General features: G+C 43.5%; 44 protein-coding genes and 2 pseudogenes. 19 read left to right on the plus strand and 27 right to left on the minus strand.

Annotation, left to right across the window (positions count from 1 at the left end; translation table 11 throughout):
* Positions 1–166 precede the first annotated feature (166 nt).
* From D0T84_RS08570 to D0T84_RS08585, 4 genes and pseudogenes are all read left to right on the plus strand, one after another.
* Positions 167–364 carry a hypothetical protein gene (locus D0T84_RS08570; RefSeq protein ID WP_163307470.1) on the plus strand — a complete coding sequence of 66 codons (198 nt, stop codon included), beginning with the start codon at positions 167–169 and terminating at the stop codon, positions 362–364.
* A 104-nt stretch (positions 365–468) separates the two neighbouring features.
* Entirely contained in the window at positions 469–1248 is a 780-nt protein-coding gene (locus tag D0T84_RS08575) for a 4Fe-4S binding protein (RefSeq protein WP_163307471.1), read from the plus strand.
* Positions 1249–1266: 18 nt separating this feature from the next.
* On the plus strand, positions 1267–2142 hold the full coding sequence (locus D0T84_RS08580) for an esterase family protein (RefSeq protein WP_163307511.1): 876 nt from the start codon (positions 1267–1269) through the stop codon (positions 2140–2142).
* A gap of 72 nt (positions 2143–2214) precedes the next feature.
* A pseudogene (locus D0T84_RS08585) lies at positions 2215–3182 on the plus strand (Gfo/Idh/MocA family protein).
* 198 nt (positions 3183–3380) lie between these two features.
* Here D0T84_RS08585 and D0T84_RS08590 read toward each other — a convergent pair.
* The 5 genes from D0T84_RS08590 to rimP form a co-directional block, all read right to left on the minus strand.
* Positions 3381–4550 (minus strand): MFS transporter, encoded by a 1170-nt coding sequence (locus D0T84_RS08590; RefSeq protein WP_163307472.1) that lies wholly within the window; start codon positions 4548–4550, stop codon positions 3381–3383.
* Between the two features lie 150 nt (positions 4551–4700).
* A complete protein-coding gene (locus D0T84_RS08595; RefSeq protein WP_163307473.1) occupies positions 4701–5225 on the minus strand; it encodes an OmpH family outer membrane protein in 525 nt (174 codons plus the stop codon).
* A 214-nt stretch (positions 5226–5439) separates the two neighbouring features.
* On the minus strand, positions 5440–8340 hold the full coding sequence (infB, locus tag D0T84_RS08600; protein WP_163307474.1) for a translation initiation factor IF-2: 2901 nt from the start codon (positions 8338–8340) through the stop codon (positions 5440–5442).
* Between the two features lie 120 nt (positions 8341–8460).
* Positions 8461–9717: a transcription termination factor NusA gene (gene nusA, locus D0T84_RS08605; RefSeq protein WP_163307475.1), complete on the minus strand. Its 1257-nt coding sequence runs from the start codon at positions 9715–9717 to the stop codon at positions 8461–8463.
* Between the two features lie 3 nt (positions 9718–9720).
* Positions 9721–10188, minus strand: coding sequence for a ribosome assembly cofactor RimP (gene rimP / locus D0T84_RS08610; protein WP_163307476.1), 468 nt, complete (start codon positions 10186–10188; stop codon positions 9721–9723).
* Positions 10189–10528: 340 nt separating this feature from the next.
* On the opposite strand from rimP, the gene D0T84_RS08615 reads away from it, so the two are divergent.
* The 5 genes from D0T84_RS08615 to D0T84_RS08635 all read left to right on the plus strand — a co-directional run bounded on the left by D0T84_RS08615 (position 10529) and on the right by D0T84_RS08635 (position 16550).
* Entirely contained in the window at positions 10529–11398 is an 870-nt protein-coding gene (locus D0T84_RS08615) for a hypothetical protein (RefSeq protein ID WP_163307477.1), read from the plus strand.
* A 53-nt stretch (positions 11399–11451) separates the two neighbouring features.
* Positions 11452–12741, plus strand: coding sequence for a DUF6175 family protein (locus tag D0T84_RS08620; RefSeq protein WP_163307478.1), 1290 nt, complete (start codon positions 11452–11454; stop codon positions 12739–12741).
* A 5-nt stretch (positions 12742–12746) separates the two neighbouring features.
* Positions 12747–14123, plus strand: a complete 1377-nt coding sequence (locus D0T84_RS08625; protein WP_163307479.1) for an LPP20 family lipoprotein — start codon at positions 12747–12749, stop codon at positions 14121–14123.
* Positions 14120–14674: a hypothetical protein gene (locus D0T84_RS08630; protein ID WP_255495272.1), complete on the plus strand. Its 555-nt coding sequence runs from the start codon at positions 14120–14122 to the stop codon at positions 14672–14674. Before D0T84_RS08625 ends, D0T84_RS08630 begins: the two co-directional genes overlap by 4 nt.
* Positions 14675–14984: 310 nt before the next feature.
* On the plus strand, positions 14985–16550 hold the full coding sequence (locus D0T84_RS08635; protein ID WP_163307480.1) for a hypothetical protein: 1566 nt from the start codon (positions 14985–14987) through the stop codon (positions 16548–16550).
* Between the two features lie 205 nt (positions 16551–16755).
* Here D0T84_RS08635 and D0T84_RS08640 read toward each other — a convergent pair whose 3' ends face one another.
* From D0T84_RS08640 to D0T84_RS08700, 14 genes and pseudogenes are all read right to left on the minus strand, one after another.
* Complete coding sequence (locus D0T84_RS08640; protein WP_163307481.1) at positions 16756–19002, minus strand: bifunctional (p)ppGpp synthetase/guanosine-3',5'-bis(diphosphate) 3'-pyrophosphohydrolase; 2247 nt, start codon at positions 19000–19002, stop codon at positions 16756–16758.
* Between the two features lie 105 nt (positions 19003–19107).
* Positions 19108–19785 carry a LysM peptidoglycan-binding domain-containing protein gene (locus D0T84_RS23270; RefSeq protein ID WP_370525479.1) on the minus strand — a complete coding sequence of 226 codons (678 nt, stop codon included), beginning with the start codon at positions 19783–19785 and terminating at the stop codon, positions 19108–19110.
* Between the two features lie 3 nt (positions 19786–19788).
* A pseudogene (locus tag D0T84_RS23275) lies at positions 19789–21039 on the minus strand (transglycosylase SLT domain-containing protein); the annotation flags it as partial.
* A gap of 53 nt (positions 21040–21092) precedes the next feature.
* Entirely contained in the window at positions 21093–21785 is a 693-nt protein-coding gene (locus tag D0T84_RS08650; RefSeq protein WP_163307483.1) for a DUF5683 domain-containing protein, read from the minus strand.
* Positions 21786–21811: 26 nt separating this feature from the next.
* Complete coding sequence (locus D0T84_RS08655) at positions 21812–22720, minus strand: ParB/RepB/Spo0J family partition protein (protein ID WP_163307484.1); 909 nt, start codon at positions 22718–22720, stop codon at positions 21812–21814.
* 135 nt (positions 22721–22855) lie between these two features.
* On the minus strand, positions 22856–23620 hold the full coding sequence (locus D0T84_RS08660) for a ParA family protein (protein WP_163307485.1): 765 nt from the start codon (positions 23618–23620) through the stop codon (positions 22856–22858).
* Positions 23621–23762: 142 nt separating this feature from the next.
* Positions 23763–24026, minus strand: coding sequence for a hypothetical protein (locus D0T84_RS08665; RefSeq protein WP_163307486.1), 264 nt, complete (start codon positions 24024–24026; stop codon positions 23763–23765).
* Positions 24027–24121: 95 nt separating this feature from the next.
* The gene (locus tag D0T84_RS08670; RefSeq protein ID WP_163307487.1) at positions 24122–25927 is read right to left on the minus strand and encodes a caspase family protein; all 1806 of its coding nucleotides are present in this window, start codon (positions 25925–25927) and stop codon (positions 24122–24124) included.
* A gap of 2 nt (positions 25928–25929) precedes the next feature.
* A complete protein-coding gene (locus tag D0T84_RS08675) occupies positions 25930–27840 on the minus strand; it encodes a C1 family peptidase (protein WP_163307488.1) in 1911 nt (636 codons plus the stop codon).
* 154 nt (positions 27841–27994) lie between these two features.
* The gene (locus D0T84_RS08680) at positions 27995–29155 is read right to left on the minus strand and encodes a glycosyltransferase (RefSeq protein ID WP_163307489.1); all 1161 of its coding nucleotides are present in this window, start codon (positions 29153–29155) and stop codon (positions 27995–27997) included.
* On the minus strand, positions 29156–30115 hold the full coding sequence (gene hemH / locus D0T84_RS08685; protein WP_163307490.1) for a ferrochelatase: 960 nt from the start codon (positions 30113–30115) through the stop codon (positions 29156–29158).
* A 121-nt stretch (positions 30116–30236) separates the two neighbouring features.
* Positions 30237–31211 carry a type I phosphomannose isomerase catalytic subunit gene (locus D0T84_RS08690; protein ID WP_163307491.1) on the minus strand — a complete coding sequence of 325 codons (975 nt, stop codon included), beginning with the start codon at positions 31209–31211 and terminating at the stop codon, positions 30237–30239.
* Between the two features lie 561 nt (positions 31212–31772).
* On the minus strand, positions 31773–32339 hold the full coding sequence (gene efp / locus D0T84_RS08695; protein ID WP_163307492.1) for an elongation factor P: 567 nt from the start codon (positions 32337–32339) through the stop codon (positions 31773–31775).
* Between the two features lie 355 nt (positions 32340–32694).
* The gene (locus tag D0T84_RS08700; RefSeq protein WP_163307493.1) at positions 32695–34848 is read right to left on the minus strand and encodes a M3 family metallopeptidase; all 2154 of its coding nucleotides are present in this window, start codon (positions 34846–34848) and stop codon (positions 32695–32697) included.
* 179 nt (positions 34849–35027) lie between these two features.
* On the opposite strand from D0T84_RS08700, the gene D0T84_RS08705 reads away from it, so the two are divergent.
* The 4 genes from D0T84_RS08705 to D0T84_RS08720 all read left to right on the plus strand — a co-directional run bounded on the left by D0T84_RS08705 (position 35028) and on the right by D0T84_RS08720 (position 38523).
* A complete protein-coding gene (locus tag D0T84_RS08705; RefSeq protein ID WP_185155718.1) occupies positions 35028–35414 on the plus strand; it encodes a hypothetical protein in 387 nt (128 codons plus the stop codon).
* A gap of 30 nt (positions 35415–35444) precedes the next feature.
* Positions 35445–35834, plus strand: coding sequence for a DUF805 domain-containing protein (locus tag D0T84_RS08710; protein WP_163307495.1), 390 nt, complete (start codon positions 35445–35447; stop codon positions 35832–35834).
* A gap of 137 nt (positions 35835–35971) precedes the next feature.
* The gene (locus tag D0T84_RS08715) at positions 35972–36418 is read left to right on the plus strand and encodes a YhcH/YjgK/YiaL family protein (RefSeq protein WP_163307496.1); all 447 of its coding nucleotides are present in this window, start codon (positions 35972–35974) and stop codon (positions 36416–36418) included.
* A 98-nt stretch (positions 36419–36516) separates the two neighbouring features.
* The gene (locus D0T84_RS08720; RefSeq protein WP_163307497.1) at positions 36517–38523 is read left to right on the plus strand and encodes an alpha amylase C-terminal domain-containing protein; all 2007 of its coding nucleotides are present in this window, start codon (positions 36517–36519) and stop codon (positions 38521–38523) included.
* A gap of 109 nt (positions 38524–38632) precedes the next feature.
* On the opposite strand, the gene D0T84_RS08725 is transcribed toward D0T84_RS08720, so the two are convergent.
* Complete coding sequence (locus D0T84_RS08725; protein WP_163307498.1) at positions 38633–39175, minus strand: peptide deformylase; 543 nt, start codon at positions 39173–39175, stop codon at positions 38633–38635.
* A 200-nt stretch (positions 39176–39375) separates the two neighbouring features.
* Here D0T84_RS08725 and D0T84_RS08730 point away from each other — a divergent pair, with 200 nt between their 5' ends.
* Complete coding sequence (locus D0T84_RS08730; protein WP_163307499.1) at positions 39376–40089, plus strand: acyl-[acyl-carrier-protein] thioesterase; 714 nt, start codon at positions 39376–39378, stop codon at positions 40087–40089.
* Positions 40090–40141: 52 nt separating this feature from the next.
* Here D0T84_RS08730 and D0T84_RS08735 read toward each other — a convergent pair whose 3' ends face one another.
* The 4 genes from D0T84_RS08735 to D0T84_RS08750 are packed head-to-tail and all read right to left on the minus strand — an operon-like array spanning position 40142 to position 43080.
* A complete protein-coding gene (locus D0T84_RS08735) occupies positions 40142–40825 on the minus strand; it encodes a hypothetical protein (RefSeq protein ID WP_163307500.1) in 684 nt (227 codons plus the stop codon).
* Between the two features lie 33 nt (positions 40826–40858).
* Entirely contained in the window at positions 40859–41530 is a 672-nt protein-coding gene (locus D0T84_RS08740; RefSeq protein ID WP_163307501.1) for a carboxypeptidase-like regulatory domain-containing protein, read from the minus strand.
* Positions 41531–41543: 13 nt separating this feature from the next.
* A complete protein-coding gene (locus D0T84_RS08745) occupies positions 41544–42104 on the minus strand; it encodes a hypothetical protein (RefSeq protein ID WP_163307502.1) in 561 nt (186 codons plus the stop codon).
* A 4-nt stretch (positions 42105–42108) separates the two neighbouring features.
* The gene (locus tag D0T84_RS08750; RefSeq protein ID WP_163307503.1) at positions 42109–43080 is read right to left on the minus strand and encodes a hypothetical protein; all 972 of its coding nucleotides are present in this window, start codon (positions 43078–43080) and stop codon (positions 42109–42111) included.
* A 472-nt stretch (positions 43081–43552) separates the two neighbouring features.
* Here D0T84_RS08750 and D0T84_RS08755 point away from each other — a divergent pair, with 472 nt between their 5' ends.
* The 4 genes from D0T84_RS08755 to D0T84_RS08770 all read left to right on the plus strand — a co-directional run bounded on the left by D0T84_RS08755 (position 43553) and on the right by D0T84_RS08770 (position 47154).
* A complete protein-coding gene (locus D0T84_RS08755) occupies positions 43553–44572 on the plus strand; it encodes a branched-chain amino acid aminotransferase (protein WP_163307504.1) in 1020 nt (339 codons plus the stop codon).
* Positions 44573–44637: 65 nt separating this feature from the next.
* Positions 44638–45435 (plus strand): LPS export ABC transporter ATP-binding protein, encoded by a 798-nt coding sequence (gene lptB, locus D0T84_RS08760; protein WP_163307505.1) that lies wholly within the window; start codon positions 44638–44640, stop codon positions 45433–45435.
* Positions 45436–45728: 293 nt separating this feature from the next.
* Entirely contained in the window at positions 45729–46139 is a 411-nt protein-coding gene (locus D0T84_RS08765) for a DUF1896 family protein (protein ID WP_163307506.1), read from the plus strand.
* 232 nt (positions 46140–46371) lie between these two features.
* Positions 46372–47154 (plus strand): Cof-type HAD-IIB family hydrolase, encoded by a 783-nt coding sequence (locus tag D0T84_RS08770; RefSeq protein ID WP_163307507.1) that lies wholly within the window; start codon positions 46372–46374, stop codon positions 47152–47154.
* A gap of 67 nt (positions 47155–47221) precedes the next feature.
* Here D0T84_RS08770 and D0T84_RS08775 read toward each other — a convergent pair whose 3' ends face one another.
* On the minus strand, positions 47222–48010 hold the full coding sequence (locus tag D0T84_RS08775) for a TerC family protein (protein ID WP_163307508.1): 789 nt from the start codon (positions 48008–48010) through the stop codon (positions 47222–47224).
* Between the two features lie 224 nt (positions 48011–48234).
* Here D0T84_RS08775 and D0T84_RS08780 point away from each other — a divergent pair, with 224 nt between their 5' ends.
* Entirely contained in the window at positions 48235–48423 is a 189-nt protein-coding gene (locus D0T84_RS08780; protein ID WP_163307509.1) for a hypothetical protein, read from the plus strand.
* Between the two features lie 124 nt (positions 48424–48547).
* Here D0T84_RS08780 and D0T84_RS08785 read toward each other — a convergent pair whose 3' ends face one another.
* Both D0T84_RS08785 and D0T84_RS08790 read right to left on the minus strand, forming a co-directional pair.
* The gene (locus D0T84_RS08785; RefSeq protein ID WP_163307513.1) at positions 48548–49270 is read right to left on the minus strand and encodes a transposase; all 723 of its coding nucleotides are present in this window, start codon (positions 49268–49270) and stop codon (positions 48548–48550) included.
* Between the two features lie 176 nt (positions 49271–49446).
* A complete protein-coding gene (locus D0T84_RS08790; RefSeq protein WP_163307510.1) occupies positions 49447–50880 on the minus strand; it encodes an FISUMP domain-containing protein in 1434 nt (477 codons plus the stop codon).
* Positions 50881–51575 lie beyond the last annotated feature (695 nt).

Below are 51575 nucleotides of genomic sequence, written 5' to 3' on the forward strand. Positions count from 1 at the left end.
GCAGGGTTTTTAAACTGTTTGTCGCTATTTTGTTACTTTGAAATATAACTTGTTGATTATGTATATAATACATAGTTCCGGTCGTGCTACATGTAAACCCGCTTGTGTAGCGGGTTTTTGTTTATAGCTTACCCTTTTGTTAGCTTTATACTACATCTTATTTTCTATGAAAGATACTATCAGTAAGATATTGCAAGCCTTCGCCTTGATTTGTATTACTCTTGGGGTACTCCTTACCATAGGAGGAAAAGAAAGTACCTGGTTTGCTACTGGCTGCCTCTCCATGGTGGTGGGTATTATTCTTGCTTATATCAAAAGATGGATAAATAACGGAGAAGATGATGACAGTATACTGGATGATTGAACTTCATATTTGAAAGAACTGCATTCCGTAAAAATATTTATTTGTATCTTTAAATCTTTAGATTTTTCCATTACTTATAGAACGATCGATATAAAACTATGGATATGAATAATATACATCTCGTCTATTTCAGTCCCGCACTGTCTACCCGCCGTATAATGCGCGAAATAGGCAAAAATATGGGCGCGGAGGTAAAAGAATACGATATTACAATGGGGCTAGGCCAATCGTTGGATATAGACAATCGGGACCTTGTAGTCTTTGGAATTCCCGTCTATGCCGGGCGCGTTCCCGAACTGGCTGTAAATGCGTTCCGTAAAATCAAAGGGAAGAATACCCCTGCCGTTTTGGTTTGTGTATACGGCAACCGCGACTATGACGATGCCCTGCTGGAACTGAAAGATATATGTGAGGAAAACGGCTTTGTAGCGATGGCGGCGGCAGCCTTCATTGCCCGCCATTCCATCTTTTCGGGTGTTGCCGAAGGACGCCCCGATGAGGATGACAGGCAGAAGATAGCCGGATTTGCCCAAGAATGTATGCTCATGTTCCAATCGTATGACAGCACAAAGGAATATGCAGCGTTGGAGGTAAAAGGCAACCGCCCTTACCGCGAACCATCCAAGGGTGGCTATGTGCCTGCAGGAGACGAAAGTTGCGATGCTTGCGGTATCTGTGTCAAACAATGCCCTGTGGAAGCCATTCGCGCCGATGACCCGAAGATAACCGATATGGACTTATGTATCCGTTGCGCCCGCTGTATTACCTTGTGCCCCGAACATTCACGGGCTTTCAGGGGAGAACTTTACGAAGCGGTGAAAGCGAAATTTGCCCCGATGATGGCTGCCCGCAGGGAACCGGAGGTATTCTTTAATAAAATATAAATCATGAAATACACAAAAATGAAAAGGACAATCTTATGCACACTTATGCTATGCCTCTGCGCACCTGCATGGATACAGGCACAATGGGGCGGGCCTCAGAGTAAAGTAGAAAACAAAGCGATCCATAGCAATGTGCTGAATGCGGAAAGACAATATACGATCTATCTGCCTAAAAGCTACGAAGTAGAGAAAGACAGGAAGTACCCGGTACTCTATCTTCTTCATGGTATGTCGGGCGTCAATACAAGCTGGTTCGAAAATGAACGGGCAAAAGACGTGATGGATGTGCTCGTAGCTTCGGGTGAAGCTTGCGAAATGATAATCGTAAGCCCGAATGCGGGAGGGGAAGTATCCAAGGACTGGAACGGCTACTTCGATATGCCGGGCTGGAGTTACGAAACCTTTTTCTTCGAAGAGTTCCTGCCGCATATCGAAAGCACTTATCGTGTGATTGGCGATAAGCAGCACCGTGCCATTGCCGGGCTGTCGATGGGTGGCGGCGGCACTACCGGCTACGCCCAGCGCCATAGCGATATGTTTTGCGCGGCGTACGCCATGAGCGCGTTGATGACGATACCCGGTATAGGCGCACATCCGTCTCAGAATCCTGAAGATAAATTAGCTATACTCACCAGATCTGTTATCGAACACAGCTGTGTGGACTATGTGGCCAAGGCTACGGAAGAACAGAAAAGCCAGTTGAGGACAGTAGCATGGTTTGTAGATTGCGGCGACGATGATTTCCTGCTCGATACCAATATCGATTTCACAAGGGAGATGCGTAAGGCAGGTATCCCTTGCGAGTTTCGTGTGCGCGACGGCGGACATACATCCGAATACTGGCATACGGCACTTTATTACTGCTTGCCGTTTGTGACACGCAATTTTAAATAGGAATCGGGTACTGAAAAATACTGAATTGTAAAATCAGGTAAGCCGATTCTTAAATATTAAAATCTCATTTATATGGATACTATAAGATGGGGGATAATAGGAGTGGGGGATGTAACCGAGAAGAAAAGCGGGCCAGCATTCTACAAAACAGACCATTCGGCCCTGGTTGCCGTAATGCGCCGTGATGGAGACAAGGCGAAGGACTTTGCCCGTCGCCATCATGTAGGGAAATACTACACAGATGCCGATGCGTTGATTAACGATAGGGATGTGGATGCTGTGTATGTGGCTACGCCCCCGCAGTGGCACAAGGATTACGCCATAAAGGTATTGCAGGCGGGCAAACCCGTATATGTGGAAAAGCCGATGGCGATGAATTATGCGGAATGTCTCGCTATGGCAGAGGCTTCCCGGCAGGCAGGTCAAAAACTCTTTGTGGCACACTATCGCCGCGCATTGCCTTACTTCCTGAAAGTGAAAGAACTGCTCGACAATAATGCTATAGGTAAAGTGTTGACTGCCGATGTCAGGTACTTACGTCCTGCAAGCAAATCGGATATGGATAAGCAGATGCAGACCTGGCGTGTGAAGCGGGCGAAGGCTACTTTTTCGACCTCGCACCGCATACACTCGATATACTCGATTTCCTTTTGGGAGGGATAGAGGATGCCAAGGGATATTGTAGCAACCGTGGAGGGTATTATGATGTTGCCGATACGTTATCCTCTATAATGCGATTCGCGTCGGGTGCTACAGGTACGGGCGAATGGTGCTTTGTATCATCAGAAAAATCGCGTGAAGATTCCATCGTTATCACAGGCACGGAAGGCTTTATCCGTTTCAGTACATTCCAATTTTCGGCTATCCATTTGTCAACGGAGGAATGCGATGAATACTATACTCCGCCACAGCCCGAGCATATCCAGCAGCCACTTATCCAGACCATTGTGGACGAGCTGAGGGGGGTGGGCTTATGCCCTTCCACCGGAGAGACTGCTCTGCGCACGGCACGGGCAATGGATATGATAGTGGGTGGATGATGAAACATCGAAAATGAACAATGTTCTCCCCAGGTTGGGGCTGTCCCAACCTAATTGCGGATTATAAATCCGCCGTTAATATCTTTGGGATTGCAAATCCGAAAGGACGAGGTGAAAACTCTCTGAAACTCCCTGTTTGAAAACAGTTTGTTTCGTCTGAATTTTAATAATACTCGGCTTATTGCTCACTGTAAAAGGCTACCTCAATTTCTTCCGCTCAAATATTATCCTCGACGAAAACCAGTAAATGACAATGCTAATGGTACATAGCCCTGCCGCGACCAGATACAGAGTTTCGAAAGAGAAGAAGCCTGTGATATAACCACCTATCAGCATACCCAGTGCCAGGCCGAGGTCGAATCCGATGAGGTAAGTGGAGTTTGCTGTACCGCGCTGGCTGTTTTCTGCAAGGTTGATATAGAGCGTCTGCAACGCAGGGAACATCATCCCAAACCCGATGCCGATAAACAAACCTGATATGCAGAAAGCATAGATATTGTGTATCAGTGCAAACGAGAGGAAAGCCATAGCGACAATAGCCATCGCCGACACATTCACTTCGTGTATCTTACCCCTGTCTACCAGCTTGCCTGCAAATACGCGGGAGGCGATGATACCACCTGCCCAAAACAGGAAGAATATGCCGGCATTAGGAATGCCTATTCCCTTGCCATACTGTGCCACGAACGGGCCTATCGTACCCCATGCAAAGCAGGGTAGGAGCTGGTTGAGGAATATAGGCCAGCCTTTGAGCAGGAAGAAACGGTCTAAGGATATTTTCTGCCGTTCTACCTTCTGCCTTACAGGTGCCTTTATCAGCGAAACGGCAACGATGCCCAGCGCTCCCATAACGATAGCGCACCACAGCAAAACATCGAACCCGTAATGATTGTATATATGTATGGCGATAAACGGGCCTATAGCCATTGCCACATTCATAAACGTGCCGTAATAACCGATCCCTTCGGCACGGCGTTCGGACGGTACTACGTCTATGGCCAGCGTGCTGGACGATACGGTAGACAGCCCCCATGTGATGCCGTGCAAGAAACGCACTACGATAAACAGCATGACCGTTGTAGCCCAGAAGTATCCGAAAAAGATGAGGGCATAGCAGGAGAAAGCCAGCAGCAGTACCGTTTTGCGTGAATAGAGGTCGACGATGAATCCCGAAAAAGGGCGGACAAACATCAGGGCGATGGCGTACGATGCCAGTACGACTCCCGTCTTGGATTGCGCTACTCCCATCTGTTCGGTAATATATAGCGGAATAGAGGGCATCAGCAGGTTGAAGGAACAGGCCATCAGGAAGTTGGCCAGGCATACGTTGAGATAACTCAGCGACCAGAGTTTCGGTTTTTGTGACATATTCAGTTAATTGACAATTGATAGTGGATAATCAAGCGTGCATTAGAAGGTAATACCGTCAACTATCCGTTCTTCACTATATTGAGCAAAAAAAATAAAATGCTCCCGGCAACAGAAGCATTTTTTTTATCAGCGCTATTGTATAGCGCTTTATTTGATTCCCAGTTTCTGTTTTACAAGAGGCGTGGCATTGGTCGCATCCGGTGTTACAAATGCTATTCCCGGATTGGCAAGGTCGTAAATGCATACGAAACCCCGTTCGATCCCTACCTGATAGATGGCATCGTTTACCCTTTGGCGGAGAGGTTCTATCATTGCTTTTTCCTGATTCTGAACATCTTCCTGCGCTACTTTCATGAAATTATTGATTTGGCGTTCCAGTTCGTAAAGCTCCTGCATACGGCGCAAACGAATATTTTCGGCCATAGATGTCTGATATGATATAAAATCGGAATATTTCTTATTATAGTCATTCTGCATCACATTCAGTTCATCTTTGTATTTATTGTTCAGGTCGATGAGTTGATTGGATGCCTTAACCTTTTCCGGCATAGCTTCGAGCAGTTCATTCGAATTGATATACGCGATCTGCTGAGCGGTTTGCGCTGCAAGACTTTTAGCGAAAAAGATTGAGGTAATTGTAAGGGCAGATATAATTATAATTTTTTTCATCATGATAATTTGTCTTTTTTCGATGTGACAACTTACTGGCTCTGACGAAGAAATTCGGGATAACCGTAAAACTGATTGATAGTTGTGTGTTTCGGTGGTATGGTTAGTACCACCGACTTTCAAGGCAAGATTGGCTTGTCAACAACTATCAATTGGTTTTCTTAGGTTATATTATATTGAACGCAAAGATACACAATAATTTGCTAATTCAATCAAATTATAAGGTTTTCTTCACTTCTATTTCTTCAAACGGCTCTATTACGTCTCCTACCTTAATGTCATTATAGTTGTGGATGTTGAGTCCGCACTCGTATCCGGCGGCAACTTCCTTCACATCGTCCTTGAATCGTTTGAGCGAACCGAGTTCTCCCGAATAGATTACGATACCATCGCGTATAAGGCGTATTTTGTTGGCACGTTTCAGTTTTCCTTCTTTTACCATACATCCGGCAACTGTACCCACCTTGGTAATCTTGAATACCTCGCGTACTTCTACATATCCGGTTTGTACTTCTTTTATTTCTGGAGATAACATACCTTCCATAGCCGATTTCACTTCTTCTATGGCGTCATAGATAATAGAGTATAGGCGGATTTCTACACCGTCTTTTTCAGCGGCTCTGCGCGCGGCCTGTGACGGGCGCACCTGGAACCCGATGATAATGGCGTCGGAGGCGGCGGCCAGTGTTATATCCGATTCGGATATTTGCCCTACAGCCTTGTGTATCACGTTTACCTGTATCTCTTCGGTCGATAGCCTTATCAGCGAGTCGGATAGGGCTTCTACCGAGCCGTCTACGTCGCCTTTCACTATCACATTCAGTTGCTGGAAGTTTCCGATGGCTATGCGTCGGCCTATATCGTCAAGGGTAAGTATCTTCTGTGTACGAAGTCCCTGTTCGCGTTGTAGTTGCTCGCGTTTCGAAGCTATTTCGCGGGCTTCCTGTTCTGTTTCCAATACATGGAATATGTCCCCAGCCTGAGGCGCGCCGTTGAGTCCGAGTATAAGCGCGGGTGCTGCCGGAGCCGCGGCTTCTATATTCTGGTTACGTTCGTTGAACATTGCTTTCACACGTCCGTAGTATGTTCCTGCAAGCACAATGTCGCCTTTCTTGAGTGTTCCGTTTTCTACAAGGATAGTAGACAGGTAACCCCTGCCTTTGTCGAGGGACGACTCGATAACGGAACCTGTCGCCCTTCTGTTAGGGTTGGCTTTCAGGTCGAGTAGTTCGGCTTCTAGCAATACTTTTTCGAGCAGTTCGTCTACGCCTATTCCCTGTTTGGCCGAAATGTCCTGTGACTGGTATTTACCTCCCCATGATTCCACAAGGTAGTTCATATTAGCCAGTGTTTCTTTTATCTTTTCAGGGTTTGCTCCCGGTTTGTCTATCTTGTTTATAGCGAACACGATAGGTACGCCTGCCGCAGATGCGTGGTTGATGGCCTCTACAGTCTGAGGCATCACATTGTCGTCGGCGGCCACTATGATGATGGCGATATCCGTTACTTTGGCACCACGCGCACGCATCGCCGTAAAGGCTTCGTGCCCCGGTGTATCGAGGAATGTGATACGGCGTCCCGATTTCAGCTTCACGTTGTATGCGCCTATGTGCTGTGTGATACCTCCGGCTTCTCCGGCGATTACATTCGTTTGGCGGATAGTATCCAGCAGGGATGTTTTACCGTGGTCGACGTGTCCCATCACGGTAACGATAGGGGCGCGAGGTTCCAGATCTTCTTCTTTGTCCTCTTCTTCGTTGATGGCTTCTACTACTTCGGCGCTTACGTACTCGGTCTTGAATCCGAATTCTTCGGCGACTATGTTGATGGTTTCTGCATCGAGGCGCTGGTTGATGGATACCATGATGCCAATGCTCATACAGGTAGAGATAACTTGTACTACGGGCACATTCATCATGTTTGCAAGGTCGTTGGCGGTTACAAATTCTGTAATCTTAAGCGTCCTGCTTTCCTGTTCCTGCATTTCCAGCTCTTCCTGCTGTCTTAGCGAAACGGCATCACGTTTTTCTTTTCTGTATTTGGCGCCCTTGTTCTTTCCTCCTTTTCCGGTGAGGCGGGCCAGTGTTTCTTTTATTTGTTTTTGTACGTCTTCTTCGTTTACTACATGTTTCACGATAGGTTTGCGTATACTATGTCTCGATTTTTCGCCGCCGCCACCGCTGTGTGGTTGTCCGCCGCCTTGAGGGAAAGCTCCTTTTTCTATGTCTACTTTTCCTTTTTTGATACGGTTGCGTTTTTTCTTGGCAGCATCGTCGTTGTCGGCGTTTGCCTTTCTTTTCTTGGCTTCTTCGTCAGTTTCTTTTTTCAATAAACGCACGGTATTTTCTTTTACCTTTTTCTGGTCTTGCATTTCTTTTTCCAGGCGTTCTTTTTTCTTTTCGGCTTTGGTCTTTTTTGCAGGACGTGTTTTATCGTTTATCGAACTGAGGTCTATCGTGCCTTTTACGACAATATTCGATTTTATTGTTGTTTTATTGAGCCTGAATACATTGTCTTCTTTTTCCACTGCTCCCTTTTCTTGGGGTAAGCCTTCGGAAGCTTCAGTTTTATGCTCAGTTTTTTCTTCTGTAATGGTTTCTTCTTTGTTTACAAACACAGGTTCTTCTTTTACTTTTTCCTCTACGGTCTGTTTTGTCTGTACTTCTTCTTCCACAGGTTTTTCTGCCTCTGGTGTTTTTACTTCAGCAGCTGCTTCCGGCGCACTGGTTTCGGGTGCTTTTTCTTCCGGTTCGGGTTTTGCCTCTGCCTTTTTAGGCCTGTTCAGGGCGTCCAGATCGATTTTGTCCACTATTTGTACATGTGGTTTTATCGATTCGGGTACTTCTGTTTTTATTTCTTCCGGTATGTTTTGTATTCGGGCTTCTTCTTCCTTCTTGGCCTGGGCTTTTATCAGTTCCTTCTTTTCTTCGCGCCTGCTAAGCAGGGCGTCGATGTCAGAATCCCTTCCGAATTCTTTAACCAGCAATTCGTATTGTTCACTGCCAATTTTAGTATTTGGATTTGATTCTACATCAAAACCTTTTTTATGCAGAAATTCAACCAGACTGTTGATTCCTACATTCAAATCTTTGGATATTTTTATTAATCTTATCGACATATGTTCTTTTTAATTCTAAAAAATGGACAGTGAACCTGATATATGCTTCTGGTAAATGAAGGTGGTAGACTTTCTCCGGATACAAAAGTATTAAGAAATCAGCTAATCACCAAATAAAGGTTATTCTTCGTCTTCAAATTCGGCGCGTAATATATTCAGTATTTCGTCCACGGTGGTTTCTTCCAGGTCGGCTTCTTGTATGAGTTTGTCCCTGTCGGTAGTCAATACATTTTTGGCTGTAACGCAACCGATTTTCTTCAACTGGTCGATAACCCATCCGTCTATTTCGTCGCGGAATTCGTCCAGATAGATATCTTCTTCGTCGAAGTCGTCGATGTCGCGGTACACATCTATGGTATATCCTGTAAGCATACTTGCCAGCTTGATGTTGAACCCGCCTTTACCGATAGCCAGCGATACTTCTTCGGGGCGCAGCAGTACTTCGGCGCGTTTTTCTTCTTCGTTGATCTTTACCGAAGTGATTTTAGCGGGGCTGAGTGCGCGCTGTATGTACAGGTTCATGTTGGATGTATAGTTGATGATATCGATGTTCTCGTTGCGCAACTCACGTACGATACCGTGTATACGCGAACCTTTCATACCAACACAGGCTCCCACGGGGTCGATGCGCTCGTCATACGACTCAACGGCTACTTTAGCCCTTTCGCCGGGTATGCGGGCGATATTCTTGATTGTTATCAGCCCGTCGTTTATTTCGGGAACTTCTATTTCGAGCAGTCTTTCGAGGAATGTCGAAGAAGTTCTGGACAGGATGATCTTAGGATTGTTGTTTTTGTTTTCTACCCGTTCTACTACGGCGCGTACATGTTCACCTTTGCGGAAGAAGTCGCTGGGTATTTGTTCTGTCTTAGGCAGTAGTAGTTCTTCTTTTTCGTCATCCAGCAACAGTATTTCTTTTTTCCATATCTGGTAAACTTCGCCGGATACGATTTCTCCTATTTTTTCTTTATAGCGGTTATACAGGCCTTCTTTTTGTAATTCAAGTATTTTTGAAGTCAGGGTCTGACGCAGGTTCAGTATGGCACGGCGTCCGAAGTCTTCGAAGAATACTTCGTCTGTTACTTCTTCGCCTACTTCAAAGTCTTCATCTATCTTTTTAGCTTCGGAAAGAGCGATTTCTGTATTTTCGTCTTCGAGTTCATCGTCTTCTACAATGATGCGGTTGCGCCATATTTCGAGGTCTCCTTTATCGGGATTGATGATAACGTCGTAGTTGTCGTTCGAACCGAACAGCTTTGCTATTACATTGCGGAAAGAGTCTTCGAGTACGCTGATCATTGTCAAGCGGTCGATGCTCTTCAATTCTTTAAATTCTGAAAATGTATCAATTAGATTGATAGTTTCTTTCTTAGCCATGGGTTATTTAAATCTAATTAAGTATTTTGTATGTTTTACGTCCTGATATCCAAAAGAGAAATCTTCGTTTACCGCTACTTTCTTTTTCGCTCCTTCGGGCTTGACCATCTTTGTGACTGTAAGGGTAAAGCCATCGTCGTCACAGGACTTGAGTATTCCTGAAAGTTTCTGGCCTTTCTTGGTCAGCACTTCTACTTCGTTGCCCAGGTTTTTCTTGTACTGGCGTGGTATCCTGAAGGGGGATGTAAGCCCCACAGATCCTACTTCCAGCTCGAAGTCTTCGGTGTCCCTGTCGAGGTGCGATTCTATCTCACGGCTCAGGGTTATGCAGTCGTCGATGCTGACGCCTTCGTCACTGTCTACTTCTACTACAATGCTGTTTCCCGGCCTTACGGTAATATCTACGAGGAACATTGTGGTACCTTCCAGATGCTTATCTGTGATATCTCTGATGAAATCTTTTTCTATCATTTTGTTCAAGCAATAAAAAAAGGAAGCTACAGCTTCCTTTCTCCCTCTCTTATTTTTCGATCACAAAAGTACGGAATTTTATTTTTTATTCCAAATTTTTATCTATAAATAAGGATAATCGCGTCAAAATTAATATGGTTTTGTAAGATTTGGCTAGGAGTCTGTTTAAGTTTTATGGCAAATCTTTTTTTTTGAACTAATTAACCTTTAAGGTTAAAATATTATTTGTCTTTTTGTAAATTTATTTTAACTTTGTGAATAAACCATAAAATATATTCAGGTCTGGTTGAGTATTTGTCTGAATTAATTCAAGTCAATATATCAAAATAAGGAAATCTTTATGAAAAAATTATCTTTCTTCATTCTGTCTCTTTTTGTAGCTGTTTCTCTATTCGCTCAAAATGGGAAGAAAGTCGTTTATGTTGAAAATTTCAGCTATACAAGCAAAATTGGAAGTTCTCATGTCAAAGGCCTTCGCAATAAAATTATTGCAAGTTTGGTAGAAACAGATCGTATTACAGTAAAAGATGTGAATTCTGAGGCAGGCTTGGAGCAGTTGTCCCAAAGGCAGACCGCAGATGCTTCTACAATAGATCCGTCTACTATAGTGATGATGAAAAACCTTAATGCCAACTATCTTATACAGGGGCATGTAACTACTTTGGAGGGTAACAGGTTTACTACTGATGAGGGGAAAGTATATTATAAAGGGTCGATCGTGTTTTCGTTAAATATCGTTGATATAGAAACCGGTACATTGGTAGGCTCAGAGAATTATTCTTATTCGGGTTCAGGTTCCGGAGGGTTTTTCTCTACCGGTACAGGCAGTACGGCCGATGAAGCTATAAGCAACACTTCGGGAACTCTTGATACGGATATGGAGAAACTTGTAAATAAATATTTTGCGCTACAGGGTACGATTCTCGAATTAAGTGGAGAAAAGAAAGGTAAGGCTACCGAAGTGTATATTGATCTGGGTAGTGCTCACGGTATGCAAAAGAAGCAAAAGTTTGATGTGTTTGTAGAGCGTGAAATAGCCGGACGCAAGTCTCAGAAAAAAATAGGCGAAATAGAAATAGAAGCTGTAGAAGGAGATGATATCTCGCGCTGTAAAGTAAATAAAGGCGGGGAGGAAATAAAATCCGCTGTCGGCGAAGAGCAGACAATAACAATAAAAACAGTATATAGAAAAGGGCTTTTAGAGTTTTAAGTAACCTGATTTTTTTAGTCGAATTAACATATCTTATATAGAGCCTCAAAGAAATGAACCATATAAAACCAGTACTGACCATTATCATGTTCTTTTGTGTAAGCGCGCTATCCGCGCAAAACTACACAAATGACGCCATCCTTATACAGCAGAAGAAAGCAACGGCTGTAATAAAAGCTTCGGGCATACACGAAAAGAAAAAAGAAGCCACGCTTATGGCTATAAAGTCGGCTTTCGATACCTACTTCAATTATGGCATCGAAGGGCTGAATGACGGGAAGCCGGCATTAAACGACAGTGGTGCCGCCCATACCTACATCGAACGTTTTTTTGACGACAAGTCTGGTAAATATATGTCATTTGTGGCAAATTACGAAGAGGATAAGAATCCTGCCAGGTTGCCAAACAAGCAATATAAAGCCTCTGTAAAGATGGAGATTTATGTGAATGCTTTGTTGAAAGACATGGAGAAAAATGGTGCCAGAACAAAGACGGCCGCGGAAAAAACGACAGAAGAAATCAAAATAGATGTCGCGCAACCCACCATCATGGTTGTGCTTTACAAGCAACAGGATAGGAGCTACAGGGAGATTCTGAGGGATACTAAATATGTAGATTACCGTACAGCAATAGCACGGGTTCAGGACGCGTTTATACAGAAAGGTTACGACATAAAGGATGTGATGGCCGTACTGGAAGCGACCGAAAAAAGTATGCTGTTCGAATCGAACTCATCCGTGGAATCGATGGATGCCCAACTGATAAATAACTCGGGAGCGGATGTATATGTTACGGTAGATGCAGGTTATAATACCAATAATGCCGGATCGATAGGCAGTATTGCCCTCGTTGCATACGAACGCGCTTCGGGGAAGTTACTGGCATCGAAGCATTCCACTACGCCCCGCTACCAGAAGGCAGTGTACGCGGATTTGTATCGTATCGCCATCGGGCTTATAGTGGATGACTTCCTGAAAGATATGACTACTAATTATGCGAAAAAAGCCGATGTCGGCAACACCTTTGTCTTACGTATCTCTACAGGCAGCGACAGCGCTACAGACCTTAATACGGTCGTGTCTTCGCAGGGGTTGCCGTTGTCCGATGTTATGCGCCTGTGGTTGCGCAAGAATGCCCTCAATGGACGGTTCCATGTTCAGGGGTCAACACGCGACCTGATAATATTCGATGAAATACAGGTAGCCAGTAAAGCTGACGCGGGATATTTCATCGATGCCAACGATTTTGCCCTGGATGTATTCAGCTATATCCAAAACGATTTGGGTATCAGTTGTGATAAGCGGGTTGATGGAAATACCATTTATATAACAATCAACGATTGAATGATATGAGATTATTATCAATATCAGTACTGTTACTATGTATATGTTTCCCGTTTGCGCTTTCGGCCAAAGATAAAAAACCGGAATGGGTAAAGCAACGCCCGGTGGACAGGATGAGCTACATAGGAATAGGCGTTGCGCCTAAGTCTGCCCCTGACTATATGCTCGTAGCGAAGAAGAATGCACTTAACGACCTGGCTTCCGAAATAAAAGTTGAGGTCGAATCCGAGTCGTTATTGCAGACTGTCGAAAAAAACGAGCAGGTTTCGTCTTTCTTGTCTAATAATATACAGGTTAGGGCTCAGCAGGATATGGAACAGTTTGAAATGACTGCCAGCTGGGAAGACGACAAACAATACTGGGTTTACTACAAGCTTAGCAAGCTCGACTATGAGGAATACATGCACAAAAGAAAGCTCAAGGCAACCAATGAAGGCTATTACTACTGGACTAAAGGGAACGAAGCATTGAGCCAGAGAGAATTGTTCAGCGCCGTTGAACTCTATTCGAAAGGAATAATGGCTGTGCAACCGTGTGCCAATGATGAACTGAAGCAGGAACATGAGGGTAAAACAATAGATGTAGCATTGGAACTTTACAATTCCATAAACCGTGTATTCGATAATATAACAGTAACCTCTTCGCCGTCACAGCTCCTGTTGCAGTCATTTGATGCATCGTCTACCCCGGTTATGATATCGGTAATGAAAGATGGTACTCCCCTCAAAAACCTTAAGCTGAAAATAGGTTTTATCTCCGGATCGGGTTCTTTATCCTCCAACGATATTACCAACGATCAGGGAGAAGTCGCTTTATACATCCAGAACATTACATCCAAGGCAGCGCGGCAAGAGATAAAAGCCGCCATCGATATGAGCAGGTTTACTGTGTTTAACGATAATATTCTTATCGAAAATGTTTTGTCAAAGTTTCGGGCTACTATTCCCCAATGCGTAATTTCCATAGAAGTTGTCCCTGTTGAGATTAAAGCATTTATTAAAAACACAGGTAAGGCTAATGATGCTCTTACCAAGTCGGTAAGGAATATGTTGTCAAACGATTACTTCTCCGTTGTTAACGACGCGGAACAGGCAGATATCCTTATCCTGGTAAGCAGCAACATAAAGAAGGGTGGAAAAGTAAAAGGAGAGATGTATAATATGATCGAATATTTTTCTACCGTGGAAATCGAGATAGTCGATGTAAGGACATCACAAACTCTCTATAGTACCAATGTCAATGATTTCAGGAGCCTCTCCCCCGAGTCAACATCGGAAACAAAGGCCGAAAGTACGGCATTGAGAGAAGTAATGAGGAAATTGGAAAAAGATTTTAAGAAAGGAATTAAGAATCTGAATATTAATAAAAACTCAACAGAATGAAAAAGCTTGTTTTATACTTTATGCCTGTATTCGTTATGCTTATTACAGGTTGTGGAGGCCCTAAGGCAACAGGAGTGCCGGGCGATAAGGAGATCAATATGCCTTGTAGCGGAGCTGAATTCCGGTCTGACAAAGAATTTATACGCGCTACACGCTTCGAACTGAGTACCGATATGAGTGTAGCTAAAACCAAAGCGCTGACTACAGCCCGTGCCGATTTAGCCTCAGAAATCAGTACTGCTGTGGGAAGGACAACAGATAATTACGCTTCATCGTACCAATCGGGCGAAAGCGAAGAAGCAAAAACCAAGATGAATGATATGGTACGCAATGTAGCAAAGGAAAATATTACAAATTCCCGTATTATTTGCGAAAAGGTAATGCAGACTGCTGATGGAAAATACCGTTGCTACATCACGCTCGAAATATCAGCCAATGAAGCGTTGAACGGTCTGAAAAACAAAATGATGGATGATGAAAAGCTACGTACAGACTTCGAATACGAAAAATATAAAAAAGTATTTGAAGACGAAATGAGTAAAATCAACTAAGAGCCTGTTCAAATTTTAGCGAAAATTTTTATTACAAGTTCTGGTCAATAGTTCTTCGCAATTTTTTTATGCTTTTTTTAGTGTATTTTTGGCTTCGCCGATATTCAATTCTCTTTTTACTCTTGGTTTAGCCTGCTAATTAGCTCCGCTGACCGTTGGTTCTGCTAGCAAAAATGATAAAATCCATCTAAAAATAGCTATAAAAAAGATTTTCTATAAAATTTAAACAGACTCTAAAAAGAGAGCAAGATAATGGTTGCCTGAAAGCATTTTCGGGCAACCTTGCATTCTCGGAGGGAGGGGTGAAGGAATGAAAAACAAAAAAAAGATATTCGCCGTTTTAATATCGTTGATTATTATCCCGTTAGCGATTCAGGCTCAGGACATAACCGATGAGTATGAAGAATTTTTAAGGCAACGGAATCAGGAAATGATTGATTTCCAGAATAACAGGGATAAAGAATTTGCTGCATTCCTCAAAGAGTCATGGGAGTTGTACTCGGCTGTGGCGGGTTTGAAAAGAGAAGTGCCGGGACCGACTGTTCCACCGCGATACAAAGAGCCTGTAACGCCACCTCCAAGCAAGCAACCTGATAAAAAGCCTGTAGCACCGCCTCCAAGTAAACAGCCTGACAAGAAGCCTGTAGCACCTCCTCCAGGCAAGCAACCTGACAAGGAGCCTGTAACGCCACCTCCAGGCAAGCAGCCTGACAAGCAGCCTGTAACACCGCCTCCAAGTAAGCAACCTGATAAAGAACCAGTAAAGCCACCGGTGCCCGTACAGCGCCCCAAAGGAAATGTAGACAATATTGATTTCTTTGGAGGGACGTATCCGGTCAGCCTTACCGAGAGAAAGATACACCTGACCGATATCAGCGAACAAGGCATTTCGGACGCGTGGACAGCGATGGCAAAAATGGACTACGCTCCGTTAATTAAAGATTGCCTTAAAATAAAAAGCGATTTAGGACTGAATGACTGGGGATATATCCTATTGGCAAAAGCTGTAGGCGAACGGTTGAGCAAACGTATGGACAAGGATGAAATCTCATTTGTTCAAATGTTTATACTTCTACAATCGGGCTATAAAGTAAAAATGGCGCGGATGAACAATCACTTGGGAATGCTCATTGCCTGCAAACATGTTTTATATAATTTGCCGTACTCTGATATAAATGGAGACAGGTATTACATATTTTCAAATGTAGAGAATGAATCCATAGGCTCATATTATACTTATAAAAAAGATTTTACAACCGCATCCCATTTGCTCGATATGAATGTCAGCAGCCAGGTTAACCTGTCATACGCACCTGTAGCCAAAGATATACCTCTCACTGCAGGCAAGTATCAGGTTAAATCGGTAGTAAATAAGAATCTGATGGATTTTTATAATACTTTTCCACAATGCGATTTCGATATATATTACAACGCGAAGCCATCATCGCAATTTAATGATATTATCTTACCTCAGTTTAAAGAAATGGTAGATGGCAAGAGCCGGCAAGAGGCTGTCACTATTCTTTTAAGTTTCATACAACATTCTTTCCCTTACGCAACCGACTATGAGCAATTTCGTTACGAGAAGACATTCTTTGTAGACGAATGCTTTTATTGGCCTTCGAGCGACTGCGAAGACAGAGCGATCTTATTTACATATCTGGTAAAGGAAATTCTTGATATGGATGCCGTTCTTTTACTTTATCCCCGCCATCTGGCAGCGGCAGTCTATTTCGATCAGGATATCCAGGGGGATTATGTCAATTATAAAAATAAAAAGTACACTATCTGTGACCCCACATATATTGGCGCGCCTATAGGGACCTGTATGCCGGAATATAGGAATACTGTACCCGAAAAGATCTATTCTTACTAAACTGCAGCTTCACAGGCTAGTGATGCGGTGGTTTGCGTGCTGTTTTTTACGGCTTCCTTTTCTATTTTCGGCTTGTAAGAATACGGAATACTATTTTCTTATTCCCGATTAGTGTGTAAGTATTCGCTATATTTACGAATTATAATTGTAGAAAAGGATAATTTCTTCCATGTTTGGAAATATTGATTTAAATTTAAACAGGCTCTTAGTTTTGCCGCCTGTTTACTGCTTTTACCCCCTTTATTTTAGCTATGCGGGAGCATAACGTCTGTAAGTCGTTCACATCGTGCACATAGACTATTATACGGCCTTCGAATACGCCATCATTCGTTTCTATGCTCATGCTCTTGATGTTGAGGGAGCCTGCAGTTATTACCTTTGTGATGTCGTTGAGCATGCCCATCCGGTCGATGCCGTTGACGGTAATGGCCGAAATGAAAGGGAACTGGGTATAGCTACCCCACTCCAGGTTGACAATCCTGTTGCCGTGGCTCGCTTTTAACTTGAACCCTACAGGACAATGTATGCTGTGTACTTCTACCTCGTTGTTATCCTTTATATATCCGAATACCTTATCGCCCGGAATAGGGTTGCAGCAGGTAGGCATGATGAAGTTTTTGTTGAATGAATCTTCTTCGAGGATATATGTTTTCTTCGGGTCTATCGCTTCGTACTCTGTAGTCTTTGAATCTATCTTTTCCGTCTTTTTGCCTACATGCAGGGCTTGCTTCATGTAGCTGAATATTCCGTTGTTCGGGTTCTGCTTCTTTAGAGTTAATATCTTCTCTATTTTCTGAGGCAGTGTTATTTCATTGTTGCCGATGGCGCAGAAGAGTTCTTCCTTGCTTACCTTTTGGTAATAGTCGAGCATTCTGTCTATTATGGCAGGAGTAATTTCTATATTTGTACCCTCAATGCTCTTGTTGAGCATTTCTTCTCCGGTTTTGGCCATTTCCCTGCGGAGGCGTCTCAGCGCGTATTCTATTTTTGTACGTGCTTTGGCGGTGGTCACTATACCCAGCCATTCAGACTTAGGTAGCTGCGATTTGGAGGTAAGTATCTCCACCTGGTCTCCGCTGTTCAGCTTTTCGCTGAGTGGCACTAGCTTGTGGTTTACCTTTGCCCCTATGCAGTGGTCTCCTATGCGGGAGTGCAGGTCGTAGGCAAAGTCGAGCGCAGTGGCTCCCTGTGCCAGCGTCCTGATTTCACCTTTGGGCGTGAATACGAATATTTCCTGCGAAAAGAGATTTAGCTTTATGGTGTCGAGAAAATCCATTGCGTTTGGGCTGGGACTTTCCAGTATTTCCTGAATGGTTTTGAGCCATTTGTCGAGCTCGGTGTCTTCTTCTATCTTGCCTTCTTTGTATTTCCAGTGCGCGGCGAAGCCTTTTTCGGCTACGTCATCCATCCGGCGGCTGCGTATCTGTATCTCTATCCATTGCCCGTCGGGGCCCATTACAGTGAGGTGGAGCGCCTGGTATCCGTTCGATTTGGGGCGGCTGACCCAGTCTCTGATACGGTCGGGGCGGAGTTTGTAGATGTCGGTTATCACGGAATATATGTCCCAACATCGTTTTTTCTCGTCTATGCCCACTTCGTTTTCGAAAATTATGCGGACGGCGAAAATGTCATAGATTTCCTCGAAAGGAACTCCTTTTGCCTGCATCTTGTTCCAGATGGAGTACACCGATTTTTCGCGCGCCCTGATCTCGTACTTGAATCCCAGCTCGTTCATCTTTTCTATAACGGGCTGCGCAAAGTGCTCGTAAACGTCTGCCCGCATACGGTGGGTATCGCGCAATTTTCCTGCTATCTCGCTATAAACCTGCGGGTTTTCCCATTTGAAGCTGAGTTCTTCGAGTTCTGTCTTTATGGCAAAGAGGCCTAAACGGTGGGCCAGGGGGGCATATATAAACATTGTTTCTCCGGCTATCTTGTATTGCTTGGCCGGAGCCATGGAGCCGAGGGTGCGCATATTATGCAGCCGGTCTGCTATCTTTACAAGGATGACACGGATATCGTCGGACATGGTAAGGAGCAGTTTCCTGAAGTTTTCGGCTTGTGCCGAGACGTTTTCGCCAAACATACCGCTCGATATTTTGGTAAGCCCGTCCACTATCTGTGCTATTTTTTCTCCAAAGAGGCCTTTTATATCATCTACAGTGTACTCGGTATCTTCCACTACATCGTGCAACAGCGCGGCACAGATGGATGTGGAGCCCAGACCGATTTCTCCGCAGACGATGCGCGCCACGGCTATAGGGTGCATTATGTAGGGTTCTCCCGAGCGGCGGCGTGCGCCTTTGTGCGCTTCCTTTGCCAGAAGAAAGGCTTTTGTAATGATGTCTACCTTGCGTCTGTGGTTCGTTTTAAGATAATCTTCTATCAGTGCGTTGAATTCCGATTCGATAGATAAATCTTCTTGAATGTGTGTATCCTCTTTTTTGCTCATAAAAAATCTGTGAAGTTACAAAATTAGTAAATTCACTGATATTTAGAAATAAGAGTCTTATAATAAAATGGTTTTAACAAAAAACATTTTGGTCCATGCTCTTATTTATTTGTCAGCAGTATAAGGCGTTCCTCTGTCTGCCTGTTCAGAGTTACTGTTCAGGGTATCACTTCCTTCGGGCAATATAATCAACAGGCGCTGGCCTACTTTGGCCATATTGCCTGATAGTTTGTTCCACGACTGGATGTCTTTTTTCGATACGTTGTAGCGGTTGGCTATCTGAGAGATGGTTTCGCCTATCTTCACTTTGTGGTATATAATCCTCGAATCGTTCGTAGAGTGATCGTTTTCGTCGTCAGTAGATGATATATGTACACGCGGAAGGGTCGACTCGTTGCGTTCTGTTTCCACTTTTTTGAGGTAAGTGTCGAATAAGGCGGCTGTAAAGGTAGAGTCTATCTCCACTGTAGGCAGTACAGGCTCACTAAGTTTGTTCTGTGTCATTTCTTCTGCCTGTACCTGTATATATTGGGTTTTCTGTATTTTCAGGCTTGTTCCGGCTATCAGCTTGTTCGACTTAATGTTGTTCCACTTTTTGATTTGAGCCACGGTAGCGCCATTCTTCTTTGCTATGCCTGCCCATGTGTCGCCCTTGCGTACTTTATAGTAGGAGGTTATTGTTTTTGCTTCGGTTTTTGTACTGGCCGAAACGTTATTGGAGCCGGAGGACGAGTTTGAGGCCAGTGTTGTTGCTGACGACTGTCCTGTTGATTTCTGCGCCACTTCGCGGTATATTTTCAGGCGCCTGCCAACGGTCAGTTTGTTGGATGAAAGTCCGTTCCAGTTTTTTATCTGCTTGGAAGTGACCCCGTACCTGCCGGCAAGTTTAGCCAGTGTGTCGCCTCTTCTTACCCTGTGTGTTATTGTGCCCGAACCTGAAGATCCGCCACCCGTAACATCCAGTCCGGCTACTTTGCGGTGCGGCATCAGTTGGTCGAACCTGTGGGTGTAGATCGTGTTGCTGTTGTCTATAAATTCGGATACTTTCTTTATCGGTAGGTTCAGGGCGTATTGTTTGTACTCGCCGGGTATGATATCGCTGCTGAACTGGGGGTTGAACTGACGCAGGTCGTCTACCGACACATTGATGATGTCGGCTATCTGCTGGAAGTGGACATTCTTACTTATCATCAGGGAGTCCATCGATGCAGGATTGCGACATTCCAAAGGGCATATATTATGGTCGTTGTAATAGTTCATTATGTATGTGGCCGCTATAAAGGCGGGTACATATCCCCGTGTTTCGCGCGGGAGGTATGGGTAGATAGCCCAGTAGTCGGTTTGTCCTCCGCTACGGCGTATGGCCTTGTTTACATTACCCGGGCCGCAGTTGTAGGCTGCTATTACCAGATTCCAGTCTCCGTATATGGAGTAAAGGTCTTTGAGGTATCTGGCGGCAGCATTGGTCGATTTGACAGGGTCGCGGCGTTCGTCTACCAGGCTGTTTATCTCCAGGTCGTACATCTTTCCGGTGCTTGCCATAAACTGCCAAAGTCCTGTTGCTCCTACTCTTGAGCGTGCAATAGGATTTAGTGCAGATTCTATAACCGGCAGATATTTGAGCTCGAGCGGTAAACCTTCGCGGTCGAGGGCTTCTTCGAACAGGGGGAAATAGTATTTTCCTTCGCCAAGCATATAGCTTACCTGGTTGCGCCTGCGTCCTGCATACATTTCTATATAGCTGCGTACTACGGGGTTGAATACCAATTCCATCTTGGTAGGCAATGTATATAAACGGCGGATATACACGGAGTCTTCGAATATGACAGCCTGGTCGCTGAGCGAACGGCAGTTGTCGGCATATTTGACATTCCTGCTCCATGTAGATAGCAGCTGGTCATAGTTTTGTTCCATATCGGCGGGAAATACAATAGCCTTATCTGTAATCGTATCTCGCACCGACAGTTCCCGATTGGTTTGTCCGGCTACAACGAGCGAACAGCCAATAAAAAATCCTGTAAATATAATTCTTTTCAGCATAAGTGTCTTTGTTTTGGTACAACAGGGGTAGTTATGGTGTACCCTGCAAATTAAAAATTAATAATCCATTGAACCCCAAAGGAGGCTTTAGAATAAGATGTAGGCATCCAGATCATAGGTTGAATTCTCATCGACAGATCGGGCGACATATCAAAGTCATATAACTGGGCATCGACGTAGGCGTCTATCATGCAGAGGGCATATACTCCTACCGAAATAATAATGGCTAAGTCACGGTTCCTTCTGAAAAAGTCTTTCTTCTTTTTGAATAGATCAACATAACGTTGTTTGTTCGAGTCTACGTCACTCTGTGATACGCCAAAGTCCAGATAGCTTGTCCCTGTTCCCAAAACGAGGTCTTTATAAGCCTGCGAATATTCGGAGTAACGTGATCCGTTCCACGTGATAGCATAAGTTAAACCCAATGCTCCTCCATACACGATGGGGAGTTTCCAGTATTTACGGTTGTATATTTGTCCCCCACCGGGGAAGATAGCGGAATAAATGACCGCTTTCTTTGAGTCTGGTTTAAATTCCGGGATGCCGATGGTAATAATAGAATCGGCAATAATAACGGTTTTCTCTGTCTCGGCAACGGTATCACGCCTGATATCCTTTCCTGTGACTTCCAACCGGCTGTTATCTATGATGGTAGAATCGTTTGAAAGCGGCTCCTGAGCATTAGCACTCAGATAAAAGTTCCCTAAAACGCAGCACAAACTGATTACCAATCTTTTTCTCATATAGATATTACGGAGAATGTTTTATTTTATTTCTTTAATTGGTCAAAAATAGCAATAATTTTCTCCAATTCCTCTTCCGATTTGAAAGGAATGCTTATTTTTCCTTTTCCCTGCTCGTTGCAGGTAAGTTGCACTTTGGTAGAAAAAAACTTCGACAGGTGGTTTTTCAGCAGTGCGAATTCTTCGGGAGTGGCTTTTTTTACACCCGATTTTTTTACTGCTTCCACCACTTTTTCTTCTTTGAGCAGGTCTTCGAGCTTTTCGCCTTTGCTGATAGCTCTCACATATTCTTCTACTTTGCGTACCGACAGGCCTTCTTCGAGTATCAGCTCGTATACTTCGAGCTGGGCTGCCGGGTCTTCCAACGTGACAAGGGTACGGGCATGCGCCATGTCTATTTTCTTGTCCCTGATGCCCATCTGTATCTCGGCCGGGAGTTTCAGCAGGCGTAGGTAGTTGGCTATTGTTGTCCTTTTTTTGCCTATACGCTCACTCAGGCGTTCCTGTGTGAGGTTGTAGGTTTCTATGAGGTTTTGATAAGCTAAAGCTATTTCGATGGAGTTGAGGTCTTCGCGCTGTATGTTTTCTACCAGAGCCATTTCCATGACGTTTTCGTCTTCGGCTGTTTTTATATATGCCGGTATGGTAGTCAGTTTGGCTAACAGGGAAGCCCTGTAGCGGCGTTCGCCCGCTATGATCTGGTAAGAGTCGCTGTCGATCTGACGCAACGTTATTGGCTGTATAACACCTATCTGACGAATAGACGCGGCAAGTTCCTGTAACGCTTCTTCTTCGAATATGCGGCGCGGCTGGTCGGGGTTTGCCTGTATTTTAGATAATTCTATTTCGTTGATAGAGGATGAACCTTCGGTTTTTACTTCATCAATGGTAATCAGGGCATCGAGCCCTCTTCCTAAAACCATTTTTTTAGCCATATTTATTTTATAATTTAATGGGATTCAAAAAATTAATATTTAAATATTAAAGAAAGTGAGTAGTCAAACATTTATCTTTAAATTTTTGAATCTTTAAATCTTTAAATTTGAAATTACTTATATCGGATTGCAAAGTTAGGAATTTTTCTCAATAAGTTCCTGCGCCAGTTGCATATGATTGACAGCACCTTTGGATGCGGCATCGTAAACGAGTACGGGCTGGGCAAAACTTTGCGATTCGCTCAGTTTAATGTTACGCTGGATAACGGTAGTGAACACCAAATCCTGAAAGTGGTTCTTCACTTCTTCATATATCTGGTTGGCCAGCCGCAGGCGTGCATCGTACATAGTAAGGAGGAATCCTTCTATTTCGAGTGCAGGATTCAGCTTATTCTTTATTATTTTTATCGTGTTCAGTAATTTACTGATTCCCTCCAGTGCAAAGTATTCGCATTGTACGGGTATGATGATGGAGTCGGCCGCCGTAAGGGCGTTTACGGTAATCAGCCCCAGCGATGGCGAACAGTCTATCAGGACGTAATCGTAATCTTCTTTGAGGGGTGCCAGTACTGCTGCCAGTTGCTTTTCCCTGTTTTCGATATTGAGCATCTCCAGTTCGGCTCCTACCAGATTGATATGGGAGGGCAGTACATCAAGTCGCTCTATATCGGTTTTTACGATCGCTTCTTTTGACGAAGCTGTACTGATGAGGCACTCGTAAATCGTTTTATTTACTTTCTTGATATCTATTCCAAGACCGGATGACGCATTTGCCTGAGGGTCGGCGTCCACTACCAGTACTTTTTTTTCAAGAGCGGCCAGCGAAGTGGCCAGATTTATTGTAGTTGTTGTTTTTCCTACGCCGCCTTTTTGGTTGGCTAATGCTATTATTTTACCCATAGAAAGTTAGTGATGTTTTTTCCGAAGACAAATTAAAGAAATAAAAACAGGAATATGAAGTTAAATTTGTGTAACAAGACATATATTGTTGAAAAGTCGGTCAGATTGTTAATAAAGTAAATGGGGAATTATAGGTTATGAGTCATTTTGTCCCATCGGATTTATAAATATATTGAGGTTGCGGAACGAGGTATTTGGATTTGGAAACATCTATGAATATAATCTCGCCTGATGCTGGTTTGTAGCTATCAGGTAAAAGCATACGAATAGCGCCTACCCATTTCTGGATGGTCTTATCCGACCCTGAGTTATAGGGTAGCGTCATCCACAGGAAAGTGAAGATAAACAACAGAATGCTGTAGATATGCAGTTTGCCGTTAGTAAAGAAGGATTTTATATAATGCATTTGATATAAAATGTCGTTTAAAAATTGCATCCAAATGCAACACATTACCTACGGAGATAACCTTACCATTGATAAGAATTATAAAGTGATAATTTCTAAAAACTAACACCTAATGCCTGCAAGCCACTTTTTGCCCCATCATTCCCTTGTTTGGCCGCCTTTTTCCACCAGTAGATTGCTTGACTATAATCTCGTGTTACACCAAAGCCATGAACGTAATGGGTTCCAAGTCCACACTGTGCATCAGCATTTCCTTGTTCTGCTCCTTTTCTGTACCAGTAGACAGCTTGTTCATGATCTATTGTTACTCCTCGTCCATTGGCATAGCAAATCCCAAGATTATATTGTGCATCGTCATTTCCGTGTTCAGCTGCCTTTTTCCACCAGTATACTGCTTGAGCTTCATTTCTCGATACTCCCCATCCATTAGCATAGCAGTAACCAAGACGGCATTGTGCATCGTCATTCCCTAGGTCAGCAACTTTTCTAAACCAATATATTGCTTGATTATAATCTTGTGTCGCTCCTAGTCCGTAGTAGTAGCAATTTCCAAGACTATGTTGCGCCTCTGTACTTCCCTGTTCAGCCGCTTGCTTATATAATGGAAAGGCTTCGTTATACTGTTTATTGTTGTAATAAGTATTTGCCTGACTAACTAATTCTGCCGGAGACAGAGTCTTCTTTTCTGCCTGAATTAGCACCACTTCATTTGCATCATTCTCTGCAAAGGGCGATTCCCTATCTCCCTGCCACTCTACCTGTAAACGGCTTGCGTCAATACCAAATTTTGTGATCAACATATTGGCAGCGCCTTTAGCACGCGCTTCTGACAACATCATGTTTTCCATAGGGGTACCTTCCTTTCTGCTTGTGTAACCTGTCAACCTTAATTTAGCACCCGGATTATGATTCAGATACCTGGCTGCTGTTGCAACTTTCAGCAATTGGCTGTCCGAGACTTTGCGTTCTTTTTCAAAAAAGAACACCATCCAAGTGTGATCATTCAGAAATTTAGCGGGTAGTTTCGATTCTATGTCCATCATTCTACTCACCCATTCCTGCTTTTCTGTATCAACCTCTAAAGCGGGGGTTGGTTTGTCACTTGGTGGAATAAAATAAAAACTTCCTGTGAGGCTACTATTTTTAAATGGTGTTTGCCTGCCTTGTGTGAGTTTGGATACTTCGCCGCCTACTTTGTCGAACAGGTCACTTATCGAGACACCTTCCTTTACTATCTCCCGTTTCAGGAAATGAGTAAATACGCCATTGCGTAAGTTATGGGTTCCTCCATCGTGTGCTACAGCACCGGGTGACGCGGCAAAGGCAATGTATGTACCAGTGGGCGCCGTCATCCCTGTCAGTCCTTTTTCTCCGTTTCCCCGGCTCCAGCTTCTTGTAAAAGGATTGTCGCGGCAGGCATCCAAAATCAATAGTTTCATACCTACCTGCTTTTCGTCCATATTGCCAAGCACTTGGTTTACATTCAGGGTGTTGTATTGAACATCGGTTTGTGAATTCAGGTCGGCATCCACAGGAATTAAATAATTGTGGCCGTTTACTTCCATCCCGTGCCCTGCAAAATAGAAGACAGCCATATCGTTTCCTTCTATGCTGGTGTACCAGTTGTTTAGGTTAGTCTTTAAGCTGCGCAGGTCGTTATTTTCGAGAAGCGTCACTTCAAAGCCGAGGCGTGTAAGCACATCTGCCATATCGTTGGCATCGTTTAGCGTGTTGTTCAGGCTTTTGCCTGCACCATAATCACTCATGCCGACAACGACAGCTTTGCGTTTCTGGCTGGTAGGGTTCTCTGTTGGCTTTTTTACTAACTTAAGATTGCGATCTTGTGCAAAGGACAGGCTTGTAAAAAATAGCAGGGCTACAAAGAGAAATAAATATCTCATAGTTATCTGTGTTTTATCTTTACAAAAATAGGAACTGCTGTATGGTTTATTGATGCGGCTTTAAAAGAGATTTTATTTTTTTCGAACTTTACTTCGTTGGCTTCTACAATCTTATCCGCAAGCGCTTTTTTTACTATTCTTACAAAACTTTCTCCGGGATTGTTTTGCAGGGAATTATTGATCGTATCCATATTCAATTCCTCCTTTGAGTAAATGACACACAGGTAATCTTCGCCCTGTGTCTCGTCCATTTGGATATATTGTGTTTCGTCCGGGATGGATACTGAGACTTCAGAGTTAAAATCGAGCAATGCGGATATGTTCCTTTCCGGATCGGGGAAAAGCTGTGCCAGTGGGCTGCGTTTCGAGTCGGTGGAAATGACATAGATATATGCTGGTTGCGAACTGGTAAAATTGATGCGGAACATTGTTCCCGCAGGGTATGAGTCGAGGATGTTATATGTCATTTTTTCGGCACTAGTCAACCGTAATCCCCGAAAAGCGGCTTCATCTCCTTCCAGTTGCATGGAAGTTCCATCGCTAAGGATGAGGCTGAATGAGCCTTCCATCCGTTTCATCGGATCGGGGGCGGGAGGCGGTACAGGTAATGGTTTAGGTGGTTCGGGTGGTGGCATGGGACGTGCTTCGTCATACATTGATACGGCATAGTTCAGTATTTTGGGCAAATCCTGGTATTTGACACGGATAAAGCCCCCGTCGCCCCATGTAGTTCCCCAGCTGTTCATTAATTCTACTGCCCCGAATGTACCATCGCTGTTATCGAAATTGTCATCGTAACCGATTATGCACATGGCATGCCCACCCATATAGTCGTCCAGTCTTCCATTCCACACCTTACCTCCAAACGACTGGTAGCATTTTATGCTGACAAGTACAGGCTTTTTATCCGCTAAAGCCTTTTTTATATTGTTAAAGTCATCTGCACTTCTTATTCCCGCGTATGTCGTCAGTCTTTGGTAATCTTTGATGGCATAGGTTTTGGCCTCCTGAATAAAGGGCGAGATGTTGGGGTTGCATTGATAGGGTAAATCTGTAAGAAAAACAGCTCCGACATCTTTTAGCACTTCTACTGTCCTGCTGGTAACTGCGCCATCCTGACAATTAATGTCGTTGTTATTTTTGATCTGGGCATAAATGAAAGAAGGGGAGAAAGCCTGATTTGTAATATCCTGTACATCGGTCAGGTTATTCCTTATCGCCCAACTGATCGTTCTAGCGGCATACGCGCTCGCCCATCCGGTACATGTGCCGTATTGTCCCTGATTGCCCGGAATGGGAGCGTATTTTTTTAGGGAAGCAGCCGGAGGTAGTGGAGCTAACGAACGCACTTTAGGTACAAGGGGAATACGTTGGTATTGTTCCTGCGTCATATCCATTTCTCCGGTAAACCGTGGAGGATTGAACCCGTATTTTGTTTGCATAAAATCCGCGATATCCTGCCAGTAAGGCGTTTCGAATTCCAAAACGCAATAAGGGGTAATGTAACTACTGAATAGTTCGTTCACATTGGCGGAAGTAACGTTTAATGTTTTACAAAGTATATCAATCAACTCTATTTGTTTACTCTTATCCGGATTGATCTTCCATGCGCGTGTGTCAAGTGTGGCCACAGAGTTTTTCCTGATACAGGATTTGATGAGGTCTGATAGTTCAGACGATTTTTTTTGCTCATAGTTTTTGTGTTTGATCACACAAACACCAACTTGCGATAGTATTTTTAACTCTGAATTAGGGTCTTCGAAAACTACTTTGAGGTTATCTTTTAAGTTATCGCCTTTTTTTACAGGCTGTCCGTTTACTGATACTTTGCCTGTAATATTTAATACAATATTTTGGCTGTGAGATAGGTAAGGTAACAAGAGGAGAACGGATAATAATATTATAGTTCTCACAGTTGTAACTCTTATTTTCCTAAAATTAGTATATCCGAATAGTTGTTTACCGGATTCTACGTAGTTTGTGCTCCCCATATTTTTGACAAAGGTTATTGTTAACTACAAATTAAATACAATTAACAGTATTATCAAAATAAAAACTTTATTTATTTTAGTTGTTTATCAGCAATTTCTCCACTTTCTTCAGCCAGCCCTGATAATCGAACCGGGCAACGGCTTTGTCTAGTCCGGCGCTGTATTTTACGGATAGGGTAGGGTCGTCCAGTACCATTTTCATCCCCTGATATACGCCTTCGGCACTGTTGTCGGCCAGTATGCCGTATCGGCCGCCATCTACAATGTCGTGCGGGCCTCCGCAATCGGTGGTGATGACAGGTGTTTTCAGTGCCATCGATTCTAATAGTACCAGCGAAAAGCTCTCCCTCTCGGAGACGCATAACGACCAATTGCATTGCAGGACATAGGGGAACGGGTTTTCGGTACGTCCCATTAGTGTGATATTGTCTGCCAGGTTAAGCGAGGCAACCGTCTCCTGCATCTCGCGGCTGTTCATTCCTTCGCCTATAATGTATATATGGAAATTGTAACCTTCGTCATGCAGGCGCTGTGCCGCATTTATCAGCCTGTCGGTACGTTTCTCGGGGGAGGTGCGGGTAAGCAGGATGAAGTTGGTTCGGCCTTGGGGCAGGTCTTCTATTTTTTCTTTCGCTTTTTCTGTAACGGCAGACAGGTCTACCGCGTTGTAAAGGACGCTGATGTCCTGAGGGGGTGTTTGCCCGTTGTGGAGTACAGACAGGTAAGCGTTGCGGGCGGCATCGGACACACATATTACTTTGTCGAAGCTGTCGTACGAACGTTGTACTTTTTTTATCTGCTTCTTGTTGAGCCATACGGAGAACTTTTCCCTCGGTGTATCCGCTTCATATTTCCTCTTGTACAGGATGTTGTGTATCCATAGTATTTTAGGAAGGTTCATTTTGCTGAATATGCGTGCGAAGAAGGTTTCTTTGAAACATATTATTTGGTCATAATCCGCCGCTTTTAGTCCCCTCCATTTAGCAAACAGGCGCGGAAAGAATACCATCAGGTTCTCGCCCAGTTTCTTTTTCAGGTGTGAGGTGTTATCGTCGTATATGTATTTTACGGGCACCCGCCATGATAAATCCCTTAGCAATATATTCCTGTCGGAGCGTATGGGCAGGAGGAGGGTGATAGCGTAGTCTTGGGTCACCAGATGATTGAGTAATCCTACGAGGAGTTTTTCGGTTCCTCCCATTTCCATGCTGTCGTTGAAGAATAAGATGTGCTTCATTCAGGATATTATTTTTACGATGGCTTCCACCCAATGTTTATCGCTGTTGAGGCAGGGGATGTATCTGAATTCCGTACCTCCGTGTTTCAGGAATAGTTCCCTTGTTTTGATGTTGATGTCGTAGAGCGTTTCCAGATTGTCAGCCGCAAAACCGGGTGCGACCACTAAGACCTTCCTTTGTCCTCCTTCGGCCAACTCCTTTACTATGTCGTCCAAATCGGGACCGAGCCAGTTGCTGCCCATGGCCGAATGGTAGGTTTGGAGTGTCTTTTTCTGGTCCAATGCCAGTTCTTTGATGACAAGGCGGACAGTCTCCTTTGTCTGGTATACATAGTCAAATTCCTTTCCTTTTTTCCAGCCTTCTTCTACATGGTGGAGCGGGAGGCTGTGGAAGCTGAAGATCAACTTGTTGAAATCCTCTGTTATATATGGGCGTATGCTTTCAGCCAATGCCGAAATATATGCCGGGTGATTGAAGTATGGCTCAATAAATTTGAGACGGAAAGGGTAGGGTCGTTTAAAGAAGAGTTCGCCTACGGCGTTTACCGCTGTTTTGTACGACGACTCGGCATACTGTGGAAATAGTGGAAGCACAACGACTTCGTGCAACCGGTCGCTTTTTGCAAGCAGGTGGTCTAATGCCGCGGTGGTGTCGGGTTGCCCGTATCTCATCGCGGGTTCGGCGGGCATACCTGTGAGGGTTTCCAGCTCTTTCGACAACTCTTTGGCCTGATGTAGGAGAGGCGAGTCTTTGAGCGTTCTATCCCAGATAAGTTGGTAATGCGAAGTGGAGCTGAATTGGCGGAGGGGTATAATAATCCCGTTTACCAGAATCGGGCGAAACCAGTCAGGCACAGTCAGCACATAAGGGTCTGAAAGCATGGAACGGATAAAGTATTTCACGTCTTTCCGTTCGCAGGTTTTTGGACTGCCTGTATTTACTAATAGTATACCTTTCATGTTTTCCTCCTCCCCAGCCCCTCCCGAAGAGGGGCTGCAAAGAGGGTGTTTTTATTATATAATTTATTCTCCTGTTGTGGCTTTGCCCTAAGCCCCTCTTTTGGAGGGGTTGGGGAGGTGCTTACACATACGTTTCCAGTAGCAAAACACTTCCTTCGGGGCTGATGCTTACGCTTTGCGTGTCAGCGGGGATTAATATTGTCTCGCCTTGTTTTACGTGCAGGTCGTTTCCTTTGTTGTCCCTGATGCTGCAAGACCCACCCATGCAAATATAGGCAACAAAAGAGTCATTGCCGCTATAGTCCCTTGTAATATCTTTGGTGAGTTCGAGCAGGTTGGTGGTAAAGTACCGGCACGATTCCAATTCCACAGGTTGGTTTTCCTTGCGGATATATGATGTCTGGTAACTGTCGTACAGCTTGTAGTCGATAGCGTCTTTTGCCAGTTGGGTATGCAGTTCGCGCCCGTTGCCGTTGGCATCTTTACGGTTGTAGTCGTAGATGCGGTATGTAATATTTGATGTTTGCTGTATTTCGGCGATGAATGTACCTGCTCCTATGGCATGCACACGTCCGGCAGGCAGGAAGAATACATCCCCTTTCTTTACATCGTGTTTGGCTAGATAATCTACAAATGTGTTTTCTTCGATACTTTTGACATACGAATCGGGTGTCATTTGTTTTTCGAATCCTGAATAGAGGAACGCTCCGGGAGCGGCATTGATAACATACCACATTTCGGTTTTCCCGAAAGAGTTGTGCCTTTTCTTCGCCAGTTCATCGTCAGGGTGCACCTGTATCGACAGGTTATCGCGCGCGTCGATAAACTTGATAAGCAGCGGGAATGTAGTCCCGAATGTTTCATAATTCTTTTTGCCTACCAGCTGCTCCTTGTATGTGGCTATCATTTCGTCGAGGCTCTTGTTTTCGAGTTCACCATTGGCTACTACGGATATGTTCCCTTCCACGCTTGATATTTCCCAGCTTTCGCCGATGCCTTCCTGTAGCGGGGTTACGTTCTTAAACTTACATATTTCATCACCTCCCCAGATAATCGATTTGAGGATAGGTTTAAATTTTAACGGATATAAATTCATGAGTAAATAATTTTTATGGCCACGCGGGCTATCTGTGTTGACAGTTAATATAGTTATTCAGGCAAATGTAAAACATGTTTTTTTATTCTATCCTTTCCGTTTTACAAAAAAACTGATACAAAAATAGCTAAACTTTTTGTTATTACATGCCTAAATTACAGGTTCTGGTCAATAGTTCTTAGCAAATCTTTTTTATAGCTATTTTTAGCGTCTTTTTGGCTCTGCCGATTTTCAATTCCCTTTTTATTCTTGGTTTAGCCGGCTAATTAGCTACGCTGACCGTTGGTTCTGCTAGCAAAAATGATAAAATCCATCTAAAAATAGCTATAAAATTTAAACAGACTCTAAAAGATTCCGGCTTATACAGCAAAATAGACAGTGTGAAAACAATAAGACAGGCTGACGTGTATAGTTGCCTGATATGTAATTGTTTGAGGTTTTATTCTTTCCTGAAATTGAGACATCACATATTCATCCTCTATCCCTGCCATTAAAACAAAATTCGGGCTACCCCTACAGGCAGCCCGAATATTTTATTATCTGATTCAGCCTTAGCCGGATTTAGCTTTTCACTCTTTCTACATACGAGCCGTCAGCGGTGCTGATCTTAATCTTGTCGCCTTCGTTGATGAACAACGGAACACGTACTTCTGCCCCTGTTTCCACAGTTGCCGGTTTCAATGTGTTTGTTGCTGTATCGCCTTTCAGTCCCGGCTCGGTATACGTTACTTCAAGAACCACGTTCTGAGGCATTTCTGCAGTCAGTACGGTTTCAGTTTCGGCATGTACCTGTACTTCCACCATATCGCCTTCCTTGAGGAAAGCTACTCCGGCTATCATATCACCAGCGAGGGAAATCTGCTCAAAGGTTTCGGTATTCATGAAGTTATATCCCATATCGTCCTGATACAGGAACTGGTAAGGACGTCTTTCTATACGTACTTCGTCAAGTTTAACTCCGGCGTTGAATGTCTTTTCCAGTACACGCCCTGTAGTTACACTTCTCATTTTGGTACGTACAAAGGCAGCGCCTTTACCCGGTTTTACGTGAAGGAATTCGATAATTACATAGTACTGTCCATCGATGTCGATACACATACCATTTCTTATATCTGCAGTAGTTGCCATTAATTATATTTTTCGTTTATTAAAATTTTTCGAGTTGCAAAGATAGGAAAAAGAATTATGAGTTATAAATTATGAATTATAAGTTTTAAGAGCCTGTTTAAATTTTAGCGAAAATTTTTATTACAGGTCCATGTCAATAGTTCTTAGCAATTTTTTTATGCTCTTTTTAGCGTATTTTTGGCTCCGCCGATTTTCAATTCCCTTTTTACTCTTGGTTTAGCCCGCTAAACCGGCTAGCAAAAATGATAAAATCCATCTAAAAATAGCTATAAAAAAGATTTGCTATAAAATTTAAACAGACTCTTAGACAAAAGACTCGATTCACAATTTATAACTCACAATTTATAATTCATAATTATTTAACGAATCCTCTGTTCTTCAGTAGGTAAACCGGATTAGGCTCCGCGCCCCTGAAATTCTTGTATAATGTCATAGGTTCGTCAGAACCTCCTTTCGACAAGACGTTTTCGCGGAACGATTTAGCTGTAGCCTGATCGAAGATATTGCCTTTTTCTACAAAAGCCTGGAAGGCATCCGAGTCAAGCACCTCCGACCACAGGTAGCTGTAGTATCCTGCCGAGTAACCTCCGCTGAATACATGCTGGAAATACGTGCTTCTGTATCGTGGGATGATTTCAGAGATCAGCCCTATTTCTTTCATCGCGTCTGCTTCAAACTTGTCTACGTCCAGTTTTTCAAGACCTTCGCCCTGTTTTGTATCGAACATCGGAGACGATTTTGTCAGGGTATACCATTTCATATCCAGAATAGCGGCAGCCACAAGCTCTGTGGTGCGGAATCCCTGATTGAAATAACCCGCGTTCTGTATCTTCTGTATCAGTTCGTTCGGTATCGCTTCTCCTGTTTCGTAATGTTTCGCGTACATTTTCAGCACTTCCGGTTCGAATGCCCAATGCTCCATTACCTGTGACGGAAGCTCTACAAAGTCGCGTACGACAGCAGTTCCCGAAACCCCGTTGTATGTACATTTCGACAATAGCCCGTGCAAGCCGTGGCCAAACTCGTGGAACATTGTCTCTACCTGATCTAATGTCAGAAGAGCGGGTTTTCCGTCTGTAGGAGCGTTGTAGTTACCTACATTGTATATCAGCGGATGAACAAACTCGCCTTTGAATACTTCCTGTTTGCGGAAACTGCTCATCCATGCTCCCGGGCGTTTACCCTGACGGGCAAAGTCGTCAAAATAGATGATCCCTATAAATGAACCGTCCGCATCGCTTACCTCATAAGCCTTTACGTCTTGCTGATGCACAGGGATATCCTTCTTTTGCTTGAAGGTAATGCCATACAGCTTGTTTGCCACGGCAAATACTCCCTCACGCACATTGTCAGCCTTGAAGTATGGCTTCAGGGCTTCTTCATCCAACGCGTATTTTTCTTTACGAAGCTTTTCGGCATAGTACCACCAGTCCCAGGATTCTATCTTGATGTCTTTTCCTTCTTTTTTGGCTATAGCCTGTAGCTCGGCCGATTCTTTCTTAGCCTGAGGCAACGCGTATTTCCATATATTGTCAAGCAAGCCCATCACATTAGCCGGAGTTTTGGCCATTGTTTCTTCCAGTACATAGTCGGCATGGGAGGCGTAACCGAGCAGGTTTGCCTTTTCCAGTCTCAGGCCTACTATTTTCTTTATATTTTCTTTGTTGTCGAACTCATTGCCGTTATCGCCACGCATGTACATGGCTTTGTACAGCTTTTCGCGCAGGTCGCGGTTGTCGGCATATTGCAGGAAGGGTTCCCAGCTTGGTTTGCTCAGCCCGAATACCCATTTGCCTTCGAGGCCTTTGTCTTTTGCCATTTTGGCGGCGGCCGCTATTACATCGTCTGGCAATCCGGCAAGGTCTTCTTTTTTGTCTATTACCAACTGGTAGTTATCCGTTTCTTTCAGCAGGTTCTGGTTGAAGTTCAACGAAGCGTTGCTCAGTTCCTTGTTTATCTCACGCAGGCGCGCCTGTTTAGAGCCATCTAGTAAGATACCCGAACGTACAAAACCTTTATATGTTTTCTTCAACAGCATTTTCTGCTCGGTGGTCAGGCTCTTTGTGCTGATAGTATCGTCATATACAGCCTTGATGCGGGCAAAAAGCTTTTCGTTGAAGTTGATATTATCGTAATGCTCGGTACGCTTTGGCGTAATCTCTTTCTCGATAGCCTGATATGTAGAATCCGACATCGTACCCGTCATTATGCCCAGTACGGCGCCTACCCTGTCCAGCATTTTGCCGGATTCGTCCAGAGCCACAACCGTATTCTCGAATGTAGCCGGTTCGGAGTTGTTTACAATGGAGTCTATCTCGGCATCATGACGTTTCATACCTTCCTCAAAGGCAGGCAGGAAGTGCTCCGCTTTTATCTTATCGAAAGGAGGGACTCCCTCCGGGGTGCTAAACTCGGAAAAGAAAGGGTTATCTTTCGCATCCTTATTGCTTGTAGTATTACAAGAATAGACCATAATTGAAAAACTAAGAATAAATAAGATTTTCTTCATACAAATAAGTTAATTGTGTGAATGATTAGATTTTAGCGCAAATGTAAGTAAAAATTGCTTCGGAGCGAAACTATTTAGGCGGTATCAGTCATAAAAAACAATCGAATTAACAAAAAATCCGATTAATTTTCTTAAACTTGTATAGTTTAATTTTTATTGACCCCATGAACATATTTCGAATGAAACGCAATCTCCTTTATCTCCTTCTCTTTATTGGCCTCATTTCGTTCACTCACTGTACGGGCAGCATCGAAAGCCGCTTGCAGACCATTGCGAAAGAGACAAACAAAGATTGCCCCAAAATACTGGATAACTGGACACGTCTGGACAGCTGTGTTGCCGTAGGCGGCAGCGACTTTGAGTACCACCTCACCATCATGCAGATAGTGATTGCGGATACGACAAACTTTAAGACGCAGTTGAAGCCGCAACTGGTACAGGTATTGAAAACAATGCCCGACCTGAAGATATTCAGGGATAATGATATAACCGTGAAATATACATATAACGATGCTGATGGCAAATACATATTTTCTGAGGTTATTGCACCTCAGGAGTACAAATAACAAACTATATAATACGAAAAGCAAATGACTATGGACCAAAAACAACGCATGTTTCAAAACCCGTTTTCTATCAGAGGCCGTATACGCAGGCTCGAATATGGGATCAGCTACCTTATCTATATGGCTTACTATATGATTGTAGGCCTTGTAACAAGCTTTATGCAGAACGGAGACAGCCCGCTCGCCCTTCTGTTCTTTATACTGATGCTTCCGGCCTTCTGGTTTATGATTGCACAAGGTACAAAGAGGTGTCACGACAGGGACAATAGCGGATGGTACCAGATAATACCTTTCTATGGGCTTGTAATGCTGTTTGGCGACGGCGACTATGGCGAAAATGATTATGGCTATAACCCGAAAGGATTAGGCAACGAGGATATAGATGAAATGATAAATGAAATAGGAACTCCGGAACAATGAAATAGGAGAGCTTAGTAATGAAATATATTTATTACAACATATTCAACTGTAGGGGCGCATTGCATACGCCCGAAAACAGAAACCCGTGAATGGGCGTATGCAATACGCCCCTACTCAATAAATATAAAATAATAGATATGATATTAGATAATTTAGCAAACTCGGCATTATACGAGCAATTGCACCCCTTATTTAAAGAAGCGTTCGAATACCTGAAATCCGTCGATTTTGCGAAAGCGGAGGTAGGCAAAACAGAGTTGAAGGGTAAAGACCTCTTCCTGATGGTAAGCGACAGTAACCTGAAACCGCAGGAAGAAGCCCGACTGGAAGTCCACAACAAGTATATAGACATACAACTACCGGTAAGTAAGGCTGAAAGATTTGGCTGGAAAGCGCGGAAAGAGCTGAATGACGCTATTGAACCCTTCAATGAAGAAAGAGATATCCAGTTCTTCGCCGACAAATATGAAACTCAATTCACAGTTTCCCCCGGCGACTTCCTTATCTTCTTTCCCGAAGACGGACATGCGCCGTGTATCGGCGAAGGTCAGGTAAGAAAAGTGGTAGTAAAAATAAGAATATAAACTAATTGAGAATGAAGAATGAAAAATAAAGAATTATGAGTTATAAATCCTCTGATTTTAATTATTCATTCTTAATTCTTAATTCTTAATTGAATAATATGCTTAAATTCATTAAAAACGATCCGTGGCTGAAACCTTACGCCGAAGCAATAGAAGGCCGTTACAACTATGTGCTGAAAAGAGAGGCCGATTTGACGAACAATGGCAAAATATCCCTGTCGGATTTCGCATCGGGGCATCTGTACTTTGGGCTTCACAAGACAAAAAAGTCGTGGATATTCAGGGAATGGGCTCCGAATGCTACCGCCATTTATATGGTAGGCGACTTCAACGGCTGGCAAAAGAATGATGAATTTAAGCTGCATCCCAAGTCCAACGGCGAATGGGAGATAGAACTGCCACTGGATAAAATCAGGCATCAGGACTTATTCAAGCTTGTCGTCTGCTGGAACGGAGGCGAGGGCGAACGCATACCGGCATGGATAACAAGGGTGGTGCAGGACGAATATACCAAAATATTCAGCGCGCAGGTATGGGATCCCGAAACGCCTTACGAGTTCAAGAAGAAAAAGTTCAAACCGAAAACCGACCCGCTTTTGATTTACGAATGCCATATCGGTATGGCTGCCGAAGCGGAGAAAGTAGGTACTTATGAAGAGTTCAGGCTGAATGTACTCCCACGTATCAAGGATGACGGGTACAACGCCATTCAGATAATGGCGATACAGGAACATCCGTATTACGGTTCGTTCGGCTACCATGTTTCCAGCTTCTTTGCGGCATCTTCCCGTTTTGGCACACCCGACGAATTGAAACACCTGATAGACGATGCCCACGCTATGGGTATCGCCGTGATAATGGATATTGTGCATTCGCATGCCGTAAAGAACGAAACCGAAGGGCTGGGACGCTTCGATGGGTCATACACGCAATACTTCCACGGAGGCAGCCGGCGCGAGCATCCGGCATGGGACTCCCTGAATTTCGATTACGGAAAAAATCAGGTAGTACACTTCCTGCTGTCCAACTGCAAATTCTGGCTCGACGAATACAACTTCGACGGCTTCCGCTTCGACGGGGTCACATCGATGCTCTATTACAGCCACGGGCTGGGCGATAATTTCGCAGGGTATCAGGACTACTACAACGGCAACGAGGACGACGAGGCCATCTGCTACCTTACGCTTGCCAACAAGCTGATTCACGAGGTGCGCCCCCACGCCATTACCATAGCCGAAGAGGTAAGCGGTATGCCGGGGCTGGCTGCAAAAATAAAAGACGGCGGCTATGGCTTCGATTACCGCATGGCGATGAATATACCCGACTACTGGATAAAGATAATCAAAGAACGGAAAGATGAGGAATGGCATCCTACAGGCATATTCTGGGAGCTGACCAACCGCCGCGAGGATGAGAAAACAATATCGTATGCCGAAAGCCACGACCAGGCGCTGGTGGGCGATAAGACTATCATCTTCCGCCTGATAGACGCCGATATGTACTGGTATATGTCGAAGCATTACGGCAGTTCGTATATGACGGACAGGGGTATCGCCCTGCATAAGATGATACGCCTTGCGACTGCCTCTACTATCAATGGCGGCTACCTCAACTTTATGGGAAATGAGTTTGGGCATCCCGAGTGGGTCGATTTTCCGCGCGAGGGCAACGGGTGGTCATATAAGTACGCGCGCCGACAATGGTGGCTGGCCGACAACAAAGACCTCAAATACCACTATCTGGGCGACTTCGACAAGGCGATGCTTTCGCTTATTACCTCTGTAAAGAAATTTGAAAAGACGCCTGTTATCAGGCTTTGGGATAAGGATGAAGATCAGGTGCTTGCTTATATGAGAGAAAAGCTGATATTCGTATTCAACTTCAACCCAAGTAAATCGTTTACCGACTACGGATTCCTTGCTCCTGAAGGTAAATATCAGGTAGTACTGGATACAGACTCTCCCGATTTTGGAGGAAACGGGCTGACTGATGACTCAGTGGAACATTTTACTATCTATGACGAATTGTATCACAAAGATGGTAAAGGCTGGCTGAAACTGTATATTCCGGCACGTTCGGCTTTTGTGTTGAAGAGGATGGATTAAATCTAAAATAAAATGAGGGTATGTCAAAAGCCTGAAAGATCATAGTATTGCAGGTTTTTGACATGCCCTCTTTTTTTATTTGTGTCTCTATCAGGAGGGAGAACGGTTTTTATTCGGCTATCCTGTCGGTAAACAATATGCCTTGCAGGTGGTCGAACTCGTGCTGAAAAATGACTCCTGTATAGTCTTGGCCGCGTCCGCCTCCCGACAGGCGTTCCTTTACAGGCGTTCCCTTTTCGTCATAGTATTCTACATCTACCCACGCATAGCGCCGCGTAGTTCCCGACAGTTCGGGTACCGACAGGCAACCGTCGCCCTCAAAGAGGAATTCTTCTTCCGAATGCCCTGTAATACGCGGATTGATGGCTACCTGTACAGGCATTCCTTCTTTGTCGAGCCGCATAAAGAGGAACAGGTTGCGCCCTACGCCTACCTGCGGGGCGGCAATGCCTACACCCGATTCTACGGCAAGGGTAAGGTTGAGGCGCGAGATAAGGAGTTGCAGGTCTTTGTCCGACTCAATGTCCTTTGTGTCTATATCTATACTTTTCTTGCGCAGGAAAAGGGAATCCTTTTCACTATTGGTCAGTAGCACCCTGAAAGGGGTGTCCGTTGCACCGCTATTTATCAGCGATTTTTCGTTGATTGTCATATATTTCACAGATTTACACGCAGATATGCTAACCGCAAGGATCAGTAGGTATATTATTTTTTTCACTCCACGGCATGTTATTATTCGCGTACAAAGATACGGATTTTTTTAGAAGCTGTTACCTGCCCTCAACGAACAAGATGTATTCTGCGGCTTGCCTTTAAAAGTTAAAATAATTATTTTTGTAAAAAAATTATATCATGTTTAGTATAGAGGAATATGTGACTCCCAGTCGTACGGGCAGGGATGGCAAACTGAAATTTGTATCGGCTGTGGATATGATGCAGGATTGTTCGCAGCTGTGGATGAAGTCGGAACCTGTGCTGGAACAATATTTCGGCGAAAATAATATGGCTCAGCTACTGGCTTCGCGGCAGATGGATGTGCTGCGCATGCCTGAATACGGAGAGAGGCTTACGATAACAACGAGCGTTTTCGAATGTCAGAATATTCAGGGGTACAGGAATACCGTTATCTACGACGAAGGGCATAAGCCATGTGTGGTAAGCTGGAGTACGGGTGCCTTCGTCAACTTGTCTACAAACAGGCTGGCCAAGGTGCCACAGGAAATATTTTCGGGAATGGTGTTCGACGATAAGGTGGAAATGGAATATCTGGACAGGAAAATCACCGTACCCGAAGGCGATGTGACGCAGTTCCCGCCCGTGCAGGTAATGAGCAACGATATTGATATGAACAGGCACATGAACAACGCGCATTATGTACGTGTAGCTATGGAGTTTCTGCCCGAAGATTTCAGGACAGACAGGCTGCGGATAGAGTACAAGAAGCCTGCCGAAAAGGGAGATATGCTGTATCCTCGCCTGATAAGGACAGACAAGCCGTTGATATATATTCAATTGCTAGACGGGAATAGCCAGCCTCACGCCGTGATGGAATTTAGCCGGAAATAAGGAGTGGAGGTGCAGCAGAAAGCTCCCCTTGCCTTTTGTACTTTTACTTAATTTATATTTCGCTGCCGGCCACTCTTTCCAATATTACCTTTACCATATCGGGACTGCCTTTCTGGACGACAATGGTTTTGTCGGCACACCCTGCCATCCTGAACGTGATACTCACACTTTCTTCATCGGGAACAGCTATGCAGAAATATCCCTCCTCGTTGCAATAAGTAAAAAACTCTGTGCCGCGTGGTACGAAAGGCAAGTTTTCGACCCATATCAGAGGCGTGAGCGCACGGCCACCCTCGTCCTGCACATAGCCCTCGATGTAACGCGCCTTAGCCATTTCCTTATCAATGAGGGAATCCCACTGTATGCGTTTGGGCGTTTTTTGCAGGCTTACCATTATCAGAGAGTCCCTGCCTACAGGGAACACTTTGGCCTGATAGTCGTCTATGTCCTCCAGGCTGCTGTAAGGCAGTTTATTATATTTGCTGTGGAATGTGAGGTAGATACTATCCCTGTCGGGTACACAAAGGGAAAACTTCCCGTTATGTCCGGTATGTCCCAATATCTGTGTTTTTGATTTATAAATGGATTCTACGCAGATATTCATAAGGGGCAGCCCTTCAGTATCTGTTACATATCCTGTGATATAACGTCCGGATTGTTGCTTTTGTAAAATATTGCAGCCAAACAGGAAAGTGCATAGTAGCGTGCAAGTAATGAGTTTGTAAATAGTTGTCATAAATGTTTGTATCGTTTGTTATTTTCGTTTATATTATTCCCCGTTATTTTGTTCCATTAAGATATTTATACTGTCGGCTGTGTTTTTTGTGATAATTAAACTTTGTTCTTTAGACGAAAAGAACAAATCAAAAAATGTAATTTGTACAGAATCTCTGTTGGGTATGGCTATCTCAAATCTGCCATCTTCATCTGTAACTGTATAGAATGGAGTGTTTAGAGGAACAAATGGCAGGTCTTCAACCCATACACTTACTGCCGGCATCCTATTCCCGTTTTTAAAATAAGTATGCCCTTTTATGTAACGGGCATTGATAAGTTCTTTATTTATTAATGAATCCCAAAGGATACGTTCCGGTGTTTTATATAGCGTTACATTTACTTTTTTATCTTTTCTCCCTACATTTATATCTTTCCGGTAATAATCCTGAATATCTTCTATCCCTTTATAACCGGATGAAAAATAATACCTGCGTTCAAAAGAGAGTTGAACGGTATCCTTATTTTTAACCCACATCTCGTATATTCCATCATTCTTTGTAATAAATCTGCTTTGTATACTTTGAGGAGAATAAACAGTAATAAAATTAATAGGCTTCCCATTTTCTTCCATCACAGTACCAGAAATAAGTCTCTTTGTACTACAACAACAGAGTGCAATACACATTGTAATACAAATAATCCATTTTATTATATCTGTTACCATACCCGCCATTATTTTATTCACAAGGCGTAAAACCTAACCGACTAATGTAAAATTCAGGTAGAACTATCTCACTTAATCCTCCTTTGTAAACATAGAGAAAAAACCAGTATGTAGGCTCGTTTGGTGCTATTATTTGAGGATCAAATACAAAATACTCAAATCGTTTTTTATTTCCTGTTTTCCTAAAAACAGCATCTGATTTAGGGTCTTCTTCCATTAGCCTACACGGATTACAACCTTTTTTCACAAGAAAAGGAGTATTACTTATATAGAAAATCCCGAGATAATCAAAACGTTCAATTAGTTCGACATCGTCTAAACGGACCTTGATAAGCTTAAAGACTTCCAGTGTTGAATCCTCTTCTATACGAAGAGTATGTATATACATACCTCTAGGAAGTGGCGACTTTTTCTTTACAATAACCGAATCCAATGTTTTGAGAAGAAAATTGTCCGTTACCTCCAAAATGTCAAGTTCTATCTGTTTTTCTATTCTTTGTCGATTTTGAGCAGAAGAAATAAGAGAAAAACAGAATAAGTTAACGAATAATAAGCATATAATTTTGTCTTTCATAGTTCTACTCCATATCCTCCCCCTTGTCCTGTTCGCTTGTCAGGAATCCTTTTATGTTAAGTTCGTCGAGCAGGTTGCGGTTGGTTTGTGTCTGTGTATACGAACCCGTGACTATCTGTTTGGGGAGCACCTTCATCCCTATCAGTTTGTCTACGCGAGTTTTTACTAAATGAGTGTATTCTTTTCCTTCCGCTTCGGAAAGGACGCCCTCTTTTACATTCTTCTGTATCTCTTTTCTGATAGCCAGCGAGTCCAGTAGGGCTTTATTCTTCTTTTCGTTCTGGTAGATACCATGATTGGTAATGTAATCCCATATTTCTTTGAACAGGAAGAATATCGATTTGGCAACTTCGGCAAATGTCTGTATCCCTATATTGGTATCGCTGCCCGAATCGAGCAGGATAATGTCGGTCTGATAGTTGTCTTCTTTGTCGATAAGTATCTTACCGGTCACGTTTACCAGTTCCTGCAACGCGTCCAGTATGCGGATATATTCTTCGGAACTGATGTAATCATTGTCTATCACTACCTGAAAGAGTAATACTCCGCTTTCGAGCGAACTAAGAAAATCCTTATCGGTCAGTTCGTTGAGTAGCAATGATTCGGCTACTTCGAGCATCTTTATCAGTCCCTGATGAAACTGGTAGAGCTGTAGTATTTCCGGAGACTTGAATGCCATATAATATTGCTCTGTAGTAAGCACACGGGCAAGCCTTGCCAGATTATCCTCATTGTATATTTTGTCCGCGCCAACCTCTTTCAGGAAAGAGGCATAATTGTCCTGTAAAAGCAAGTTTTCGTAATTTACCTTGGATGAAAACAGTAGCGGCGTGATTTTGGCAAAGTTGTATTCTACAATTTCTTGTTTGATTGTACTCCTAAGGTTGAGTCCACTGTCGAAATGGTCTGTAATCCGTTCCGAATCCAGTTTATCTACCACTGTCTTAAGATGCTGTACGAAGTCCAGTTTCTGCATAATATGAGGTTTGCGCACACTAAAATATACAATAAAAATGAATGAACAGGAAGGTGAGCGCTCCTCCCAAATTATCATTTTTTAACCAATCAAAGGTAAAATTTTATTTTCAGCTACGAAAGAATTATATAGAAAAAGCCCGTTGGTATAATTTTAAGACATTTATATTAAGGATCTTACCTGTAAGTATGTCTTAATATTTATTTGCTTTGTCTTATATTCGGATTGGCATAAATAATGATATGCTTTGTTATTATATAGCATAGAGGCAACCCTGCGTATCTGCCCAAAGAGGGGGAACACACAGGGTTGCCGCCATATCAAAAACTCCGCACCCAAAACTTAAAACTTAAAAATACAATCTCATATTTAATAGAATATGGGACAAAAAGCGCGCAAATGTCAATGAAAATTGTACTTTTGTGAGATAAATAATTTATCGAGAGTATTGACTGATAAAACTTTTACTAACATGAATGGAATAGACTGGTCAAATTTGTCTTTCGGATATATGAAGACAGATTACAATGTAAGAAGCTATTACAAAGACGGAAAATGGAGTACGCCAACCGAAACTACATCCGAAAATATTGACATCCACATGGCTGCCACCTGCCTCCACTACGGACAGGAAGCATTCGAAGGACTCAAGGCTTTCAGGGGAAAAGACGGTAAGATCCGAATTTTCAGGATGCGTGAAAATGCATTGCGTATGATTTCTTCTTCACATGGCATCATGATGGCCGAACTACCGGTAGAAGTTTTTGAAGAAGCCGTGATAAAAGCCGTAAAGCTGAACGAACGCTTCGTACCGCCTTATGGTAGCGGGGCATCGTTGTATATACGTCCGTTGCTGATAGGCACAAGCGCGCAGGTAGGCGTAAAACCCGCCGCCGAATATATGTTCCTTGTATTTGTTACCCCTGTAGGGCCTTACTTCAAGGAAGGCTTCAAGCCTACGCCGGTAGTGATACTGAGAGGGTACGACCGCGCCGCACCACTGGGCACAGGTACCATCAAGGTAGGTGGCAACTATGCAGCCAGCCTTGCTGCCGGACATATAGCCCACGAGAAAGGATACTCTGCCGTATTGTATCTCGATGCCAAAGAAAAGAAATACCTGGATGAGTGCGGCCCTGCCAACTTCTTCGGGATAAAGGAAAACACGTATATCACGCCGCAATCGTCGTCTATACTACCATCCATTACCAACAAGAGCCTGATGCAACTGGCCGAAGATATGGGCATGAAGGTAGAACGCAGGCCAATACTTGAAGAAGAACTGGCCACATTCGAAGAAGCCGGACAGGTAGGTACAGCCGCCGTTATCAGCCCGATACTGAGAGTTGACGACCTGGACGAAAATAAATCTTACGTGATCTCCAAAGATGGCAATGCAGGCTCTGTAAGCACAGCGTTGTACAAGAAGCTGAGAGGTATACAAGAAGGAGACGAACCCGATACACACGGCTGGGTAACGATTGTCAGTTAATAATTAATAATTGACAATAGAGGATGAACTGTCAACTGCCCATTGTCAATTATCAACTAAAAAAAATGGAAGAAATACAAATAGAAGAACAGATAGCGAAACCTGACGAAAGAATGGTATTGCGTACCGAAAACCTTGTGAAAAGATATTCGTCGCGAACCGTTGTAAACCATGTTTCCATAGACGTAAAGCAAGGCGAAATTGTCGGTTTGCTCGGGCCTAACGGTGCCGGAAAAACCACTACCTTCTATATGACCGTAGGACTAGTAATGCCTAACGAGGGCAAAATCTTCCTCAACGATACGGAGATAACCAAGTTCCCCGTTTACAAGAGGGCGCAGCACGGAATCGGCTATCTGGCTCAGGAAGCTTCTATTTTCCGCAAAATGACGGTCGAAGACAATATCCGTTCGGTACTGGAGATGACCAAGACCTCAAAGGAATACCAGAAAGAGAAACTGGAAAGCCTGATAGATGAATTTGGCTTGCATAAAGTACGTAAAAATCTGGGGGACAGACTTTCGGGAGGAGAGCGCCGCCGTTCGGAGATTGCTCGATGTCTGGCTATCGACCCTAAGTTTATCATGCTCGACGAGCCCTTTGCGGGAGTTGACCCCATTGCCGTACAAGACATTCAGGAGATCGTAGCGAAGCTGAAATATAAGAATATCGGCATCCTCATTACCGACCACAATGTGGACGAAACCCTGAGTATTACCGATCGTGCGTATTTGCTGTTCGAAGGAAAAGTCCTCTTTCAGGGAAGTGCCGAACAGTTGGCGGATAACGCGGTAGTAAGGGAGAAATATCTCGGTCGCGACTTCCAGTTGAAACGCCGTAATTTTGAATTCCTGAACGAATAAGGATAAAGCAAAAATTCTGAAAGTCCTGATACAGAATATGTCAGGACTTTCTTTATTGCCCTGTATTTTCCCTCTTAGACAAAGAAGGACGCGAGTGTGAATTCCAAAATAGTCACCAAGCAACTGTTAAAACAACTATATTGTATTCTTATTGGCTTTTTATTCTTACATTTGTTTTTGGAGTATAACCGAGGACATTCAATTAATATGAAAGCAGGAGTTTATCATGCATTAATTGACAGGGTTTATTAGTCGATGATATTCATCATTAGTAACATCCTAACTTAACACATATGCATAAGGAATACACAGATAATAATATCTATACTTTTTTGAAGTCTAGTCTGATTGCCCATCTGGAAAAACTTCATTCTCAACTTGTCCGCGACAGAGCCTTTATCTGTATACGCTCCGACAGGGCAGCACAATGTTACGAAAAGAAAATAGACAAAGGCATCGATATCGATGAGGCTTATCAAGACGCGTTGTGCATACTGTTTCACAATCTGCAATTTTCTAAATCTGCAATATTGAAGGACATATATCTGAAAAAATATGGCGCAGAGGATGAAGAACACTTATATTGCCTGATGGAGCAATGCGAAAGTATATTCCAGAAATATGACCTGACGGACGATTTCAAAGAAAAGCCCGAATATATGGAACTGTATTCAGATCTGGAAGAAGAAGTCAGCTCCATATAGTAAGGCCAGTCACGCCTGTAAAGTGTTAAAGAAAGCCTGTTTTTGTAAGGAAAGAAAATCGTTATATGAAAAATTATTTTGGTAAAATTTAAACCATAGCTTACTTTTGACGCACCCACAAAGAGGGGATACGCCAGTTAACCCTACATTATAGAATGTAATTTTTAGCACCCCTTTCTTTTCACAGACCGCTACAAAAGCCGTACCTTTGCTGTCGATTACAAATACGATTATGATAAAAGCTATTTTCTTTGACATTGACGGTACACTTCTCAGTTTCGAGACACATTCGGTTTCACAGTCTACAATTGATGCTATCAACGCCGTAAAGGCACAGGGCATCAAAGTTTTCCTTGCCACAGGCCGCCTCAAAAAACAGGTACAGCATCTGGGCGGGCTGGAGTTTGACGGGTTTATCACCGTAAACGGGGCTTACTGTGTAACTACTGACAATGAGGTCATATTCAAACGCCTGATACCAAAGGACGAATTGAACTCACTGATAGCTTTTCAGGAAAACGTAACGCAGTTCTCTTATGCCTTTATGGTACAGGAAGGTTCGTTTGTAAACCATGTGAACGATGCCGTGACCGATATAGCCCGCCTGGTGGAAGTGCCCGTACCTCCTGTTCGCAATCTCCGCGAAATGGTGGACGACGAAGTGCTTCAGGTAAACCTGTATGTAGATAAGGAACTGGAAGAGAAAATAATGAAGGAGGCTTTTGTCACTTGTAGCGCGAGCCGCTGGCATCCCACCTTTGCCGACGTCAACATCAAAGGGATAGACAAAAGCACGGGGATAGACCGGTTTTTGGAATATTATGATATAGACCGGCCGGAAACGATGGCTTTCGGAGACGGAGGCAACGATATAGAAATGCTCAGGCATGTAGGTATAGGCGTAGCTATGGGCAATGCCGGAGACAATGTGAAAGCCGTAGCCGACTATGTGACCAGCAGCGTGGACGAAGATGGCGTGGCTAACGCCTTACGCCATTTCGGGCTGATAGGGTAAATAGGATTATTGAAATCATAAAATAAAAAACGCTGCACTACTCTTTTTACTGCGAGGTTAGGAAACTCTATTTCGATCTTTTTCGCAACTTGCCATTCAGGAATTCCACCAATAGGGAGAAGCCGATGGCAAAATAGATATATCCTTTCGGTATTTCTCCTACCTGATAACCGAATATGTTGAGGTGCGACAGGTGCGCGGCTTCTATTATCAGCATCAGCCCGATAAGGATGAGGAACGACAATGCCAGCATCTGTATAGTAGGGTGTCCGTTTACAAACTTGCTGATAGGTCCCGAAAAGAACAGCATCATCAGCACGGCGGCTACAACAGCCAGTACCATAATAGCCATAGCCCCTTGGTAGCCATATTCCTTAAAGCTGACCATGCCCACAGCGGTAAGCACGCTGTCGAACGAGAACACAATATCCAGCGCCACTATCTGCGCTATTATCGCCCAAAAACTGTTGTTCTTCGATTTTACAGCAACGGTTTCTTCCGATACTTCCAGTTTCTCATGTACCTCGGTCACACTCTTATACATCAGGAATAAGCCGCCCACCAGAATAATGATGGCCTGACCCGAAACGGAGCCGCTTACCCATGACGTGCCGAATGAGAAAAGCGGCTTGGTAAGCTGCATCAGCAACGAAATGCCAAACAGAAGCGCAATACGCGCTACCATTGCCAGCAGCAAACCCACAGTGCGCCCGTGTGCCTGCTTCTCTTTCGGTAGCTTGGATGTCATTATCGACAAGAACACGATATTGTCGATGCCCAATACTACCTCAAGGAAAACTAGGGTAAGCAGGGCGATCCATGCGCCGGGTAGGAGGAAGGTTTGTATAATTTCCATAATCTTTGTTCGTCTGAATAACTTAACGTATTACATAGGGGTTTGGTTTTCCGGTGTGGAATTCGAGGAGTAAAATTAACAGGAAATTCTCTTGCGTTGTAAGCTAAATTCAGTTATATTTAACATTATTACAAGACAAAAATATATTATACCAATCAGGAGTTGAGAAAAGGCTTGAAAAGCCAAATCTTCATAACCGCGGGTCATCGACCTGCGGAAAAAGGATGAGCAATACCAGCTGTCTGAAAGACAGGACATACTGTGTGTCCTGCCGCTTCGGGCAGGGGAGTGTAATTGTCCCTTGCTCCGTAAGCTACGCTGCGCTTGCATACGGTTATGAAGATTCTGCCTTTCAGGCAGGAGTTGAAAGCAGTTCAACTCCTGATTGGCATTACATACATTTAAATAATTAGTCTCTCCTTACGAATATAAAAGTTTCCAAATAGTTTTCATTTCGCCAGCATTTTCATCAGTAGAAAACTATTTGCATTTGGTTGGCAGCATTTATTACAATAGTTCGTTATAAAAACAGCTTTTTTAAGCGGCAATAGTCCCATATTGTTTTAGTTCATTAATTATCCGCTTATTTTTTTTAGAGTTTGGGTTCATTCCTAACTTTTCAAAAAATGTTTTCATTAGCAATTCGTTGTGATACATTGTTTTAATATCAGCCATAGAAAATGGTTTGTTCCAATTTTTTTTATCAGCCCAATGTTCACATTTAGCCAGGTTAACAGCCGTTAGTGCAGCATTAAAATGCATATAAAGCTTGTTTTGACTTCTGGCTTGCGATGAGTTTAATGCGCAATGCTGTTTGGCATCGCGGTAAAGAAACTCAATTTGAAATCTTGATCGGTAATACCGGACTATTTTTAGGGCATCCATTGTAAGGTCTGTTGAGAAGTAAAGTTTTCGGGTTACTTCTTTTCCGTTCTTGTAGAATATGGCCATAGCCAGTTTAATGTTACATTTTAATGTGTTGTGATATACAATGGCTGAATAGATTTTGATTTCTTTGGAAGAAGTAAAAACTTCACAAAAATGATTCATATCAGGGGAATACGGATTAATCTTGCCATCATATTTTTTGTTGGCTCCTTTTTTCCCTGATTGTTTTCCCTTGTAAATATAGCGCATATCTGCATCATCGCGCAATCGGCTGATAANCAATCGGCTGATAAAATGCATGCCTAAGGAGAGAACCGTGTCCACTACTTTCTTCTTTGAGAAATAGGCATCGGCAACCAGATAAGTTGACAGTTATCCATCTACCCAACCTCTTCAAAGCTAAGGCAGTGGAGAGGGCGGGGGTGAGGTGTTTCAAAGATCGCTTTTCCCTACCCTCTACTTCTACATATAGATAAACTTCCCCGAAAAAAAAACGGGTTGCCCAAAACGGACAACCCCGGTATAGAACATACTTCTGTGGTTATTTTTTATTCTAAGATACAACGGACAGAACTGCCATCTGCCCTCCCAGCATTATTATTTGAGCGGACAGCATTTTTGGTGAAAATTAAACGTTTCGAAAGATGGTTTTCATAATAAGGTAATGGATTGATATGTATTGTTCCACTCCAGTAATGGCCTGCATCACCGACATATTCTAAAATGGAAGGTGATCTGTAAGAAGGACGAAAGCCAGCAGCCGGCAGATAAAGTGCGTTGGCCAGTTTATAACCACTGGCGCTATTTGAAGCGAATGTTCCCAACCCAGTCCAGTCATTAATAGCTCCCGCAATATTTGGTGCCGCACTATTGGCTGTCGCGTGATAAATAGATTGCCACTGCTTTATACTTGGTACTTTCCATCCCTGTGGACAAGGATCGCCAGACCCTTTGGTCTGGTGGTAATCCAACTCTCCATCACCCCACAGGTTGATGGGGTGTGTGTTGCGCCAGTCCCATCGAGCAATATTAGTAGGATCATCAAAGGATCTTATATACTTCCCAAAACGATCGTTTCCTTCTGCCACCTGTCCGTTAGCATCCAGATCTTCAGGGTCATGAGCTATTGTCTCAAGACTGGCATCCTGACCATTAGCAGGCCACAACTTCGGATAACGGACTTGGTGTCCGTCGGCCACGCGCCCCCATTGAAAAAGCCAACCGCCCATCTTGCAAGGATTTATTTCATTTTCGTCACCCAGATTCACATGAGCGAATGCTATTTTCGGTAAAGCTTTATTACTTTCATCCACTGCATTCACATAGATAGGCGACAGTGTGCCTTTTTCGGCTTTTACTACCAGTATTTCGTAGGCTTTGCTCTGTACTACATTACCGCCATCCACTTCTATCTGGCAAATAATTTCTACAGTCTTTGTCCAATTATCCAGAATGTCTTTTTCCAAAGCAAGATCAGCCGGAGGTGTGTAAGCAAAGTTGGCATCCACACTCACGCTTTTGCCATCTACTACCCATAGGTATGATGCAGGAGTAGAGGTATAAGAGACTGTCAAGTTTATTGTCTGATAGGTAAACATATAGGGTATACAACTTGTTACTATAACTTTCGGATCTTCAGGTTCAGGTATATACGGTGGCACTTCGCCTACACATCGTGATACCCATTTTTCACCGTTCCAGAATTCGAGGCAGTTGGTTGTTGTGTTATAGATAGTCAGCCCTTTGGCCAAGGCGTTTTTGTCGGCATCCGACCTGTAGGTATCCGCCATGGCGTTGCGCTCTACAGTAGTCAACATCGGCATGCGCAGGCCTGTGTTTTTGTTCGATACCAGTTCGAGTGCCGAAAACGCTTCCGGTTCTTTGTTGTCGCCGATGGTTACTTGTGCTTGCAGGCAGAGTAAGGGCAGCAACAGTAAAAGTGTGTTAAGGATGAAAAGTCTTGTTTGTCTGTTTGTTCTCATATTTGTGAATATTTAGTATGTTAGTTGTTTTACAGCCTGTTATATTATTTTTCGTATAGTCAGAATTGTTATTTCCTGCTCTATTTACTGGGAGCTGTTTATTCACTATTTTCGCAAACGGTGGAATAAGTGGTAAAGACAAATAATGAAGACAATGCATAAATGAGGTAGCCCCCGGTAGATACAACAGAGACAACAAACTCAACGGATAAGAATGCTGTGCAGTTTCAAAAATATTTTTTAGATTATCGCGCAACAACGCACGCACACAGAAAAAACTGCGCGCGGTATATAGGAATAGTAGGAATAAAAGATTATCTGATAGGCAGGCTAGTCTCTCTCTAATAAAACGCAGCTAACTACCAAATTTCCAGACAGAAAAATGGCATGCGGCCTTGTGTTTTTGTGAGTGAAATTCATTGTTATTTGTTGTGCTTATTCGCTTTTTACCGTCACAAATGAAATACAAAAAATCAGAATTAAAAAACCGAAACGTCATTTTGGCAGAAATGTGTAAGAAAAAGGCAGGAATGTGTAATTCAAAAAAATGTGTCAAAGAAACCGAAATTCCTTTGACACACCTAGTGTCATGTCAATCTAATATTGTCGGATAAAGTTTTTTTAATTTAATTCTGGCCTTATCATTCGTGAACTGCCAGTTTATCTTGGAACTTCTATTATTTCTACTTCTCTGC

Source organism: Dysgonomonas sp. 521, assembly GCF_010501055.1.
In the GTDB taxonomy this organism is placed as follows: Bacteria; Bacteroidota; Bacteroidia; order Bacteroidales; family Dysgonomonadaceae; genus Dysgonomonas.

Excerpts from the sequence above, each read along its gene's own strand:
- D0T84_RS08710 (WP_163307495.1), top strand. The coding sequence starts at position 35,445 with ATGGACCAAAAACAACGCATGTTTCAAAACCCGTTTTCTATCAGAGGC.
- D0T84_RS08755 (WP_163307504.1), top strand. The coding sequence starts at position 43,553 with ATGAATGGAATAGACTGGTCAAATTTGTCTTTCGGATATATGAAGACA.
- D0T84_RS08580 (WP_163307511.1), top strand. The coding sequence starts at position 1,267 with ATGAAAAGGACAATCTTATGCACACTTATGCTATGCCTCTGCGCACCT.
- D0T84_RS08790 (WP_163307510.1), bottom strand. The coding sequence starts at position 50,880 with ATGAGAACAAACAGACAAACAAGACTTTTCATCCTTAACACACTTTTA.
- infB (WP_163307474.1), bottom strand. The coding sequence starts at position 8,340 with ATGTCGATAAGATTAATAAAAATATCCAAAGATTTGAATGTAGGAATC.
- D0T84_RS08570 (WP_163307470.1), top strand. The coding sequence starts at position 167 with ATGAAAGATACTATCAGTAAGATATTGCAAGCCTTCGCCTTGATTTGT.
- D0T84_RS08590 (WP_163307472.1), bottom strand. The coding sequence starts at position 4,550 with ATGTCACAAAAACCGAAACTCTGGTCGCTGAGTTATCTCAACGTATGC.
- D0T84_RS08705 (WP_185155718.1), top strand. The coding sequence starts at position 35,028 with ATGAAACGCAATCTCCTTTATCTCCTTCTCTTTATTGGCCTCATTTCG.
- D0T84_RS08730 (WP_163307499.1), top strand. The coding sequence starts at position 39,376 with ATGTTTAGTATAGAGGAATATGTGACTCCCAGTCGTACGGGCAGGGAT.
- D0T84_RS08715 (WP_163307496.1), top strand. The coding sequence starts at position 35,972 with ATGATATTAGATAATTTAGCAAACTCGGCATTATACGAGCAATTGCAC.
- D0T84_RS08770 (WP_163307507.1), top strand. The coding sequence starts at position 46,372 with ATGATAAAAGCTATTTTCTTTGACATTGACGGTACACTTCTCAGTTTC.
- D0T84_RS08780 (WP_163307509.1), top strand. The coding sequence starts at position 48,235 with ATGAGCAATACCAGCTGTCTGAAAGACAGGACATACTGTGTGTCCTGC.
- D0T84_RS08725 (WP_163307498.1), bottom strand. The coding sequence starts at position 39,175 with ATGACAATCAACGAAAAATCGCTGATAAATAGCGGTGCAACGGACACC.
- D0T84_RS08660 (WP_163307485.1), bottom strand. The coding sequence starts at position 23,620 with ATGGGTAAAATAATAGCATTAGCCAACCAAAAAGGCGGCGTAGGAAAA.
- D0T84_RS08640 (WP_163307481.1), bottom strand. The coding sequence starts at position 19,002 with ATGAGCAAAAAAGAGGATACACACATTCAAGAAGATTTATCTATCGAA.
- D0T84_RS08745 (WP_163307502.1), bottom strand. The coding sequence starts at position 42,104 with ATGAAAGACAAAATTATATGCTTATTATTCGTTAACTTATTCTGTTTT.
- D0T84_RS08700 (WP_163307493.1), bottom strand. The coding sequence starts at position 34,848 with ATGAAGAAAATCTTATTTATTCTTAGTTTTTCAATTATGGTCTATTCT.
- rimP (WP_163307476.1), bottom strand. The coding sequence starts at position 10,188 with ATGATAGAAAAAGATTTCATCAGAGATATCACAGATAAGCATCTGGAA.
- D0T84_RS08690 (WP_163307491.1), bottom strand. The coding sequence starts at position 31,211 with ATGAATTTATATCCGTTAAAATTTAAACCTATCCTCAAATCGATTATC.
- efp (WP_163307492.1), bottom strand. The coding sequence starts at position 32,339 with ATGGCAACTACTGCAGATATAAGAAATGGTATGTGTATCGACATCGAT.
- D0T84_RS08630 (WP_255495272.1), top strand. The coding sequence starts at position 14,120 with ATGAAAAAGCTTGTTTTATACTTTATGCCTGTATTCGTTATGCTTATT.
- D0T84_RS08735 (WP_163307500.1), bottom strand. The coding sequence starts at position 40,825 with ATGACAACTATTTACAAACTCATTACTTGCACGCTACTATGCACTTTC.
- D0T84_RS08625 (WP_163307479.1), top strand. The coding sequence starts at position 12,747 with ATGAGATTATTATCAATATCAGTACTGTTACTATGTATATGTTTCCCG.
- D0T84_RS08575 (WP_163307471.1), top strand. The coding sequence starts at position 469 with ATGAATAATATACATCTCGTCTATTTCAGTCCCGCACTGTCTACCCGC.
- nusA (WP_163307475.1), bottom strand. The coding sequence starts at position 9,717 with ATGGCTAAGAAAGAAACTATCAATCTAATTGATACATTTTCAGAATTT.
- D0T84_RS08665 (WP_163307486.1), bottom strand. The coding sequence starts at position 24,026 with ATGCATTATATAAAATCCTTCTTTACTAACGGCAAACTGCATATCTAC.
- D0T84_RS08765 (WP_163307506.1), top strand. The coding sequence starts at position 45,729 with ATGCATAAGGAATACACAGATAATAATATCTATACTTTTTTGAAGTCT.
- D0T84_RS08615 (WP_163307477.1), top strand. The coding sequence starts at position 10,529 with ATGAAAAAATTATCTTTCTTCATTCTGTCTCTTTTTGTAGCTGTTTCT.
- D0T84_RS08740 (WP_163307501.1), bottom strand. The coding sequence starts at position 41,530 with ATGGTAACAGATATAATAAAATGGATTATTTGTATTACAATGTGTATT.
- D0T84_RS08595 (WP_163307473.1), bottom strand. The coding sequence starts at position 5,225 with ATGATGAAAAAAATTATAATTATATCTGCCCTTACAATTACCTCAATC.
- D0T84_RS08670 (WP_163307487.1), bottom strand. The coding sequence starts at position 25,927 with ATGAGATATTTATTTCTCTTTGTAGCCCTGCTATTTTTTACAAGCCTG.
- D0T84_RS08650 (WP_163307483.1), bottom strand. The coding sequence starts at position 21,785 with ATGAGAAAAAGATTGGTAATCAGTTTGTGCTGCGTTTTAGGGAACTTT.
- D0T84_RS08775 (WP_163307508.1), bottom strand. The coding sequence starts at position 48,010 with ATGGAAATTATACAAACCTTCCTCCTACCCGGCGCATGGATCGCCCTG.
- D0T84_RS08620 (WP_163307478.1), top strand. The coding sequence starts at position 11,452 with ATGAACCATATAAAACCAGTACTGACCATTATCATGTTCTTTTGTGTA.
- D0T84_RS08720 (WP_163307497.1), top strand. The coding sequence starts at position 36,517 with ATGCTTAAATTCATTAAAAACGATCCGTGGCTGAAACCTTACGCCGAA.
- hemH (WP_163307490.1), bottom strand. The coding sequence starts at position 30,115 with ATGAAAGGTATACTATTAGTAAATACAGGCAGTCCAAAAACCTGCGAA.
- D0T84_RS08750 (WP_163307503.1), bottom strand. The coding sequence starts at position 43,080 with ATGCAGAAACTGGACTTCGTACAGCATCTTAAGACAGTGGTAGATAAA.
- lptB (WP_163307505.1), top strand. The coding sequence starts at position 44,638 with ATGGAAGAAATACAAATAGAAGAACAGATAGCGAAACCTGACGAAAGA.
- D0T84_RS08680 (WP_163307489.1), bottom strand. The coding sequence starts at position 29,155 with ATGAAGCACATCTTATTCTTCAACGACAGCATGGAAATGGGAGGAACC.
- D0T84_RS08635 (WP_163307480.1), top strand. The coding sequence starts at position 14,985 with ATGAAAAACAAAAAAAAGATATTCGCCGTTTTAATATCGTTGATTATT.
- D0T84_RS08655 (WP_163307484.1), bottom strand. The coding sequence starts at position 22,720 with ATGGCTAAAAAAATGGTTTTAGGAAGAGGGCTCGATGCCCTGATTACC.